This window comes from Treponema brennaborense DSM 12168 (genome assembly GCF_000212415.1).
GTDB lineage: Bacteria > Spirochaetota > Spirochaetia > Treponematales > Treponemataceae > Treponema_F > Treponema_F brennaborense.
The window spans coordinates 2,306,861-2,364,531 of record NC_015500.1; the positions used below are offsets into that span (position 1 = coordinate 2,306,861).

Here is a 57,671-nt window from a genome sequence, read left to right on the forward strand (position 1 = left end):
ATCGTATGCTTTTTCTTCATTTCCTTGGTAAAAACCTGCCGTTTGTACGCCGCGGAAACGACCGCGGGTTTTCTCCGGTTGCGTTCCCGTTCGCGTACCGCCGCAATCAGACTGCGGATACGGATGCGCACGGCGCCCAAGTTTGAACCTTCGTCTATTTTAATCAGCGTGTACATGCGGCCGCGAGCGCGCAGGATTTCGTCGACCTGATCGGCGGTAACCGCGTCCAGTCCGCAGCCGAAACTGGTAAGCTGCACCAGTTCGAGATTCGGCATTTCCGACACGAAAGACGAAGCGCGGTACAGACGGTTGTGATACGTCCACTGATCCACGATGCGCAGCGGCCGTTCCACCGTACCCAAATGAGCCACCGAATCTTCGGTAAACACGGCCAGGCCGAGTCCCGCAATCAATTCGGGAATACCGTGATTTATTTCCGGATCCAGATGATACGGGCGACCCGCGAGCACGATGCCGTTTACGCCGCAGCGGATTATGCGTTCGAGCGCGTCTTCTCCGGCCTGTTTTATATCGGCGCGGAACCGATCCTGCTCTTTCCAGGCGGCGTCTACGGCGCGCACGATTTCGTCTTTGGCAATGCCGAACGCGGTGCCCAACTCTTCAAACAACCGTTCGGCAAGGCGCGGTTTGTCGTATATCGGCAGAAACGGGTTCATGAAAAGCACCGAATCGTCGCGGCGCAGTTCGTCCACGTTGTTGCGCAGCACTTCGGGATAACTGGTAACGATCGGGCAGTTGTAATGATTGCCCGCACCGCTGTCTTCCTGAATTTCATACGGAGCGCACGGATAAAAGATGAATTTGACGCCGTCTTTCAAAAGCGCCATTACGTGGCCGTGCGCGATCTTGCCCGGATAGCAAACCGATTCGGACGGAATGGTTTCAAGTCCCATTTCGTACACGGAATGAGTCGACCGGGGAGAAAGCCGCACGCGGAAGCCCAATTCGGTAAAAAACGTAAACCACAGCGGATAATTTTCATACATATTGAGCACGCGCGGAATGCCGACATCTCCGCGCGGCGCGGCTTCGGCCTTGAGCGGCGTGTAATGCCGGAACAGCCGTTTGTACTTCCAATCGAACAGATTCGGAACAGGCCCGCCGTCGGAATCGCTGCCGGAATCCGTGTTGCGCGCGTTGCTTGCGTCGACGATTTTGACTTCGTCGCCCAGTTCCGCGCCGCGTTCGCAGCGGTTGCCGGTAACGAAGCGGCGCGTCCGCAGATTGCCGTTTTCTCCGTCGTCCTTTCCGGCGGAAAACGTGTTGATGGTAAGCAGACAATTGTTCGAGCATTTGCCGCAGCGTTTCAGCTCAAGTTCGACTTTAAAAGATTCGAGCTGTTCGAGCGTCGCGATGCCAGAACGGATCTGCGGCGGCACGAACGTTTCCGCATCATCGCCGGGACCGGGCATGGTCAAATCGGTCCATTGGTCGAGCGCAATCAGCGCCGCCCCGTACGCACCCATAAGTCCCGCAACGTCGGGCCGGAACACGTTCACTCCCGATATTTTTTCAAACGCGCGCAGAACGGCGTCGTTGTTGAACGTACCGCCCTGCACTACGACTTTCGAGCCGATTTCGGAGGCTTTGCGCAGCTTGATAACTTTAAACAACGCGTTTTTGATCACCGAATAAGACAGACCTGCCGAAATATCGGCGACGGTCGCGCCTTCTTTTTGCGCCTGCTTGACGCGGCTGTTCATGAAAACGGTGCAGCGGCTGCCCAGATCGACCGGACGCTCGGCCATGAGCGCTTTTTTGCTGAATTCGCGTACGTCCATTCCGAGCGATCGCGCAAAATTGTCCAAAAAGCTTCCGCAGCCGGAAGAACACGCCTCGTTGAGCTGGATAGACGTAATCGCGCCGTCTTTCATGCGCAGACATTTCATATCCTGCCCGCCGATGTCGAGCAGAAACTCCACGCCGGGAACGAAAAAATCGGCGGCGCGGTAATGGGTGATCGTTTCGACCTCGCCCGCGTCTACGCCGAGTGCAGCCTGGAAAAGCGCTTCACCGTATCCGGTGGACACCGATCGGGCGATATGCACGTTCGCCGGCAGCTGCCGGTACAAATCTTTCAGCACTTTTACGGCGAGATCGACCGGATTTCCGGCGTTCACGTCGTAAAACCGCCACAAGATCCGGCCTTTTTTATCTATCAAAACGGCCTTCGTCGTCGTAGAACCCGCGTCGAGCCCGAGAAACACGGGCCCCGACGCCAGTGAAAGATCTCCGGAAACGGCCATTTCAGACGCATGGCGCCGGTAAAATTCGTCCAGTTCCGCTTCGTCCTTGAACAGCGGTTCCAGCCGCTGCACTTCGTTCATTTCCGCGCCCACCAGATTCTGCAGACTGTCGCGGAAATCGCCGAGTTTCGGGAACCGGATTTTATCGTCGGGAGCGTGCACGCAGTCGAGCGACCGTTCGGCGGAAAACGCCGCGCCGGCAGCAACGAACAGCTGCGAGTTTTCGGGAACGATACTGCATTCGTCGCTCAAATTCAGCGTCAGGATAAAACGGCGGCGCAGCTGGTCAAGAAAATGCAGCGGTCCGCCCAAAAACGCGACGTGGCCGCGAATCGGTTTTCCGCAGGCAAGCCCTGAAATCGTCTGGCTGACGACGGCCTGAAAAATGCTCGCCGCGATATCTTCGCGCCGCGCGCCTTCGTTGATCAGCGGCTGCACGTCCGTTTTTGCGAACACGCCGCAGCGCGCCGCAATCGGATAGATCGTCGTGGCGCCTTTCGCCAGTTCGTTCAATCCGGGTGCATCCGTTTCAAGCAGCGCCGCCATCTGATCGATAAACGCGCCGGTACCGCCGGCACACGTTCCGTTCATACGCTGTTCCACGCCGCCGGTAAAATACGTGATTTTGGCGTCTTCACCGCCGAGTTCAATCGCGACGTCAGTCTGCGGAATCAGTTTCTGCACCGCAGTCGTCGAAGCGACCACTTCCTGGATGAACGGAATGGACAGCCACTGCGCGACGGAAAATCCGCCGGAACCGGTCACTTTTATGCTGAGCGGCTGGTCGATTCCCGCGGGAGTACGCGATTCGAGTTCGTCGAGCGCGCGGCGGACTACGGAAATAATGGTACTGCGGATGTCGGCCAAATGCCGCTGATAATCGCTGTACAAAATGCAATCTGTATCGTCGAGTATAACAATCTTCACTGTCGTAGAACCGACGTCTATGCCGATTCTGATAGGAACGGAGACGGGCTTAAGAGGACCCGTGCCGTTCGTCGTAATAATATCCATGTGCCAACCTTACTACTATTCAAACTTTCCCAAATATACCATAAAAACAGCCTGAATATCGGCAGCAGACGCGGCGATTCCCTGCTGTTTTAACAACGACGTTGCCTCTTTTACTGAAATTTCAGGATTCTGATTATACAGATTCCGCACGGCAAGGACAATATCGGAATCGACCTGCGCGGGTTTTGAAAAAAGCCCTTTTTTGGATATCGCCATAAGCGTCTGTTCCAAACGCGCCACTCGGTCAAGCAGATTGCTGTCGTACAGATATAACTCCGGCATTACGGAAGCCGCGTACAGCTGTTCCAAAAAGTTTTCGGGCGACACGTACGTTCCGGCAACGCGCGGCGCGAGGTTTCCGACTTTCATCGTAACATCGTAAAAAAGGGTCGTGTCGTATTTGAACGAAAGTCCCGAAGGCAGCAGATCGCGCAGCTCAACGTTTTTATAAGACAGCGATTCGGGATAAATGATAAAATGAAGAAATCCCGCCGCATCGGATTTTACTTTCGCTTCCGTTCCGGTCAGTCCCGGAAGCGCCCATATTGCGGACAGACAATTGCCGATCAACTCGACCGAATCGCCGGAAAGTTCCGCATCGGAAAAAACGTCGCACGTTCGGCCAGAGCCGTCGGCGAGCACCGTTTTTGCCGTTTCGGCGGAAACGACCCGCCATGCCTGTGAAAAAAGAACCGCAGGCGTTATCAATAACAATACGGCGGCGGTATACCGCAATTTTTTCATCAAGTTCATATCGTACAATCCTTTTATTTTATCAATTCGAGCAAAATCCGATCATTCGGGCGGAAGCCCGCCGATTCGGCACCGTCGGGAATCGCGTAGATGAATTTTCCGGCGCGTTCAAGCGTTACCATGCCGATCAGTTTGTCTGATGCACGGAACACGTACGCCCGCGTACCGTTCCGCACGGAATCCGTGAACAGCGGTGAAATATAGACGAGCATTCTCGCCGGATTTTCCGTATCGAGGATATAACCGGCGTCTCCGTTCTGACGGGTAAGCGCGTCGAACGCGTTCATCGCTTTCCGGTACACGGCGTTTTCATCACGCAGCTGCCGCATATCCGAAGCGGACGACTGCAGACGGGAATCGAGGTCGGAAATCGTCTGCCGCTGATCGACGATAACGTCGTCCTGCGACTGCAGCATACGCACGGTTGCGGCGACGGTCTGCTTGCCGATGGTGTTCGCCAGAACGGTCATCGCTTTCACGTATTCCGGCAGTGAATTCGACCACGGAACCTGCGACACGGCGGCCGCAAGACGGTTGAACTGTGAAAACCGGGCGTCCACGTCCGTAAGCACCGAGTCGGCGTACTGCAAAACCGCCGCGTCAGAAAGCGCAAGCGAATAGGCGTCTTTTGAAAAAACCGTATCAACCGTGCCGGACGCGTTATCCGCATCATCGGCGTTATCCGCATCATCGGCGTTATCCGCGTTATCGGCACCTTCCGATCCGTCCGCGCCGGAATCCAAAACGGCCCGAATAACGGCGGCGGACTGCGCGTCCGTAAACACCGGATCGAGCAGACTGATTTCCGCTTCGTACTGCTTCGTCAGCGCGTCGATTGAAACTTTCTGACTGTCGAGCAATTCCTGCTGTACGGAAGCAAGCTGTCCGCGCAATTCCGTTATCACCTGCTCGTATTCGCTTGCAAGCTGCTGCTTTTCAAGCTCGAACAGCTGCCGCTGACTGTTTATCGCGGCTTCCTGCTCTTGGGCAAGTTCGATATTTTTACGGTCGTACGAAGCAAGCTGCTGTTTGAGTTCCTCTATCTGGTTTGCGTACAACGCCAGCTGCGGATCGTAATCGGCGTGCAGGGCATTCACCGCCGACGCATATTCGTTCTGAACGGTTTCCGTCCGGCGCAGGCGTTCGCTTTTACTCATTTTCAGCGTTCCCAGCAGATAAATGTCCGAATCGCGTTTCACTTCCGCCTGTTTTAAAGCGGACGCAAGTTCCGTTTCAAGCTGAATTTTCTGATTCGTCGCCTGCTTCAGCGAATTCTCCGTCCGGGAAACGACGTCGAGCAGATTTTTCAGATTCAGATCTTCAAACACTTCAATGCCGACCGACAGCGTATTGTTTTTATGTTCGATATATTTCGAGACGCCGAACGTCAAAAGCCCGACCGTTACGATGCAGCACAGCATAACGATAATAACGAACGGGGATTTCTTTTTGCGCGTCTTGGCGTATTCGACTTCAAGATCGTACGAAACCGGCTTGTCTTTTTCGGGAGGAAGCAGATCGCCCTGCAAGAAAAGCCGTACTTCCGGTTTACTTATCTTTATTTTGTTGCCATTGTCCATATACCGTTCCATCCTTCGGGAGCCTGTTTTATCGACATTCGTTTGAGAAACACGTCCGCAACATCAAGTTCGCACAATTTAAACAGCTGCCGGGCCGTTTTCCAGTCTCCGACGTAATACGCCGCCAGCCCCTGCTCGAAAATGCTGAATTTCCGCAGAATTTCGGGATCCGTCGTTTCCGTATCGAGCGGAACGAATATCTTCTTTCCTTCCGTTTTGCCTTTTACCTGAACCGTATCGATCTCGAAAAAGCGGTACTGTCCCGAATGCCGTTCGACTTCGTTCTTGATATACTCGGAAACGATAACCGGCAGCGCGTATACCCGCGTCAAACCTTCAAGGCGGGAAGCCGAGTTTACGTTGTCGCCGATGACGGTGTTCGTCATATGCTCGAACGAACCGATGTTTCCGTAAAACACGGTTCCGCCGTCTATGCCGACGCCGACGTCTATCAGAACCGCTTTATACACGCGTTCTTCCGCTTCCGTCAGCGTGCGCTCGGCTTCGATCTGCGTCCGGCGCCGGATCAGTTTTTCACGCAGCTCGGCGGTTTCCCGCGTTACCAGCCAGGCGCTCCGCACGGCGGAAACCGATTTGTTTTCAGCCGAATCCGTCGCTCCGTAAATGGCCAGCACGGCGTCTCCGATAATGGAACCGATGATTCCGTTCTGCTCGTGAATCGAATGGATCGCCCGATCGTAATGCAGATTCAGCAGATTGATGATATCGTTGCCGAGCGTCTCCGTCATATACGTAAAACCGCGGATATCGGAGAACAGAATCGACAGTTCGCGCTGCGTTCCTTCAAGCCGGATAATATGCTCGCTGTACGCTTTTTCAACGACGTCGCGGGAAACGAATTTCTGAAAGATTTTGAGCAGATTGTTGATAGTCGACGACAGCGAATTGAACGACGCTCCCAAATACGTAATGTCGTCGTTCGGCGCGCCGCTCAAATCGAGCAGCGACAGATTCTGGCTCGCCTGCATCGTGTACAGACTTTCCGTTATGCGTCTGACCGAAGCGAATATCCGCGAAAATACGGTAAAACCGATCCACAAAAACGCGAGAGTCAAAAGTACGATGATAACGGCGATCTGGCCGAATACTTTAAACGACGCGCGGCGGACTTCCGACCTCGATTCGGCCCGGATCAGATAACATTTCCAATCTTCGTGATACTTATACACACCGAAATACTCGCCTTTCGTGCCTTCAAACGTTACCGAACCTTCCTGCGTACCGCTTTGCCGCGCGGCGTTTAAAGCGGCGACGGCTTTCATATCGGGAAAAATCGTCTGCTGCTCGCCCGACGCGGAGACGTAAAAATACGCGCGGCCGTCGTAACCGATCCCGGCAGCCATGCTGTCTTTCCGGCTGAACCCCTTCTGCGCGACTTTTTCAAGCGCAGCGAGTGCGGCGCGCCGGTCCCGTGAAAAACTGTAAATCTCATACTGATTGGAAGCTGCCGTATACAGATCTTTCAGTTGATTGACCATAACGGTATTCGTAAGCGCGTACACTTCGTGCTGATTCAGCTGAATATTGACAAAATTCGTTGCAAAATTCGACAGCAGCAGCAGGCAGGAAAAGACACCCAAAATCTTTACCGAAACGGGAATGATCGGGGTCTGACCCACGTATTGAAACAATTTTTTTTGCCGAGCCATAAACGTCCTCGTTTTCATTTTACACAGATTGCATAAAATTAGCAACATCGCTATCATATATATATGAAGAATTCCGGGAAAAAATCACTCGTCGCAGCGGGGCTCAAGCTGTCCGTGTTAACGCTCGGTTCGAGGCTGCTCGGCCTCATCAGGGAATCGACAAAGGCAGCTTTTTTGGGAACGTCCGCGCTTGCAGACGCGTTCGGCATTGCGTTTATGATTCCGAATCTGTTCCGGCGCCTCTTCGCTGAAAACAGCATTTCCGTCGCGTTCATTCCGACGTTCAAAGCGTATTTGGAAGACGCCCGGACGCCGGAAAAACAGGCGGAAGTGAAGCAGTTCGTATCGGCGACCTGCACGCTGGTTTCCTTTTTGACCGCCGCAGTCGTCGTCGCCGGAATCTGCGTTACGCCGCTCATCATTCCGTTCTTTTACAAAGACGCGGCGCCGGACGTTATGGCAGAAACGGTTCTGCTGACGCGGATCATGTTTCCGTATCTGTTCGTCATTTCGATAGCGGCGTTTTTTCAGGGAATACTGAACGGCCTCAAAATATTTTCTCCGTCGGGATTCACGCCGATTCTGTTCAACCTGATCGTTATCGCAAGCACGTACTGGCTGTCGCCGTTTACCGCAAATCCGGCGCGCGCGATGGCGATCGGCGTACTGGCGGGAGGAACCGTTCAGGCACTGTTCCAGCTGCCGTTCGTTGTGAAAAACGGCTGGACGTTTTCACTTACGGGGCTGAAAAAAGCCTTTACAAACGAGGGCACGCGCAAAGTCATGCGGCTCGTCGGACCGACGATCGTCGGCATGGCGGCGTATCAGCTGAACGACGTCGTGTCCACCGCGCTGGCCGGAAACGCGGGCACCGGAATCGTTTCGAGTTTACAGTATTCGCTGCGCCTGCAGGAACTGATTTTGGGCATTTTTGCCGTTTCGATCGGCACCGTCATACTGCCCGATCTGTCGGGACTGGCAAAACGGCGGGAATGGGGGCAGTTCAACACGATGCTGACGCAAGCGCTCAGAATCATCGCGCTGATAACGGTACCCATTACGTTTTTTTCGCTCATAACCGGAGAAAACATCATCACGCTGATTTATAAATCGAACAGTTTTACCGACGAGTCCGTCCGGCTGACGCTTGAAGCGTTCAGGTTTCACATTACGGGACTATTTTTTGTCGCGATAAACAGAATCATATCGCCGGCATTTTACGCGCAGGGCAACACTAAAGCGCCGACCGCAGCGGGCCTGATCGGGTTCGCGGCGAACATCGCGCTCGCTTTGCTGCTCGTAAAACCGATGGCCGGCGGCGGAATAGCGCTCGCGTTGACAGTGGCAAGCATCGTGAACACCGTGTTCCTGTTCATTTTCCTTGCAAAAACGGAAACGATCGAAGTGCTGCACGTCGTAACGAAGACGCTGCTTTATACGGTCCGCATAGCCGTTTTTTCGTTTATCGCCGCAGTGCCGGTGTACTTTTTGAAACCGGCGCTTTTTTCGCTTTTTGCCGATCGGAACAGATTTGTCGCGCAGGGCGTTCCGCTGGTGCTGGGGGCTTTGCTTTTTGCGCTCATCGGTGTATTCTTGCTGGTTATAACGCGGGATCCGGTCGTTTCGCTTATCACGGCGAAATTCCGCCGGAAAACAACCGCAAATGAGAGGAGCGTAAGATAAAAACCGCCTGCAATATCGTCGTTTTTTATCTTTTATAAGTTTGCGTTGCAAACTTTTTTATCATCTGCTGCTTTCGTTAAAGCAGCTTAAAAAATCAATCCGAAACTTGACACTTTCGTCTTGACTTTTTATGGGAGTAATCATGTCAGTCCGTCAGACTGAAAAACCGTACAGTCAGTTCTGCCTCCGCCGGAAGCAGGCGTTCGCGCAAAAACTGCAGGAGGCGAACGTTGCCGCCGCGTTTTTTGAAGACACGGAAGGCAGAAGGGATCCTGCAATCAGATATTTTACCGGCCATCCGGGAGACGCGCTGCTCGTCGTTACGGCGAAAGGCGAATCCGTGCTTTGTCCGTGGGACGAACATATGGCGGCTCTTATGGCAGAAGCGGATACGGTGCTGCCGTTTACCAAATTCGCGCGGAATCCGCTCAAAGCCGCAGCCGGAATATTCAGAAAACTGAAACTGGCCGACGGCTCCCGAATCGAAATCCCGCCGGAAACGCCGTATCCGCTGTTTCTGCGGTTTGTCGACGCACTCGCCGGATACAACGTGTTGTGCCGGGAAAACGGTTCGCACGAAGAGGCGGTGCTGATGCGCGCCGTAAAAGACGAATACGAAATCGGTTGTATCAGAAAAGCGGCGGCGGTAACGGACGCCATCATCGAACTGATCGAGGCACGGATAAAAGACGGAACGATTCAAACTGAAACCGACGCCGCGCTGCTGATTGAACGCGAATGCAGAAACGCCGGGTGCGAGGGAACGGGCTTTGAAACGCTCGCGGCGGGTCCGGCGCGCAGCTTCGGCATACATTGCTTTCCGCCGTACACCGCGCAGCCGTTTCCCGCGGACGGTTTGTCGATACTCGATTTCGGCGTCGTCACGGACGGGTATACGAGCGACGTAACGCTCACCGTTGCAAAAGGAACGCTGACGCCCGCACAGGAAGCTCAGCTGGAATTGACGGAAAAAGCGTACGCAAAAGCGCTGGAACTGTACAACCCCGGCGTTCCGATCAAAGCGGCGGCGCTTAAAGCCGACGAAGTGTTCGCGAAAGCAAAAAAATCCATGCCGCACGCGCTCGGTCACGGAATCGGTCTTGAAGCACATGAATTTCCGCCGGTAAAACCGGCGATTCCGCCCGAAACCGTTTTCGTTCCCGGAATGGTCGTTACGCTGGAACCGGGGCTGTACGATCCGGCGAACGGCGGCTGCCGTCTTGAAAACGACGTGCTCATCACGGAAACCGGGCACGAAGTGCTCACCAAATCAAAAATAATCAGATTATAAACGCGCGTCGATCCGCCTATCCGCCGCTTCGGCGGATAGGGATGCACCGGCGGCAGAATTTCAGGTTAACGCCGATCCGCCGACGGCCCCCCGCGCCGGCGATATCGGACGCGGCCACCGTTCGGGCGGAAAATTCCGCCCGTCAGTTTCTACCCGTTCGTTAAATTCCGCCCGTCAGTTTTCGTCCGGCACCGTTTTGCCGTCGGCGACAGAGTCCAGCTTGCGCAGCACGGCGGCAGCCGAAGCATCAAGCGCCACCGCGGAATCCTTATCGGGTAAAGCGTGAATCAGCGGGCGCATAAAACCGAACACTTTTCCGGCAACGGCGATTTCATCGAATTTTTCCACTATGTCGTACCGCTGTTCGGGCGCAGCAACCAAACCGTTCGTCCGGAGCGCTTCAGCGGCGGCGAGCAATCCGGGTTTACCGGAAAGTCTGTCTATAACGTAATCGAGCTGCAGCCGCTGCTTGCCGGTCATAAACGCTTCCCGTTTCAGCGGCGGCAGATACCTGCACAAGTCGCGCATACGGCGGAACATTTCAGCGGCGCTTTCGCATTTTTCTCCGGAGGGCGTATTCATCAGTTTCCGCACCAGTTCGGGCAACTGCTTTACCGCAGCGGAAAACGGCATATCCGCGGCTGCCGGACTGGAGCGTTCCGGCGCGGAAGCTTCAGCAGCCGCGATTTCCGCCGATTCGGACTCGCCCGGTTCGACAAAATCCAGCGGCTCTTCAAACGGGTCGTCGGGTTCGGGAATATCCGAAATCGGCGCGGGTTCGGGCGAAGTGTCTTCAGCCGGCACCGGCTCAGACGGCGCAGGTTCGGGTATATCGGACTCGGCGAGAGGTTCCTGCTCAACGAGAGATTCCGGCTCGGCAAGAGGTTCCGGCTCCGCTGCGGGAACGGGTTCGTCGGCGGAAGCGGATTGCGGAACCGAGGGCTCAAACGGCGGTTCGGGCTGCCGGTCGAACGGGGGAACCGAATCGGTATTCGTATCGGGCCGAGGCCGAAGCGGCGCCGGACGTTCGGGTACAGAAGACTCGGAAGGGCAAGGTTTGGGCGCAGGCGGAAACGCCGGTTCGGGATCCCGATACCGTGCAGGTTCGGGAGTGCGAGGCTCGGCAGCATACGGCTCGGCGTTAAACGGCTCAGGGGCGCGAGGCTCGGCGTTAAACGGCTCGGGAACGGGCGGAACGTCGGAATCGGGAACGTCCTCAGCCGCTTCATTTTGAAGCGGCGACGGTTTCCGTACCGGTTCGGGCGCCGCAGGACCGAGGTCGAGATCTTCGTCTTCAAAATCGAGTACGGACGGATCGCCGGAAGCGTTGCGGTCGTTTTCCGCATCAGGGAGACGGGAATCGGTGTGCGCCGCCGGATCGTAGTCGATCGGACTGCCGTCGGCAACGAGCCCGTCGAGCCCGAATCCGTCCGCGTCTTCTTCTTCGACCGTTTCATCAAGTTCAAGCGGATCGTACACGTCGGCACTTTCGGACACGTCGGCAAAATCATCGAATCGGAACGCTTCCTCGTCTTCCGTATTCGCAGACGTGTTTCCGGAAGCCTCTCCGGACGGCTCGGCGTCGGAATCACCGGAACGGCCGGGAGCGTCGAACAAATCATCGGATGCCAGACAAATTTCATCGTCCGCAGAAGAATCGAAATCGGCCGCATCCACCGACGCGGCGACGGAATCCGGATCGGCCGGCAGGGAACCGCCGTTTTCGGCCGGCTCGCCGTTTTCCGCGAGTATTGAACTTAACCGCCGGACGTTTTCTTCCAAAGCGGTGCTGCACGTATCCGCGGCAAGTGCCCGGCGGTACGTTGCCAGCGCTTCACGCAGTTTCCGCAGCGATTCATACACTGCGGCCAGCGCCGTCAGCGCCTCGGCGTCGGAAGGATCCTTATCGACGTATTTTTCAAGAAAACTTTCCGACATCGCCAGTTTTCCCAGCTGTTTGCAGCGCATTCCCAAATCACGGTAGTGTCTGCGGTACTGCGGATCGAGTTCCGCAATGCGTTTCAGACAAGTATCGAAGCGTCTGCGATCGTTGCTGCACAGGTAATATTGGGAAAGCATATTCCACACGTTCACATCCAACCGATTTTTGTGCCACAATTTTTTAAGCAGACGCGACGCCGCGGCCAATTCATTCGCACTCAAAAGCGCCGAAACGTATCGGAAGCGCATATCGCCGTTCATCAGGGAATCTTTTTCCAGTTTATCAAAAATCTGAACGGACTCCGGAAATTTACCTTCTTTTTCATATACGGTCGCAAGGCCCAGCAGCGCGTTTTCATCAGCAGGATTACGGGACAACGCCGAACGATACTGTTTAAACGCTTCCGCATAGTTGCCGCTCTGCGTCTGCAAATCTGCCATGGACACGAGCATCGCCGGATCATCCGGCTGCAAAGCCAATCCCTGCGCCAACAAATCGAAGGCTTCGTGTTTTTTATTGCGCGCCATTAAAAACGAAGCGTATCCGTTCAGCGCGTCGGCCCATCCTGGCTTCGCTTTCAGCGCGCTTTCATATTCGAGTTTTGCCTCTTCATCCTTACCCAAAATTTCAAATTCTTTCGCAAGATTCAAATGAAGCACCGGATGATTCGGATCGAGTTTCAAACCGCGCCGATAAGAGGCGATCGCGTTCGCACTGTCGTGCCGCAGCGAATACAGGCTGCCCAAATGGTTGTATGCCAAAATGTCGTTCGGATTTTCTTCAATTACCACTTTAAAACATTCCAGCGCGTCCTGGTACATTCCCATCAGTTTATACGTAAAGCCCAAATTATAGTAAATTTCGGTCTGATCGGGCTGAAGGCTGATAGCCTGTTCCAGCGCTTCAATCGATTCCTGATACAGATCCAAACGGCGGTACACGCCGCCCAGTGCGGTAAGCGCTTTGCAGTCGCCGGGATTTTTTTCAACAAGCCGTTTATACACCGGCAGCGCGTTTGAATCCTGACCGGCGCGGACGTACATCAAACCGAGCGCTTCCAGCGTCGCGCCGTCGTCCGGTGCCGCTTTCAGTATCGCTTTATACAATCGGGCGGCAAGTTCAAAATCTCTGGACAACACTGCGGCTTTCGCACGTGAAAGCATGAATTCTTTTTTCTGTACATCGTCGTTCGCCATAAGGGACATTCTCCTTTCATAAAACCGGTGCCGCCGCTGCCGAACGGTACACATTTTTTATCAAAATACGTTATTTTTTCATCGGACGGGCGTATACTTCTTTTGAAAGGGCGCCGGTCTTTCCGTCCCGTTCCGCCGCCAACGCAAAGTAATAAATCTTACCGTTTTGCAGTCCGGTGATCCGGATGGAATTGCGCAGTCCGGCAAAAACGGGCGAAGGACCTTCCGCCGCAATCCGCCCCAGGTATTCGCCGGGACGTTCGCCGTAATACACGTAATAGCCGCCGGTCTCGTCAACCGAGCGGGACCAGGATAAGTCGACGTATCCGTTTCCGGCAGCAGCAAAGACCGCGAACGGCGGCAGCGGCGGCGGATTTTCACGATACGTCAGCGTTACGGCAGTTACCGACGGCGTTTCGTTTCCGGCTCCGTCGGGATACAAATCGGCGGCAATCTGAAAATAAGCGCCGCTCACTCCGGAAACGCTTTCACCGGCCGTAACCGGAATCCACGCGGGTTCCGCGGCCGTCCAGGTAAAATAATTGTCTCCGGCGCGCACGTACAGCTGCACGGCCGTTTGACTGGGTTCGGTTATTTCCGCGCTGACGGAAGAAAGCACGCTTCCGCTGCCGACCGGAATCGGCTGACTTTCAAAGCGGCCGCCGTCCTGCACGTACCGGTCGTAATGGGAGCCGGACGGCGAAGCGGTGCAGATTTCTTCCGGCTGAACGTCCAGTCCGTGACGCAAAATGCGGAAATCGTCTATTTTTCCGGTAAAAGCCGGTGCAATTTCGATATCGGCGGGAGCACCCAAAACCAGCGGATACACCGTTCCGCCTTCGCCGTTTTCGGACGTAACGTACCGGTAATCTTCAAGCAGCCCGTCCACCCGGTATTCGAGTAGTCCCGATTCTTCCGAATACGTCAGCGTGTGATGCGCCCATCGGCCCGGAATAACAGCGCGGTCTCCTTTGAGCACGATGCCGTTCGACGAAGCGGCCGCTCCGTCGAACAAATCGGTGAGCGTCCATTCCAAACGGCTGTTTGCGAACGAAGCAGAAAGCAATTGATAAGCCGAATAGCCGCCCGTATTCCGCGACGACCGCCAAGTCAGTACCGTTTCACCGTTTTCGACGATCAGCGGACACAGCCAAAACTCGATCGTAAAAGAACCGGTCCAGTTTCCGGAACCGAAAATCGACTGCGCGCTGCCGGAAAGCACCAATCCGCCCGACTCGCCGCGCGAAAGAGCCGCGCCGCTGCCTCTGTTGCCGCCCGGCACAAGCGACAGATTCGACGAAACGACCGTATAATTCCCCGCTTTATCGGAAACGGGTTCCAAATCGAACGGCAGCAGCAGATCGGTATATTCGGTCACTTTCCGCGAATTGGTGGAAAGCATCACCGCCTCGTAGCCGAAGCGGCCGCTGCCGGTCGTTACGCCGTCCATAACGGAAAGCTGTTCCCATCCGTTTTTGCCGCCCAGCTCGATAGTCTTCTCAACGGAAAAAAGGGGCAAACATACCGCAGCCAGTAGACAAACAACCGCAAAAAAGGGTATGAGTTGTCTGACGGTTTTATGAATCATGAAAACAGATAATCTGATACGAAAACAACTGCACGACACAGCGCTCAAAGCTCCTTCAACAAGCGGCGTGTACTTCTGGAAAGGAGAAGACGGCACCGTTATTTACGTCGGAAAGGCAAAAAATCTCAAAAACCGCCTTTCTTCCTATTTTTCAGGGCAAAAAGATATCAAAACGCAAATTCTGGTATCCCGCGCCCATTCAATCGAATACATTACGACCGCGAACGAATACGAAGCCTTTATCCTTGAAAACAACATGATAAAGCAGCACAAACCCCGCTACAATATCAACCTGAAAGACGGCAAATCGTATCCGGTACTGCGCGTTACAAACGAAGCGTTTCCCCGTCTGTACAAAACCCGCAGAATCATGCAGGACGGCTCGAAATACTTCGGTCCGTTCCCCGACGTCGGCGCGCTCGACGCTTTTATAGAAACGCTTTTGCGTCTGTATCCGTTACGGCGGTGTAAAAAACTGCGCACCCGCTCCGCACCGTGCATGTATTACCATATCGGCCGCTGCGGCGCACCGTGCTGCGGTAAAATCAGCACCGAAACCTACAACGAATATATCGGTGAAATAGAACAGATACTTGAGGGAAAAGGGAAAGAGACCGCCGACAAGCTCAAGGAGCGCATGAAGCAGGCCGCGCAGGACCTTCAGTTTGAAAAAGCGGCCCGGCTGCGGGACAGCATTGCCGCACTCGACATATTAAAACCGCAGAACATCGTCCAAGACTTCAACCCCGAAGACCGCGACTATATCGCGTACTTTTGCGAAGGAGAGCTGGTCAGTTTTACGGTTCTGAAAATGCGGCAGGGTAAATTGCTCGGACGGGACAATTACCGCACCGTCAGCTTGAACGAAGCGGACGAACTGCTCGGCGAATTTCTGGCGGCGTATTATACGGACGCGGACGCGATTCCGCCGAAAATATTCGTTCCGACCAGAGAAGGTCTCGAACTGACGAAAGAATGGTTCGCTGCAGCGTTCGGCGCACATCCGGAAATCGACACGGTTGCGGACGGAACCGACAACGCACGGCGGCACGAAGCGGCGCTGAATATGGCGTTTCAAAACGCGCGCGAAGATATCGCACGGCGCGTCCGGGAACGCGGAGACATACCGGCAATGGAAGAACTTCGGGATCTGCTGGGTCTGCCGCACCTTCCGGTCAGAATAGAAGGATTCGACATCGCCCATATCGACGGCAAATTCCCCGTCGCGAGTCTGATCAGTTTTTACAACGGCAATCCCGACAAAAAAAACTATCGCTATTTCAGGCTGAAAACAACCGACGGCGTTATCGACGATTTTGCGTCCATGCGTGAAGCGGCGAGCCGCCGGTATACCCGGCTTCTGAACGAACAGGCGGAAATGCCCGATCTGATTCTGATAGACGGCGGTATCGGACAAGTGAACGCCGTCGAAGGCGTACTCAAAGCGCTGTCGCTCGACATTCCGGTAGCCGGCCTTGCAAAACGGGACGAAGAAATCTACCGCCCTGGCAACAGTACGCCGATTTGTCTGCCCAAACGAAGCGACGCGCTTCGCCTGCTGCAGCGCGTGCGCGATGAAACGCACCGGTTCGCTACCAGCAGAAACCAGCGCCTGCGCACGAAAGAAAACACGGTCAGCGCGTTCGCCGCATTGCCGCACGTCGCAGAAGTCCGCGCGCGCACGCTGATGCAGACGTTCACATCACCGGAAAAAATGATCGGCGCGTGCACCGATTCGCCGCAGCCTATCGCCGACGCGCTGCGCATACCGATCGCACAGGCAGCCGAAATACTCGCCGCGGCAAAAACGGCCGTGCGCGAACGCGAACGGCGGGCAGTGCTTTCCGGCAGACCGGCGGCGGGAAATCGCAGCGCGGCGGGAACGCACGCGGCGTCCCGGCAGTCCGGTTCCGCCGCTTCGTATCCGGCACAGACTGCAAGCCAAGCGGAAGATCTTGCGGACACACTCGCCGCGCAGCTGTTCGCGGCGGAACCGGAGCCCCGTTACCGATCCGAATCGGACTGAACGATTTCCGACGCGGCGACGAGCTGCCCTTTCATTCGCTCCGTTACGCGCGGCCCGTATACGAGCAGCGCGGCCCGGTCAAAATCGCACAGTATCCGCAGCGCGGCGCTCAGTTCTTCCGCCGTAATCGAACGGATACAGTCGACGACGTCGGCAGTCGACCGCTGCGGAAAACCGTACGTATAATTGCGCGCGAGCCGCTTCATCCGGTATTCCATATCTTCTGAAGAAATGATTTCTTCGCCGCATAAATGTTCTTTTGCAGCGGTAACTTCGTCTTCCGTAAACCCTTGTTCACGCAGAGCGCGCAGTTCCCGGAACAGCGTTTTTACCAGACGCAGACCGTACCGCTTCGCACTGGAGGCGTACGCACACCAGCAGCCCGCGTCGGCGTAGAACGTCGTAAAACTGTATACGTTATAACAGAATCCGCTTTCTTCACGCAGCTTTTGGAATAAGCGCGAACTCATCGTATCGCCAGCGAGCGCGTTCAAAATCGCCCAGGAATAGTACTGGCGTTCATCGAATGGAACCGGCAGCGGAAACTGCGCAAAAAACTGCGTCTGTCGGAACGGTGCTTCCTGGAAAACGACGCCGCGCTTCCATTCGGGTGCGGAAACGACGAGTCCGATATCATCAGCCGGCGGTTCACTGCGGACGGACAGCGTTTCGAGCCGCCGCGCAGCGGACGCAGCGTCGATGTTACCCGCCAGACACACGGTGAGCGCTCCCGATGCAAATCGCTCCCGATACCAGCGGTACACCTGATCGCGCGTCAGTTTTTCCACGTCTTTAACGGAACCGGAAATACTTGCGGAAACCGGATGATTCGGCCACACCGCTTCGGACGCCGCGTCGAGCGCGGCCTCTTCGGCATCGTCCTGAGAAGAAATGATTTCACTTTCGATCACCGCCCGCTCGCGCTCAACTTCTTCCGGATCGAACACCGAACGTTCGGTCATATCGCATAAAATATCGAGCGCAGTCTGCACGTGCACGGCGGGCACGACGCAGTACACGCACACGTTTTCCCGTTCGGTAAACGCGTTGATATACCCGCCTATCCGGTCGAACGAAGAAGCGATGTCGAACGCGCGGCGCGTATCGGTACCCTTGAACAGCAAGTGCTCGGCAAAATGCGTAACGCCGCGTTCCCCCGGACGTTCGTACCGGGATCCGGCGCGAAACCAAAAGCCGATCGCGGCAGTTTGAACTTCCGCAACCGGCTCCGTAACGAGTACCGTTTTATTTGTTAAAATCTGCGTACTGACAGACATTCCTTATTTATTCTGATCTTCGACCGCGTCGATGTAAGACAGATTCAGACGTCCCATTTTATCGATTTCAAGGAGTTTTACGGGAATCTGCTGTCCTTCACTGACGACGTCGGTTACTTTTTCAACCCGTTTGCGCGACAGTTTGGAAATATGGCAGAGACCCTCTTTTCCCGGCAGAATTTCGACGAACGCGCCGAAATCCATAATCCGTTTTACCGTTCCCTGATAAACGGTTCCCACTTCGGGGTCTTCGACGATAGCTTTCACGGCCGTTTTCGCCGCATCCGTCGATTTGCCGTTTTTACCGTAAATGGTAACGGTACCGTCGTCGTCGGTGTTGATCGTAACGCCGTAGAGCGCCGAAATTCCTTTAACCGTTTTACCGCCGGGACCGATGAGCGCGCCGATCTTGTCTACGTCGATTTTCATCGTTTCGATTTTCGGTGCGTACTCGCTGATTTTAGCGGCGGGCTTGCTGATCGTCTGATTCATGATACCCAGAATGTGCAGCCGGCCGCGTTTAGCCTGTGCCAGCGCTTTCTGCATGATTTCGGTCGTAACGCCGGCAATTTTGATATCCATTTGGAAGCCGGTAATACCGTCGGCGGTTCCCGCAACTTTAAAGTCCATGTCGCCCAAGTGATCTTCTTCACCCAGAATATCGGACAGAATCGCATATTTTTCGTATTTGTCGCCTTCGGTGATGAGTCCCATCGCGATACCGGCAACCGGCTTTTTCATCGGAACACCGGCAGCCAGCATACACAGCGTACCGCCGCACACGGACGCCATTGAAGACGAACCGTTCGATTCCATGATTTCGGAAACGACGCGGATAGTGTACGGGAACGCTTCGCGCGACGGCACCATCGGTTCCAGCGAGCGGCGGGCGAGGTTTCCGTGACCGATTTCGCGGCGTCCGGTACCCATGCGGCCGACTTCACCGACCGAATACGGCGGAAAGTTGTAGTGCAGGATAAAGTGTTCGCGGCGGTCGCCGTCGATATCGTCGTACACCTGTTCGTCGAGCGCCGTACCGAGCGTGGCGACGGCCAAGGACTGCGTTTCACCGCGGGTAAAAATGGCCGATCCGTGCGGCCGGGGCAACACGTCGATCTCACAGCTGATCGGACGGATGTCTTCCGTACCGCGGCCGTCGACGCGCACTCCCTTGTCGAGGATGCTCTTGCGCAGAATATTGTATTCCATATCTTCAAACAGCGCGTTGAACAGTTTCATCTGCGTTTCGTTTTCAAGCTGAGCCGCGTATTTTGCGGAAAGGTCGGCTTTGACCGCCGCGATCGCTTCGTGGCGCAGGTGTTTGCCTTTGACGAAACACGCTTCTTCCATGCGCGGCATGGCTTCAGCAAGCATCGCGTCCTTATTTTCGAGCGCGACGGTAACGGGGCACAACGGCAGTTTTTCTTTGCCGGCGAGCTTGCGCAGTTCGTTCTGCAACCCGCACATCGCCGTAATGAACTCCTGCGCCTTGGCAAGCGCGCCGAGCATTACGTCTTCGGAAACTTCGTTCGCGCCGCCTTCAACCATCGTAAAACCGTCGGCCGTACCGGCAACGACGATTTCAAGCTCGGCTTTTTCGATCTGCGCATACGTCGGATTCAACACGTAGTCGCCGTCGACGTACGCGACGCGCACGCCCGCGATCGGACCGTTGAACGGAATGTCGGAAATGACGACGGCCGCGGAACTTGCGACGACGGCCAGCATATCGGGCGGATTGATCTGATCGGAAGAAACGCACGTGGGCACGATTTGAATTTCACGGCCGAACGCAACTTCAAACAGCGGGCGCATAGGGCGGTCGATCAGGCGGGAAACCAGAATTTCCTTGTCCTTGGGCCGTCCTTCGCGTTTAATAAAACCGCCGGGAATTTTTCCGGCAGCATAATATTTTTCGTTATAGTCTACGGTAACCGGAACGAAGTCCAATCCTTCCTGCGCCGTACCGGACGCGCACGCAGTCGCGATAACGGCGGAACCGCCGAACTGTGCGTACACGGCTCCGTTCGCCTGTTTTGCAAGCCGGCCGGTTTCAAGAATCAATTCCTGATCGCCGATTTTATAAGTAACTCTTTGAACCATTTTATCCTTCTTATATATTGCGGTAAAAACTCATATTGTATCCGGGAACGCTGCAAACTCGTCAACGAGGCATCCCCGAAAAGTGAAAAAGGACAGTCTCCCGCACACAACGGCAGCAGACTGTCCTGAACAACTTACTTGCGAAGTCCCAGTTCTTTGATGAGCGCGCGGTACGTTTCAAGATCGCTGCCCTGCAAGTACTTTAACAGACTTCTGCGCTGACCGACAAGTTTGATAAGACTGCGCGATGCACTCTTATCTTTCTTGAAAGTCTTACAGTGTTCCGTAAGCTGTTTGATCCGTTCAGTCAGCAAAGCTATCTGAACTTTCGTGTTGCCCGTATCGCGTTCGTTTGCACCGAACTTGCCGATAACGGCAACAGTTGTGTCCTTTGTAAGTGCCATTACTTACTCCTTCTATTTTAATCCCTAAGATAACCAACGTTACGCCGTAAAATCTACGGCGGCAAGAGCCTCTCCCGCGGTGCCCCGCGTGAACCGTACCGTTATTTTCCGCGACTTCCGGCAGAAAATTGCGGTTTGCGGCTGCAAAAATCCGTTTTCCCGGCAAAGCGCCCGTACTTCGTATTCTCCGTCCGGCGGAAGCACTTGCACCGTCCGCGCACCGTCCGCCCCTGCTTCTGCCGTCAAAACATCCGGCGCCGACCGTTCCCAACGGAAAAGCGAACAATCCAATCTGAACGGACGCCGAAGCAGCCGTTCCGCACCGAAAAAATCACCCGCGGCTACCGCGGCGCGGATTCGAGTGGAACTCACCCGTTCGCCGTCGATTACGACCGGCTCGATAACGTCCAGCACCACGCCGCGTTTTTCCGTAAAAGTACGGATAACGTCGATATCCGCCGATCCTTTATATCCGCAGCGAAAATCGGGACCTTCGGCAAGAAATTTCATGCGGAACGTGTCCGCCAAAATCGACAAAAAGGTACTCCCTTCCATTCTACCGAATTCACCGGAAAAGTCAATTACCACGGCGAACGCAAAACCTTTTTCCCTGCAAATATCCAGCCGCTGGGCCAGCGTCGATACGGCGCCTTCAAAAACAGCCGGATGCCGAAGCGCACGCGGCGGTTTTGCAAACGTTACGATGCCCGGAAGCAAATCCGTGCGGGCGAGCACCGCGTTAAAAAGCGCGTCGTGACCGGCGTGCATTCCGTCGAATCCGCCTACCGACAGCGCGGTACCGGCAGCGCCGTACGAAGCGAAACGGTCCGGCTCACCGAAGCCGCCGGCAACGGCGCTGTCCCAATCGTAAACGGTAAAATCATATTCACGCATGGAAATCTCCCGGCTGAATAACGAATCCGTAGGAGAGCCGTCCGCCGCCGCGCCGTACGATACCGGCGAACGAACCGTCGCCGTAAAACACCGCAAAATCCGTATCAACGGCAACGGCAGGATCAGCGGCCGCAAACCGACCTCCGCCCGCGGCGCACGACTGTTCCGGACGGAACGGCACGAACCATTCGTTTTGTAAACTCCGGCCGTTCACATACGAGCCGGCGTGTTCGGAACACACCGTAACCGGATAAAACCCGCACGCCTGCGCCGTTTCGGGTGTAAACGCGCGCAGCGACCGGCAGATGTCGGCCAATTCGGAATCCGGGCACGGCTGCGAGCGCACCGCAGCGGCGCTTTCGGTAGCGACCGTAAACGGCGCGAGCGTATCGGAAAAAACGGCGTCCTCCAGCCGGAACGGTCCCACCGCCGTACGCCGCAGCGCCGCAAGATGCGCGCGGGAACCGGCTTCACGCGCAATATCGCGCGCCAAAGAACGGACGTACGTTCCTTTTGAACAGGAAACTTCAATCAGCGCACAGCCGCCGGCAAAATCGAGCAGTCGCAGTGAACGGATTGCAACGCTGCGCGCACTCAGCGTAACGCTGCCGCCGCAGCGGATCACGTCGCTCGCCCGTTTACCGTCCACGTGCACGGCGGAATACGCCGGCGGAACCTGAGAAATCGTTCCGGTAAAACGGGGTAAAACGCGCTCCAGCTCAGAAAGAGAGGGAATCGGCGCGGACTCGACGACCGTTCCGCCCGGATCGAGCGTGTCCGTTTCGGTACCGAAACGGATAACGGCCTGATAGGTTTTGTCAAACGCAGTGATATGGGAAACGAGGCGGGTCATTTTACCGGCAAGCACGACCAGCAGCCCTTCGGCAAAGCTGTCGAGCGTACCGGTATGTCCGACTTTACCGGTGCCGAGCGCTTTTTTTACCGCGCCGAGTGATGCAAAACTTGTCGGTCCCGGACGCTTCGCGTACAGCAAAACTCCGGACACACCAGAATCACGGGAGCGCAGTTTACCGCTCCTGTGAACTCTGGGACTGGAGTTCAAGATCGTTCAGTTTACGAACCATCTCGAACCCTTCCTTTATACTCTGATCCAATATGAACGACAGTTTGGGGAACTGCCTGATCGTCAATTTCTTTGCGATAGTCGATTGGATAAAACCTGCGGCGTTCTGCAGTCCTTTTACGCCGTTTTCCGTTTCCTTCACGCTCATAAAGCTGGAAACGTAGACTTTCGCATACCCCAAATCGCCCGACACGTCCACCCGATTGACGGAAAGGAAAGTCGAAACACGAGGATCTTTTATCTGCCGGGTCAGTATCATCCGGGAAATTTCTTCCCGGATTTGCTCGCCCAGCCGTATCAGTCTAAACGATGACATGACGCTGCTTATTCTCCCGCACCGGAATCGGCCGCCGTTTTTGCGTTTGAAATCGGATCGCCGAGTTTACGCGCGACCTCAACGAATTCAAATACTTCAAACTGATCGCCGACTTGTATATCGTGCCAGCTGTCTACGCCGATACCGCATTCGTATCCGGCGGCGACTTCCTTCACATCGTCCTTAAAACGTTTCAAAGAAGAAATCTTTCCGGTATACACGACGATACCTTCACGGATAACGTTCACGCTGCTCGTCCGTTTAACCGTTCCCTGCAGAACGTACGAACCGGCGATCGTTCCGATTTTGGGAACGCGGAACGTGTCGCGCACTTCAACGGTACCGATCACTTCTTCCTTAACGTCGGGTTTCAGCATTCCTTCCATTGCAAGCGTAATTTCTTCAACCGCTTTATAGATAACGTTATATTTGCGGATGTCTACCTTTTCCTGATCGGCAATAAGTTTCGCCTTCGGAGTCGGGCGGACGTTGAATCCCACGATAATCGCGTTGGAATCCGCCGCTGCGAGCATAACGTCGCTTTCGTTGATGGCGCCGGCGGACGAATGGATGACCACGAGCCGGATATCTTTCGTCGAAAGTTTTTCGAGTGAAGATTTAAGCGCTTCCGCGGAGCCTTGAACGTCGGCCTTGATAATGACTTTCAGTTCCATGACCTCGCCGGCGTCGATCGTATCGTACAAGTTGTCGAGCGTAACCTTTTTAACGCTCTTGGCGTCTTCAAAGCGTTTCAGCTCCTGACGTTTTGCTGAAATCGAACGGGCCGTCTTTTCCGTGTCGGTTACCTGGAACGGATCCCCTGCGTTCGGCATAGACTCCATACCCAGAATTTCAACCGGCATACTCGGCGTCGCTTCGTCGATTTTCTGTCCGACGTCGTTGAATATCGCGCGGACGCGTCCCGAATAAATACCCGCGACGAACGGATCGCCGGTTCTGAGCGTGCCGCGTTCGATAATCACGGTCGACACGACGCCGCGGCCGTGATCGACGCGCGATTCGACAATTTTACCTTCGGCACGGCAATCCCGCGTAGCCTGCAGTTCGAGTACTTCGGCCTGCAGCAGGATCGCGTCGAGCAGATTGTCCAGTCCTTCTTTTTTAAGCGCACTGATATGGACGAACTGCGTATCTCCGCCCCAATCTTCGGGAATCAGACCGAGATCGGACAACTGCGTCTTGACGCGGTCGGGATTCGCTTCCGGTTTGTCTATTTTGTTCACCGCAACGATGATCGGTACTTTCGCGTCTTTCGCGTGATTGATGGCTTCAACCGTCTGCGGCATGACGCCGTCGTCGGCCGCAACGACCAGCACGACGATGTCGGTAATTTTGGCACCGCGCGCACGCATCATCGTGAACGCTTCGTGACCGGGCGTATCGAGGAACGTAATGCGTCCCTTCGCCGTTTCGACCATATACGCGCCGATGTGCTGCGTGATGCCGCCGAATTCGCCTTCCGCAACGTGTGCGCTGCGAATGGCGTCCAGCGTTTTAGTCTTTCCGTGGTCGACGTGTCCCATGATCGTTACGACCGGCGGCCGCGGCTGTTCGCCGGCATCCGACCCGGTATCGCTTTCAATGACCGTCTCGTCGTACAAACTGACGATATGCACGTCGCATCCGTATTCGGAGGCAACGAGCGTCGCCGTATCGGCGTCGATGGACTGCGTAATCGAAACCATCATGCCCATAGACATCAGCTTCGCGATGATATCCGACGCTTTCAGGTTCATTTTTTTTGCGAGGTCCGAAACGGAGACCGTTTCCATAATCTCGATGGACTGGGGAACGGGATTCGCCATCGTCGACTGCTTTTTCTTCTGTCCGAACAGTTTATCGCGGAATTCCTCTTCTCTGTCCCTGCGCGAATACACCGGCTTTTTAGCCTTAAACGTTTTCTTAGCGGGAACTTTTTTGGCTTCTTCAATAGGAGTAGAAGGCGCGCCGCCGAATCCGGGCCGACCGCCCTGTCCGGGACCGCGGTTATAGCCGCCCGGGCCGCGATTGTAACCGCCCGGTCCGCCTTGGCCGGGGCCGCGACTGTAGCCGCCCGGTCCGCCTTGGCCGGGACCGCGGTTGTAGCCGCCTTGTCCGCCTTGGCCGGGACCGCGATTGTAGCCGCCCGGTCCGCCTTGGCCGGGACCGCGATTGTAGCCGCCCGGTCCGCCTTGAGCACCCTGACCGGGGCCGCGATTATAACCGCCTTGTCCGCCCGGATTTCCCTGACCGGGGCCGCGGTTATAGCCGCCTTGTCCGCGGTTCTGATACCCTTCACGTGCCTGTGCACCGGTAAAGCCGCCTTCACGGCGCTGACCGTAGCCGCCGCCGTCTCTGCCGCCGCGGTAATTATTATTCCGCGGTTTATCCGAAAGATTTCCCGCTTTTACGTTAGGCCGGGAAGGACTCAATTCAAAAGGCGCATTCTGCCGCGGCTTTTGCTCTGCGCGAGGCGCGGCATCCTGTCCCTGAGGGGCGGGTTTATCCTTGCGGACGGAATCCGAACCGGGACGGGCAGCTGCGGGAGCCGCCGCCGGGGCGGAGGAAGGAATCGGTTTCACAGCAGGTTTCGGACCGTCACCCTTAGCCGCAGCGGCAGGAGCGGCCGTTACGACGACCTTCTTCTTGACGACGACGACTTTTTTCTTTTCAGGAGCTTTATCGGCATCGACGGCAGACTGCTTGTGCACTACTACCTTTGCCGGTTCTGCCGAAGGATTCGGTGAAGCTCCTGACGGCTGCGGGTCGCTTTTCTGCTTGTTCAATATAAATTTGGGTTTATTTTCTACTTCATCCGCCATATGCTATCCTATTCTTCGTCCTCTACTTCAAAGCTCAGACCGATACCGCAACTGGGACACGTCGTCATATCAATCGTTATTTTTGCACCGCATTCGGGGCACACATATTCTTCGTCTTCTTCAATCTGCTCCGCAGCGGATTCCGCGGCAACCGGAGCAGGGTCTTCCACAAATTCAACCGTATCGTTAATCAACGATTGAACTGCGGTAATATCGGTATCGGAAAGTCCTTCAATCTGCCGAATGGCACCGCTTTCGACAGACTGCATGAACTGTTCTATATCTTCTATGCCGTTTTCTTTCAGCACTGCCGCGACTTGTTCGTCAACTCCGGGCAATTCGGCAACGGATGCAATCGTTTCGGGAATATCGGAAAAGAGCTGTTCGACAGCTTTGCGAGACTCGGCCACAACGGAATCGAACTCTTCATACTGAGCTTCGGTTTTGACGTCGATACTCCAGTCCGCCAGCCGGTTTGCCAGCCGGACGTTCAAGCCCTGCTTGCCGATAGCCAGTGAAAATTGCTCTTCGGGAACGACCGCCAAAGCCTGACGCTTCGATTCGTCGAGAATCACCACGTCCAGCACTTCCGCCGGAGAAAGCGCGTTTTTAATGAATTCGCGGGGATCGGGATCGTATTTCAGAATATCGATTTTTTCACCTTCAAGCTCACGGATAACGGCCTGAATACGGACACCTTTTAAGCCGACGCACGCGCCGACCGGATCGATATCTTCTCGGTGAGAGAATACGGCAATCTTCGTACGATAGCCGGGTTCACGCACGATTTTATGGATTTCAACCGTTTTATCGTATATTTCGGGAACTTCAAGCTCCACAACCGCTCTGACAAAATCGGGATCGGTACGGGACAACACCAGCTGTAAACCGGAATTCGTTTTTTTTACGTCGGTAATCAGCGCTTTGATGCGGTCGTTTTTATGATACGTTTCGCGCGGAGACTGATTTTTTGCGGGCAGAACGCCTTCGATTTTTCCCAAATCGACGTAAATACTTCCGTTGCGCTCGCGCTGATAATAACCGATAATAATTTCTCCGACTTTATCCTTATATTCGGCAAACAGACTGTCTTTTTGAATTTCAGAAAGAGACTGATGCGCGGTCTGTTTTCCCGTCTGAACGGCGGACCGGTCGAATTCCTTAGGATCAACCAGAATATCTATTTCATCGCCTACTTCGCACTCGGGACTCAATTCGAGCGCTTCGTCAAGTTCAATTTCCGTAACCGGATCGTACACACCGTCGACGATCACTTTGCGCGAATAAATCGCAACGTCCGACAAATCATCGCTGAATTTTACCACTGCGTTATCGCTCGTACCGAACTTGCGTTTATATGCCGCTTTCAGCGTGTTTTCAATAGTTTGAAGAATAGCGTCTTCCGAGATTCCTTTATCTTGCGTCAATTGGCGGATCGCATCTGCCATTTGTGAGGACATATCAAGCCTCCCCCTACATTTGTAATAATTTTGCTTTCGCTATACGGCCGTACGGGATTCGCTTCGATTCCGGCGCACCAATCGAGGGTTCCGCGCCTTTTACGAGTTCCGTACGTATCATCTCCAATGTTACAGATTCCGTGTCGGATACGACGATCTTTCCGGCAATCCAATCAGTTACTTCGCTGTCCCACACCCGGACTAAATGCCCCGTAAACAGGGCGAATTCTGCCGCGTTTTTTATGACCCGTTCCATTCCCGGAGAAGTTACTTCCATATAAATGTCCTGGGAATTAAGCACAACTTCAAGACGGGGCAGCAACGCGCGATGCACTTTCGCGCAATCATTTATTCCTATCAAGGCGATGGAATTTTCTCCGGCAGGATGGGAAATAACCGCCAGCACACGAATCACACCGTGCTGCGGTATCACACGCAATTCCACTAACACATAACCTAAGCCTGCAACGAGCGGGCTGCATTCTGTATAATGAGGTATCGTATCAAGAGAAATATAATCCACACAATCTCCATGAGCAGTAGGCCGAATACTGCCCGCGTACAAAAAAAGAGCCGTTTGAACGACTCCCGACACTAAGGATATAATTATTGTTCGTATAAAGTATACTTGATTGAATAAAAACTGTCAATACAGCGCATTGGCTTTATCAGAAGTAAATAGAAAGAATAAAATGAGACTCACATGGCGCGCGCTGCAACTGCAGATGTAAAAAAACGATGGTAATGCCAATCACAATTAGGATTACCACCGTTCCAAATAAAATTATCAGTAACTCACGTTTTCAGATACATCAAAATTTATAGCCAAGGCCCAGTGCCGGCAATATCGTCATGCCGTTTTTGATAGTATCGTCGATGCCTGTCAGGAAAAAATCATACGCAAACGTAAATTTTCCTGCTGCGTACAGCGATTTAGTGAAATAGACATTAATTCCCGCATTCGCGCCAAAACCGAGATACAAATCACCACCTGAAGATTTTCCTATAACCTTGAAGCGGTCATATCTGAAATGCCCTCCGGGAGTAAGTAAGATTTCCACACGATCGGTAGAAAAGACTTTGATAACCGGACCGATAAGCGCATCAAAAATGATATAAGAATCAAAGCCATCTTTGATATTACCTTCGCCAGATTCTTTGCCGTAATCCGTTTTTACTTCAGTTTTGAATTTCATCGGAAACGACAAATTCATAAAACCACCGAACGTCACCCGGCTGTTACCGTTAAACTCATACGCTCCGAATCCCACAGACGGTCCGCTGAACGTAAGATCTATAGTTGCAGGAACGCTTCCGTTCAAATACCCTTCAAGTTTTGCAGTTTGAAACGCCCCCCCCCGGTGAATTCCATGTTTCCGCTTGCAAACACTGCACTTCCAATACAAAAAGTTACCATCATTAAAATGATACTTTTTTTCTGCATACTGATACCTCCTCATATGCCTTATGTTACTGTGTATAATCATATCATGAACTAAATCATTTTGCAATAAAATTCAAAAATACGCAGTGCACTGCTGGGATGGAGCGAGGAACACGACATCACGTTCACACGTCCGTACAGGAAGAACGACAGCTGTTTCGTGAAACAGGAAAACGACAGCGTTGTCCGCCGCATCATCGGATATGAGCGTAAAGAGCGCACAGACACATGACTTCGGTTAGATTTTTACGTGATTCAATACGGTAGGAAACATCAGCAATAAATCAAGATACCATTGTGTACTGTTTGTGTAGGTGACAGCAGGAAGTTACACAATTACAAGTTATTGTAATACAAGAATCTGGAACAGGAATACACAATTTCCTTTATCTTGTCTATTGGTTATTCCATAAGGTGAAATTTAAATACGATTCGGAAACCAAAGGACTGGAACAGGCTTTTGACAAGACTTAAAAAGATGAGCGCCAAGCGGCGCTGAATACTGAGGTTTTATGGTTGACACGATTGCAGTCCTTGCGGCTGTTGCTACTTTTACTGAAAACCACGGAACATCAGAACAGAAACATAAAGAACGACTATAACCTTCCGAAATTATCATCAGCCGAGTGTTTCCTGCCGCCGAGTATTTTCAACATCCGCTTTTCCTTCTGTTTCATCAATTTGTGCTTTGATTTTCTGGCATTCCGTTCTCGCATCCATGCGCAGGATTGTTTCTTCTCTGCAACAGGAACTTTGCCTTACTCCAGAAGTCGACAGTATTATCCTCTTTTATCTCAACGGGAACATACGCCTCCTTTCCTGATGAGAACATCCTGTCAAATACGGACAGCCGCTGCTGTTTATACAATCCAAGCTCGCAGGCTCTCGCCATGAACGTAATATACATCTTCTCATCGAAGAACAGCTTCCTTGAAACCGGCTTTATGCACCTGAAATCACAGCGGCTTATGGCATACAAAGCGGCTTCTCTCTGGGTTTTTCCAGGAAGCAGCTGGCATATGCCGCCGTCCGGATCTTTCATAAAGGCCTCGTCAAAGGCATTGTTATGGTCGAAAAGCGGGTGCATGCAGACAAGGCTGCCCATCTGGTTGTTCATATAGAAGCCCCAGTTGCCGCCATGCCTGTCGCTGTTCGCAATCAGATAATCCGCAACGATTGTCTTATAGAACATCTCACTGTCGATTCTCTTCGCCTCGGAGAAAAAGTCCTTACCGTTCCGAGAAGCCCAGATGTCAAGCTCGATGGAGTCCACGATGCTCGTATTGTCAAAATTCATATTCTGACAAGCGCATACAACTCTGTCCTCTTTCTTTCCGAGTGTGTATTTGACGTGGGGAACATTGAAACAGTCCAGAATGTCACTTGCAAGAACTTCCCTGCGACATTCGTTTCCGCCGGGCGAATCGGCCTTATACAGATACAGGCTCCCGTTCTCCCTATACCAGGCCTTCGCATAGGCTCCCTGACCGGTTACCTCAGGACTCCTGATTTTTCCTGTAATTGGCAGGGACTTTCCGAAAAGCGCAATCTGCTGAAGCGTCTCGTGCAGAGGATTGTCCTGTAAATTCACATCAGCCCAGCTTTCCGTCTCTGAATCAGTTATCCAGTAATTGTCTGCAACAGAAAGCGCTTTGCACAGCATCATGGCCTTGTACCGGCTCTCAAAATCATTGTTCTGCCTAATATGAAGCTGGTTCATGATGTACTTCGCATTCTCTCTTTTGACGCTCAGGCTTCTGTTATAGAAGAATGTCGAAATCAGCTCCTGGTTGTTGAACCATATACTGGACATATCTGCTTTTACAGTCCTTGTCGTATCAACCAGGCTGCCGCGCAGAGTAAGCGGCAATAAATCCGGTCGGAGAATTTCATAGTGTTTCTCATTCAAATCAAATTTCAGGACTGTAATATCCTCCAGCTTCATGAAAGTCATATCACATAACCTCCTTTGTTCTGCCCGGTGCGGGAATATTCAGTACAATCCACTAGATTAAAAATACACATATCCATTATACACTATTTTCATAGATATTACATCTAATCGAATAAACGCCGCTTGTCATCAAGATCGGAATGAATCTGACTCCTTATGAGACGCTTCTTGCAGGACATAAAATCACTCTCCCTGTAGGCAAGGTTCAGACCGCAGTTCTGGCCGCAATAGCACAGAATTTTAAAAGATAAATATCCTCTTTCAAAATATTGCGATACAAATCTTAGAAAAAACTATGTTTATACTTAACGGAAAATACACATACAAAGCAATTCTCAAATCAATTGTTTTTGCTGGCTGGAAAAAGGCAGAAAAAGAATTTATAAGAATATCAACTCAATCAGAAATGATAACAACGGCTGGCTTTTTTCATATCTAAGAAAAACCGCCCCGTTTGTTTTTGAAGAACTTATCTTATTGTCATTCAGAAGGCAGAGTTTTACCAATTTATGGAACAAGCTGAAAATGTAATTAAGAAACTGTATTTTAATTACTCGTCAATCAAGGAGATTGAAAGGATTACAAATATTTCATAAAAGATGGCAATCGCTGGCCTTTTTCAATCAGGTTCACATAATTGACATTCTGTTCAACAGATTGCATTGCACCTTAATACAAGTTAAAGGAATAATTTATAATTATACTGATTATACTGAGGCGCTCGGATTATGCAGACCGCCGGTTTTTATTCTTCCCGGCAAGCGAGCTCCTGCACGGTTTCCAACGGGAGTTCCGTCGCGGCAGCAATCTGCTCCGGCGTAAGTACGCCCATAGACAGGAGATTGCCGGCCGTAGCGTATTTTTCTTCCGCAATACCGCTGATTCTGCCTTTTTCCATGCCGCGTATTTCGCCCTTAGCCATACCGCTCGATTCGCCCGCTGCAAAACCGAGGGATTCGCCTTCTGTAAGGCCCTCGGCAAAGCCTTCCTTACGGATGCGTTTGATTTCTATCTCGTACTTCATGAACACCCCCTTGGCGGCACCGTCGGTTTTCAGCTTGAACACCCGCTCGGCAAAGCTCTTCGCCGTCTCCGTGTCCGTTCCGCCTTCCGCTATGTAGTGTAACATGGCCGCCGTTTCAGAATCAAGCTCGTTTTCATACGCTGAGGCATTGTAAACGACGGCAAACCGTTCGTCCCGGACGTCGAGCGCAGTGTGCTCGTCGCAGACGGTTCTGAGCGTGTAGCGCGGCAGCCCTTCGCCAAACGGATCCTTCGTGCAGATGAACAGAACGTACAGCTTTTTCAGGTCGTCGTAATCAACGCCACGCTGTGCGGTGCCGATGTCGATGGAGCTTTGGTAATAGCGGATCCGTTTGAACAGGTTCGGCTCGGAGGTCGTCTGCATTTCGACGTTGACGATTTCACCGGTGGTTTCGAGCAGCACGTCGAGGCGGACGCTTTTGGAGCCGGGTGCGGCGGCGAGCGTTTCCTGCGTGTTGACGTAGGTGATTTCTTTTGCGTCCAGCTTGAGCAGGGTGCGCAGAAGGAGACGGCACAGTTCGGTGTCGTGAAGCATCGAATAGGCGAAGAAGAAGTCGTTGGTGATGGTAACGTCTTCCCAGCGGGGAAAATCTGCGTTCATGGTCTCTCCTGTATATGACGCTCCGAGCGGACGGTGCCGGTTGCCGCCGGTGGGTGGCAGCAGTTCTGGCAACCGGGCAACGTTGGCCAAAGACGGCGGCTCGGCTCAGCGACTGGCCGCGTATCCGGCAACCGGGCAACGTTGGCCGAAAGCGCCGGCCGCGGCTCAGCAAATAGCTGCGATTTCCGATAATCGGTACCGTTCACTCGGCATATATATTATGGGAGAAAATGAAGTGAATTTGCTGCATCAAGCAAGTTTTTTTTGAAAATCAGATATTTTGAATAAAGACAACTGCATTGTATAGCCTAGAAGCCCTTCTATCTTGGCTTCAGTGTACGTCCGTTTCTACTTTATACCAATAAGCTTCATCTTTGCCTATTTTTTTATGTCATATTTTCTTCAAGTTGTTTTTCTCGTGGTGGTAAATCAGGGTTTGTAATTAAAATTGATGAAATACATGTATCATCCCATTTCCGCCCAGGATATACATCTTTTATGGTTATACGAATTTTATCAGTCTTTTCCGGTAATTGTATAACATTATATTTTACAATATCTTCTAAATTATATTCTTTTGAAAACTTCGGATTTTCCGATTCTATTAGTACTCTTTTCACTCTACTATTATCAAGATATAGATTCATCCGTCTAAAATCTACAAATCCATTTAATATTTGTATTTCATCAGATTTATATTTGAATTCAACCTTTTTATTATTATCAAAAACTTGTGTAATTATGCAATTCCCCGGTGAAAGAAAAATAATAATATATTCATTTTCAAAACCAGAGAAATTGTCAAATGTTGTGGATGAAAAATCCTGGGATTTGTTTAGGCTGCAATCTGTAAGATTCCATCTACAAAAGTTTTATCTTCTTTGACCAGCTGGAGCTTTTCAAAACCTTTGAGCCGTCTCCAGTTCTTTTCAGCTTCCTTGCAGAGCTTAAACACCATTGCGAGCGTGGCATCCGCAGAACCATTTCCTTTAGTTGACCTGTGCCTTAGCCTTACCGTTGCGAACATCGATTCAATCGGGTTTGAAGTCCTGATATGAACCCAGTGCTCTGCCGGATAATCATAGAACCTGAACAGGTCATCGTAATCTTTTGCAAGGCACTCCGTTGCTTTCGGATATTTCAGCTCATACGTATCAATGAAATGCCGATAGGCATCCTGTGCGTGCTGTTTTGTGTCTGCAAGAAAAATATCCTGAAGTTTCTTTTTAGCCGCCGGCTGAACGCAGTCCGGCATTTTGTCCAGCACATTGCCCGTCTTGTGAAACCAGCATCGCTGGATTTTCATCTGACCCCAGACTTTATCCACTGCATTTTGAAATCCAAGCGCTCCGTCACATATTGCAAGTTTTGGAGCTGCCGTAAGTCCGCGGAATTTCAAGTCGCGCAGAACCTCAAGCCAGGATTCCTCACTTTCACGCACTCCCTGATGAACTGCCACAAGCTCCTTCTTTCCGTCTACTGTAACTCCAATTATTACAAGGAGACAGAGTTTCTGGTCATCAAGCCGGGCATTGCAGTAGACACCGTCAGCCCACACATATACGTATTCTTTTCCGTCAAGCCTTCTGTGTGCCCATTCGTTATATTCTTTCCGCCAGACCTCCTTGAGTCTTGTTATTGTTGCCGGAGAAAAGCCTTTCGCGCCTTCTCCGAAAATCGCCGTTAGCGCATCCTGAAACTTGTTTGTGGAGATTCCTTTCAGGTACAGCGTTGGAATCACGTTCTCAAGTGTCGGTGTTTTCCGCATGAACCTGGGAAGAATCGCACTTGTAAAACGCTCTGGACCAGGAAGAGCACGGTCGTCAATGCGAGGCTGGCGGACTTTGATTGTTCCGCATGTCGCCTGAATTTCACGTTCCGGCATATAGCCGTTTCTGACCACCGTCCTATGTCCGTCTGCATCCAGCTTATGCTGATGTTTCTGGATGAACTGGTCAACTTCGCTTTCCAATGCCGCCGCGAGCATCTTTCTTGCCGATTCCCGGACAAGATTTTCAAAAAAATCTGCACTTGCTGTAGTGCTTTTTTCCAAATTCCACTGTAAAATATTTTCCATAAGAGACTGTCCTTTGTTTTTGTTTGGTTTGGTCATTAAACTTTAACAAATCTCAGTCTCTTTTTCTATTTTTAATTTAACTCATCCACAACTTTTGAGTATAACTCTCAAAACCAGCAACATCCGTTGAAAGACTTTTCAAAGGAATATGGGAACCAATTGATTTCTTGACAAAAAGTTACACCTGTAATCGTTAAAGCGAATACTATTCCAACAATTTTTTTCATGGCCTTACTTTCCCCTCTAGTTTTATGTTAAACTCATATCCATTGTATATTCCCCAGTACTTAAATAAATCTAATTGTTGTTGAAAATGAAGGGAGTGTGCTACAACGAATCAATATAGGCTCCGTAGACCCAGCCTTTTGTGCCGTTTTGCAATTCTACATTGTACCAGTAATCGTTCATATCGCCTATTTGCTGTTTGTCGGTACTTCGGTCCAGAATTTTTACAGAGTCCCCTTTGTTTACATAATCAAGTGTTTCACACTTTAAGTTTGGTTCTGAACGTACTCGCACTCGGCTGTCGTTAATAGTTCCATTTGTACTAACCGTTTTTGTGAGATTGTTTTCTAGGACTACCCAATTGTCAGATAATGAGTCTAATGGAATATATCCTACAATGTCATCATATTTTATTTTCAGCCAAAAATAATTGCCTACATTTGAGTCTTCTACTGCATCTATAATATCAAATGACTGTGTTGGTTCTAAAACAAATAATGCTTTTGATGTTTCAGATGTTGTTTCCATTACTGAAGTAGTTTTTTTTACAGTAAATGTATCACCTTTTATTACAGAATTATAGGAATCTTCTATTTTTAATACTGGTGTGACGTTTGGAATTTGTATTAACCAAGCATTTTTATCAGTTATATCATCTTTTGTAACAGTTACAACATATTTATACAGTTTTCGTCTATCACCAATGTTTGTTTCTTCTGCTCCTCTCCATATTTTTATAAAAGAAATTGTAAAATAACTATCTTCAATTTTTATATCACTTAAATTAATATAATAACCAGAACTTTCATAAATAAGTTCTGCAAACCCTCTAGAATCGAGAACTACAGAAGCTACTAAACCTCTTGAATTTGGCGGTGTAAAATCAAACACAACTCTACTCTTTGTAAAGTGATTTACATTAAAAATTTCTTCAATAATTGTTGCATTTTCCCAAATACTTTCACCATTAATAAATACAGTCAATAAACAAAATATAATTAAGCTAATTTTCATCTTCATACTAATTACTCCTGTTGTTCCAGTATTGGTAACCTGTTCTATACTCCCAATGTAAATGAGGCCCAGTTGAGTGACCTGTATTTCCTAAATTACCTATCTGTGTTCCAGAAGGTATATAAGCACGCCATAAATTTGCATTTGTAGTTTTCTGTAACAATTCCATCAATGCAGTAGTTGAACTTGCGTTACTCTGTAAGTGTCCGTAGATAATAGTGCTATTATTACCAAATAATCTAATTTCATTTCCTGTATTTAAATTCAATGGAACATTAGAGTTAATAGAATTTGATAATAAATAACCTGCAACATTAGTTAAAACAGGAAGACCTTCTACTCCATAACTTTTTATATCAACTGCAAAACCACGAGGGTCACCCCAGCCATGGTTTGTTCCATCTTCATAATAAGCATATGTTGAAATTGCTGTGTTTGGAGAATTTACAGGATTTAAGATTCCTGTAGAATCAAAAGCTCGATAGACAGAATTATCATTTGAGTAATTACCAGATCTTATACTTTCTGCAATGGCACTTACTGCCGATTTTGCATCTTTACTTTCATAAGTTGCATTCTTTTCAACACTTCCATATGTTGCAATAACATTATCATAGCTTTCAGCAAACTCATATAAACCTCCCATCATTGTTGATGCGACTATCGAGTTTGATAGCATATTTCCGCCAAAAATATCATTCATTAATACATCATTATGATATGCTGCTACTGCAGAATCCATACTTCCGCCATAGGTTGTCATTACTTGATCTGCATATTTTAATTGAAATTCATATGAAGCTTTGAATAAATCAGTTGTCTTTATTTGCATATCTTCATTTAACAGAGCACTAATTTTATTTTCACTATAAAAAGCACCATCTTTGTAATGATCATAACCTGCTGCAATCATTAATTTATTTGCTTCGACTGTACTTATGCCAAGCATTTGAGATAATGAGTCTGTATATCCGCCGGTTCCCTCATACTTCTTTAAAAGCTCCCCTTTTTCATCATACAGGTCTTTCTTTCCATCAAAAACAATATTTCCATTAGCTAGAACTTTCCAATAATCTGCACTGCTATCATAATTCCCATCTACATACTTTAGAAAGTCGTCCATATTGCCACCGAGGTATGCGTTTATGTCTTTCGCTAAATTCTCTGTTACCCCAACATTTGCTCCATCTTGCAGCATTCTTACTGCCATTCCTGTGTGTCCAAAGGTTGCAGCTAAGGTTTCGGCTTTCTGATTATTTCCTATGACACCGTCTCGGTATGCTTCATGGCCTAATGTTATTGCGTTGTTATAGTCGTTTCCGCTGTTGAGCATTTCTATGGTACGGCCGCCGCTTCCGTTACTGGTTGTTTGTGCGTTCCAACCTTCTGATTTACCTGAACCATCACTAAAAACTAGTTGATCTATTTCTGATGCTAAACGTGCGGCCGTGTTCTCTTGTGTCCAGTCTCCGTATACATAGGCGTTGTATGCGGCGTTTCCTTTTGCATCTCCATATTCTGCTTTATATGCTTCAAGAGATGCTTTGTCTGTCATGCGTTTGGCAAGGTTATACAAGTTTCCTCCTACATCTATCCCGCCCATTCCTATACGGCCTGTTACACCATTACTTCCGATGTTTACTTCCAGTAACCCCGTATTACTTAGCTTTTGTGCTATGCTTCCTAATCTACTTTGTCCCAGGCCGTTATTTCGGGCTATTCCTGTTCCTGCCATGTCTATCATACTGCCTAGGTTCGCCACGTTCAAGGTGATACCTCCCATGGCTTCGTAGGCTGCTCCAAAGTTTCCGCCATTAAATGCCAAGTACGTTCCATATGTTGCCGCTTGTGTGGCAGCTGATGTGGCAAGGTTCATGGCTCCTCCATAGAACTTATTTGTTGCGGCTCCCATTGTGCCAAAGGCGCTTCCCATTCCGCTTCTTATTCCGGCACTCAATGCTCCTGACACACTGCCTGCACTCGTCCATCCGGCGTTGCCCGCTTCCCAATCCATCCATTCCTTCGTTCCAAGCTTACTCAAGTCCAGCGCGTTCACATAATTGTTCGCCACACTTCCCGCGTAAGAGCCTGCGGCACTTATTCCCACTTGGGCAAATATGTTCGCTGCCTTGCCGCTCTTCGATAACGCGGTTCCCGCGGCATTCCCTGCCCACTTCGTCACGCTTCCTACTCCCCTGTTCACCGCTTGTGTCAGTGCTTTCTTTCCCAGTTCGTTTCCTATCTGCTCTACTGTTTTATATCCTCCTCCCAAGTCCATTCCTGCAAACAATGCGTCGTCTACATATCCCAGCCACCACTGCTGGCCGGTCGCGCTTCCCACTACTTCCAGCGCTATCTCCGTTACTTCTCTCAGTGTCGGCGCTTTCAGCCAGGAGCCGCTGTCATCCCACAGTCTTTTGTCGTATCCGGGTTTTCCCAGTTCTGCCATTCCCTGCCGCGCTTTCATACTGTTCCAGTCGCAATCCGGCTTTCGCCGTCTTGCTTACCGAGTTTAGAAGCCTCTCTGCGCTCGGTTTCTAAACTCGCCCGTTCTAACATTTATTTCGTCAATCGATCAATATTTTTCTTCTTTTTTTTTTGGGCGTTGCAGAAAAAAGGCCTATTTTTTCACGGTCTTCTTTAATCCGAACGACAACTTTAATTATATCGTCACATGCCGTGAGCTGCCTGCCTTTTTCCTGCCGGGTGTTCCAGGGCTTCGCGCTCTCGCGCTCCGTAGAATGCGGCTTTTCCGCATTCTATGCTTTGCACCCTTCCACCCCCTAACGCGGATGCTATGCTAAAAAACACAGTGTTCCCAGTATCAGTTTTCTATATCCAGATATTTACCGTAGACCCAGCCGTCAGGGTAACCCTCGGCGTCAACTTTATACCAGTACCATTTTTCTCCGTTAATTTCAAAAGGTTCGTCAGATTTGTCTTTGATTTCGACTCTATCACCTTTATTCAGGAATCCCCATGTATCGCTTTGTAAATTCGGCTTTGTCCTAATCCGCACTCGACTATCGCTGAGAATTGCGTTTTGAAGCGGGATTTTTGCAGGTCCTGAGATACGATGACGTAATATATTTGGACCTGCAAAACTATCCCAATTATTTTCTAACCACTCATTTTCAATCCAAAAAGTATCATCATCGATAAAATGTATGATTAACTCTAAATCCCAATAATTATTTATAGCTTCAACATATCTTGAAACATTCAATATAATTTTACTTTTACCTTTGTATTCGATATTTCTAATTGAAAATCCCCACAAAGTGGCATCGGAAATCATATTATTGGCTATATCAATATCCATTGTTGTATTTGGTTCGTTTTTTGCTTTTCCCCATGAATAATCTTCATATAGTAAATTTTCATTTTTCTCAGGAGATTTTAAGTGCCAAATATAGCTCAATGAATCTATCCAAGTGCCATCCAATACTGGATTTGAAAACATATAAATACTCGACAAAACTTGAAAAACACAAAACAATAATTTCTTATTTACCATATAATAATACCTCAATAGCAGTAGGTTTTCCTGTACTCCAAGCAGGATTATATAGGATAGAATTATTAACACTACCTAAAGTAAAATGATCAGGTTTATAAGGAACTCGAATTCTATTTCCAATTACTTCTCCATTTACATTGTCCCACCAAGAACTTCGTCCTATAGAAATTCCTAGATTTGAATATCCTATTTGTTTAAGAACCAAAGAAGACAAAGAATCTGGTTGATTTACTAATGCATTATTTGAATTAACATAATACTTTAATTCTTTTGTATCATGAGTTATAAAGCTACTAGTCGTTGCTTGATTCCAAATATCTGTAATAGTTCCTGTATCAAAAATATTACCAGTCAATAATTGTGGATAAGCTATTGTTGTCATAAAATTACAGCCCCAATTATTTATTACTGAATTTAACCCTGCATCTCCCTGTTTTAATAAGTTATCTAAAAATGGATTATTTTCATCTATGTTGAATAATTTTGTACCCACTCCATCTTTTCCATATACTGAAAACTTATATTTGTTTTCTAGCCCAGCTGGGGTCTTTAAATCTATTATATGCTGAGTTACAAGATTACTGTATTTTTCTGCCAATATTGATGGAACTTCATGATCACGAGTAAAACCTAAATCGACTCCCCATGCTTGTGCCAATTGACTATCCACTGTATTGTTATAATATGTATTAAATATTACATCAGATACATTTAATCCAGAGGCAACCATAAAATTAAGCATCTCTATCTTTTGGCCGCCTTTTGCTGTCGACCATTTAAAATCTCTAAAGTTTGCATTTGGATTTAAAGGTTTCATGTCTACACCCGTCATTAGTCCTTGTGCAACCAAGATTTCTTCATCTGTAAATGCTGCATACGCTTTTCCACTTGTATTATTGATTATATTCAATAATCCTGTTTCAACTCCGTTTCCGCCTAATGTGTCATCCCGTGGTTTATCATGTCGTGAACCATCTACTGACACATATTTACCGTTTTCGTCTTTCAACCAGCCTTGACCATCATTAACTAATTGTCCGCCATGGGTCATCTTCCAGTAATCCGTATCTCCCGTATTCTCCACCCAGTTATCAATATTACCTACGGAGTAGGCCATCTCCTCTACAATTTTATTGTCCGGAGAAAGACCAAAAAGACTGTTTATAGCCGTATATGTTACAAGTCCTTGTAAATGAGCTACTCCTTCTACTCGGTTTCCATAATAATGAGTTCCTTCATGGCTTAATACAGTGCCAAGTTTGGCACTTCCGTCTTTTCCTCCTCCCAATAAAGTGTCACTTATCGTTACCGTATCACTACCTATTTCGTATTCTCCATACCCTTCTGTGTTACCATAAGATACATTAAGTTTTTCTTTCCATATATCATTTGCAAGATTTTGATTTACTATATCTTTTGTATAGCCCAACATGTTTATACTATTCAATGTGCTTGCTGTTTCTATCTTTCCGTATTTCCAGGAGCTTACCTTCGATGCTTCTTTTGCTCCTCCGGCTGCACTCATCAGATTTTGAACGCTTACGTTCATGCCTCCCATACCTATTTTACTGCTTACTCCGTTTTTTCCAACGCTCAGTTCAAATAAACCTACTCCTTTTACACTCGCCAAGTTGAACGTCGCGTTTCCTGTCATCGCAAAACTTACCGCACTGCTCGCCACTCCTCCGGCCAATCCGTTCAGCGCTGCTATACATTGGGTATTAAAGGTGTTGCCGTTTAACGTTATTCCGTTTCCGTCACGCAGGTTTATTCCTCCCATTCCGCTTCTTATTCCGGCACTCAATGCTCCTGACACACTGCCTGCACTCGTCCATCCGGCGTTGCCCGCTTCCCAGTTCATCCATTCCTTCGTTCCAAGCTTACTCAAGTCCAGCGCGTTCACATAATTGTTCGCCACACTTCCCGCGTAAGAGCCTGCGGCACTTATTCCCGCCTGGGCAAATATGTTCGCTGCCTTGCCGCTCTTCGATAACGCGGCTCCTGCGGCGTTCCCCGCCCACTTCGTTACGTTTCCTACTCCCCTGTTTACCGCTTGTGTCAGTGCTTTCTTTCCCAGTTCGTTTCCTATCTGCTCTACTGTTTTATATCCTCCTCCCAAGTCCATTCCTGCAAACAATGCGTCGTCTACATATCCCAGCCACCACTGCTGGCCGGTCGCGCTTCCAACTACTTCCAGCGCTATCTCCGTTACTTCTCTCAGTGTCGGCGCTTTCAGCCAGGAGTCGCTGTCATCCCACAGTCTTTTGTCGTATCCGGGTTTTCCCAGTTCTGCCATTCCCTGCCGCGCTTTCATACTATTCCATTGAAAGTCCAGCATTATATAGCTCATCTGTCCTCGCCCTTTTGCTTCTACGTTGCTTTCCTTGCTTTTGCTCAAATCAAGGTTTTCTCCGCTTTTTAGCTGCGCTGCGTATCCTATATGTTCTCCCAGTTCTCCGTCTCTCACCGTTACAAGGCTTTCGCTTATCTTCTGATATTCTTCTCTCTCTTTTTCACTCAATTTATCATACTCTTTGTTCTTCAGTTCTTCCAGTCTTTTCAGTTTCTCCTCGTTCTTCTGTTCCGCTTTTCCGTATTCTTCTTTGTTCTTTCCCTCTCCTACTTCTCTCGGTATTTTCCACTCTTTTACTTTTCCCTCTTCTTCTTTTCCGAATATCCTCTCTGCCCATTCTTTCATCTGTTTCTGTGCTTGCTCTATTATCAGCAGTACTTGTATTCCTTCCGCTTTCTCAATCGTTTCGTCTCTCAGTCTTTCATTCATTTCCGGCAGGGCCGTTTCATAGTATTCATATCGGTGCATTCTCTGGTTTTCCCTTACCGCTTTGAACAGTACTGCTCCTACTATCGCTTCTCTCCGGATTTCTCCGTCCACTCGGTAGCCGTTGTTCAGCGCCAGCGTTTCTTCCCATTCTTCCATTCCTCGGTTTTCATCTTCCAGTCTTTCTCCGTACGATTCTCTTGTCTTTTCAAGCATTTTTCTTGCCTGCTGCGCTGCAAGTCTTCCGGCGCTTTCTTCCAGTTCTTCCCGAATTCCTTCCACTACCTGTTTCGCTTTTACGTATTCTTCACTGGCTGTTTCTTTTCTCTCTACTCCTCTTTTCACCACGTTTCCCGCATTTTTTCCTCTTCCTTCTATGTCTCCCGCATATTTCATCAGTTCTGCCAGTTTCGTTCCTTCAAGCAGTTCTCCTGTGTATTTTTTTATGTCTATTTCCCTCTTTTTCATTTTTCCTATTTCTTTCGTTTGTTTCAGCGTTTCTTCTATCGTTTTCTCTACGTTTATTTCGCTCTTTCCTGCTGCCTCAAGTCGCAATCCGGCTTTCGCCGTCTTGCTTACCGAGTTTAGAAGCCTCTCTGCGCTCGGTTTCTAAACTCGCCTGTTCTAACATTTATTTCGTCAATCGATCAACATTTTTCTTCTTTCTTTTTTGGGGCGTTGCAGAAAAAAGGCCTATTTCTTTCTTTTTCACGGTCTTCTTTAATCCGAACGACAACTTTAATTATATCGTCACATGCCGTGAGCTGCCTGCCTTTTTCCTGCCGGGTGTTTCAGGGCTTCGCGCTCTCGCGCTCCGTAGAATGCGGCTTTCCCGCATTCTATGCTTCGCACCCTTTCACCCCCTAACGCGGATGCTATGCTAAAAAACACAGTGTTCCCCGGAGAAGTTAATTGTGAATAGGTTGTTGTATACCAAATCTGACAACCAAAACTCCCCCGATATAACCACCACTACTCAATGAATCTGCATTAGTTTTTCTCTCCTCAAACCAGAATTAGTTAACAATTACTCAATATCTTTTGTTACTTTTAAGTTATGAAATCTCCTTTATCTAGATGTAAAAGTACATATAATTTTCATTAATTTATTATCTTCAAAAGTAAAGTTACATACAAATGTAAATAACCCATCTTTTACTGTATAAGAAACAATATCAGAATTTACTTTATCTGCTTTACCTAATACATTAAATATATCTTGTTTATCCATTCCAATTCTTATTTCTGGTAGCAAAAACTCATTTCCAACAACCTCGATTTTATTTTTTTCATGGTAAAATAGATTACCTTTAAAATCAGAAATTACACCGTCCTCCGTTTTTCTTTGCAGTCCCCGTGTTAATAATGCATTCTGCTGATAAAAATAAATATCATAAATAATATCATATTTGTTTTTTATTTTTTGAATAAAGATTCCACTAAACGATAAATTATATATAGAAACATTTCCCATTTCTTTGTTTATTATTGCTAATAGATTTGCTTCATTCTCATAAATGATCTTTTCTTCTATTTCTTTTTCTTTCATTATTTCACTAAAATAATCAGATGTTATTGTACGAATTTCCTGAAAATCATCATTTATTTCTTTTTCATAATTTTTGTTATACAATAGTTTTATTTTTGATATTTCTACTTTTTGCATTTCACTTTCGATTGTTAGACCATCTATGGCTTGTTCAACTGCATCATATTTTATATCCAAAAAGGCTCCATAAATCCAGCCGTCAGGATAACCGTCCGTTTCAACTTTATACCAATAGTCGTTCATGTTGGCTATTTTTTGTTTGTCAGCAGTTTTGTCTTTTATTCTCACTTTATCACCAGTATTAAGAAATCCCCATGTATCACTTTGTAAATTTGGCTTAGTTCTAAGTCGTACTCGTGTATCGTTAAGGAGAGCATAATTTTGTGGTATTTTTGCGGGGCCTGAGAGGCGATAATAGAGATTTTCCTTACCATATACAATACCTGTACCATCTAAATCACCCATTAAATACATAGTATCTTCATCAAGGAATATACAATCTATTACCCTATACCAACCTGTTTCTTTCCCTTCAACTGAGATTGTTATTTCAATTGTGTTATTTGATTTTATCAAATATTCGTCAATTTTCCAGGCTCTAGTCTCTATATTTTGAAAAATTCCATTTGAAATATCAAATCTTAGGCTCCAGGCATATCTACCTAGTTGTTTGTGTTTGTTTTCCATAAGATATTTATATATATCCTCAGCAGCCCAACAACTCCCATCAATCGTTTTAATATCATAACCAAAACATAACACTTGAATAAAAATAAATATCACAAAAAAAAGATTACGTTTCATTTTTTCTACCTCTTATTAATAAAGATCGGCGTGTAACTTTGATTACCAGTAGCCCAACCAGGATTGTATAAAATATTATTCATAAAACCACCTGTCGTAAAATGATCATACTTTATTTTATATGGAACTCGAATTCTATTTCCGATTAATTCCATGTTTTTATATTTTTGATATCCAAATTGATTATTGTTAATTAAGCTTTCTAGTGATTCTATTTCTGTATCGTTCTTTATAACAATATTTTCATCTGGTTTTTTCTTTGTGCAACTTAGACAAAGAGTTCCAACGAGCAGTATAAGGAATATCTTCGTTATAATGAGTTTATTCATAAATCATCTCCTTCTTATATATATTATAAAAATAAGTCGGGTCATACACTGTCTGCTGTTTCCATAGCTGCTTCACTACCATGAATCACCTGGGAAATAAATAAACCTACGGCCGGCAACCGGTTTTGATATACCGAACATCAGTTTTCTATATCCAGATATTTACCGTAGACCCAACCTACTACTCATTCTCATATTTAGTAATGACTGCTGTTATACAGGTGTCATCCCATTTTTCACCTTTATATACTTCTTTTATTGTAAATTTGACTCTATCTACTGCACTTGGAAAATTGATTTCTGCAAAGTGTACATAATCTTCAAAGGTATATTCAAATTCAAAAGGATTATTTTCATCTAATGATGTTATTACTGCTGTTTTTACTCTGTTGTTTGCTTTATATAAATATCTTTTAAATAAATCTACATACCCATTTAATACTACTAGATTATCTTTTGGTTCTGTAAATTCTATTGTTAAGTATTCACCGATTCCTGAAGAATTATTTACTTTACCGGCTACCCATGGATTATGCCTAATCCAAGTAGGATGTGCTCCATCAATAAATAAACAATTTAGTATTTCTGGTTTATACTCTATTAATCCTGATTTTGTTTTTTCTATTAAATATGACGATGCCTTAATATTTTTAATATCAAAATTTTCTAAAAACAATTGAGCACCTACTGCATCAGTAGGTTTTGAAACCTCTTTTATTAATTCTTCATATGAATAGGTTTTAACAACCTCAATTGTATTTCGTATTTGAGACAAAAAACTTTCCCCTGGAATTTTAGAAAACTTTGCAGTAGACACATCTATAGAAGAATCAAACAAACAAAAATAATTACCACCTTGTATAGTATAAGGTTTATCAATAACAGAACTGTCGTCATATTTAATAAACAAAGGCAAAACTACATTACACTGTTGCCAACCGTTTTGAAGTGTATCAATATTATTTTTTGATATGACAACAGAATGGGTACCACCATAATACCATTCAATTCGATGTCCATTTTCTATGTTAAACACTCTAAATGTTTTACTGGTAAAAGTTTGTAATTCTTCTGAAACTATAAAAAATGAAATTAATAATAACATAAAAGAAAGTAAAATTCTTTTCTTCATAAATTATCTACATTCGTTTTTGCGACGGTCTTCCACACGCTTCGCCTTTCCTTCGGCAACGGGCATGGAACCGGGTTCTTTCAGCTCGACCGCGGGATTGATCGTGATAAGCGCGGAAAGTTCCGCCTTGATTTTATCGCGGAGCGCGTTCAGCACGCGCGCGTCGTCGGCAAACATTTCGGGCGTAACTTCCGTCTGAACGATGAGCCGGTCGAGCACGCCGTGTTTTTCTACTATTATAAGATAATTGGCGCCGACGCCGTGCATTTTCAGCAGCACCTCTTCAATCTGACTGGGAAACACGTTGACGCCGTTGATAATAAGCATATCGTCGGTACGCCCCGTAAAACGGGCGATGCGCCGGTGCGTGCGGCCGCACGGACACGGTTCGGTAACGACGCGCGTCAAATCGCGCGTGCGGTACCGTAAAAGCGGCATCGCGTCGCGGTGCAGGATCGTCATCACCAGTTCGCCGATTTCTCCGTCGGGAACGGGCTCAAGCGTATCGGGATCGATTATTTCCATTATATAGCGGTCTTCCCACACGTGCATACCTTGCCGGAAAACGCATTCAAACGCGGTACCCGGCCCGTTCAGCTCGCTCATACCGTAACAGTTGTAAACTTCAATGCCGAGTTTATCCTGAATCTTGCAGCGCAGCTCCTCCGAATGCGGTTCCGCTCCGGTAACAGCCAGGCGCCAGGCAAAATCGCTGCGCGCGAAGCCGGATTCTTCTATCGCGGCGTGCAGATGCAGCAGATAACTGGGCGTCGCGTGCGTAACGGTCGTTCCGAAATCTTTCATGAACTTTATCTGGCGCAGCGTGTTGCCCGAACCGGTGGGAATCATCGTCATACCGAGCCGTTCCGCCCCGTAATGAAACCCGAGTCCGCCGGTAAAAAGCCCGTACGTCATCATATTCTGGCACGTGTCGCTCTTCGTGCAGCCTGCGGCGGCAAGAGAGCGCGCCATCGTGTCGGACGCCATATCAAGGTCGCGCTGAGTCAAATAAATGACGGTCGGCGTGCCGGTCGTACCGCTCGACGCGTGAATGCGGACGAGCTCGTCTTTGGGAACGGCGAGCATACCGAACGGATACGCTTCCCGCAAATCCGTCTTGGTGGTGAACGGAAGCCGCCGCAAATCGTCGAGCGATTTAATCGACTGCGCTCCCGTAACGCCGGCCGCGCGTAAGCGATCTTTATAGAACGACGTACGCAGCGCGTGATCAACCTGCACGCGAAGCCGCTCCAGCTGCAACGCGCGCAAATCTTCACGGCTCATCGTTTCGTTTTTTTTATCCCAAAAAGGTATTTCCCGATTCATACAGACTCCTATAAAAAGTCACTGCGGCACCATTACGCCGCACCTTTCATGCAGACTTCTATTCCGTATACGCCGAACGCAGTGCGGTGATATTGATGCAGGCAAGCTGCGGATCTTTACGGCCGAAGCGTTCGGACACGGCTTTTTCCACCGTTTCGATGGAAATGGGAATATGACCGAGCGCCGCGCCCACGAGCACCATGTTTTCGGCTTTGATATTTCCCGCTTGTTTGGCAAGTTCCGCGGATTCAACGATGCGGCTGCCCGGAATCGCGCGGATCGCTTCGTACACCGATTCCAATTCGGGATAATTGGGAATATTGACGAACGCTTCCGCCGCGGTAATCAGCGCGCCGTCGGGAGCAAGCCACGACAAATACCGTAAACTTTCAACCGGTTCCATCGACAGAATCATATCCGCACACCCGCAGGGAATCAAATCCCCCGCGATCGGGGCGTCGGATATGCGCAGATGCGCCTGTACGCCGCCGCCGCGCTGACTCATTCCGTGTACTTCGGACTGGCGCACGTAAAGCCCTTCGTTCATCGCCGCCGTTGCAATAACGGCTGCAATCGATAAAACACCCTGACCGCCGACCCCGGCAAGCAATATATCGTATTTCATAATCAAGTCCTTCTTATTATTTTTGGCACGGCGCGGCGGCTTTTGCAGCTTTTGCGGCTTTTTCAGCTTTTGCGGCTTTTTCAGCTTTCGTTCTCAAACGGAACGCCTCAAGACATTCGCGCACCATAATGACGACGGAAACGCCGCGATATTCGGCTTCTTCTTCTATAATATGTGCGTTTTCTTCGCGATTCGCCGGATTCGCCGCCAGAACGCGGATATGCTCCGGTTCCACGCCGATTCCCTTAATCAGCCCTTCAAGCTTGCTTGACGGCAGAATCGTCGGCTGACAGCCGGTCATGGCTACGATTGAATTGTCGAGCAGCAAAATCGTAACCGGCGTCTTCGAGGCAACGCAGTCTATCAGGTTCGTAATTCCCGAATGCAGAAAAGTCGAATCGCCGATAACGCCGAACGCGTATCGGACGCCCGCAACGGCAGCGCCGCGCGCCATGCCGACGGAAGCCCCCATACACACGACGGTTTCAACCGCGTTAAACGGCGGAACCGCACCCAGCGCGTAGCAGCCGATATCGGCGGCAACGACCACGTTGTCCTTACCGGACTTTTCCGTAAGGGAGCGAACCGCCGCGTTCAGCGACGTGTACGAATCTGCGTGCGGGCAGCCGCTGCACAACTGCGGCGGACGGCCGGGCAGTTTATCGATAAACTCCGCGGCGGATCCCGCCGCACGAACGGCGTCGAGCGCGGTTTTATTTGCCGGCAGACCGAGCGCGGCGCGCACGACGTCGGGATTCAATTCACCGGAACGGGGCAGCCGTCCGGACAATTTGCCGACGACGTTCACCGCTCCCGGCAGAAGCCCTTTCAGTTTTTTTTCTATAAAAGGCATACCTTCTTCTATGACCAGAATCGTCGAAGCGGTTTGCGCCAATTTTTGAAACGATTCGACGGGAAGCGGCAGCGCGCCGACGTGCAGAACGGACGGAACCCCTTTTCCGGGAAACTGCGCTCGGCAATACGCTTCGTAATCGGCAAGATTTTCAAGATAATAATTGCGGCCCAAACTGCATGTAACGATCGCCAAATCGGTACGCGCCGGATTCAGCTTCAGCGTGTTCCAACGGGAAGCCTCCGCCCACTGCAAAAGTTCCGTCTGTTTGTCGAGCATTTTTTCATAATTTTTACGGGCGAGCGCGGGAAGCAGCATCCAGTCCATGCGGTCCGCTTTAGAAAGCCCGTTCCGCTCCGCCGGTTTTTCCGCCGGATGAACGACTGCGCGGCTGTGCGCAAGACGCGTTACCATACGCATAACGACCGGTACGCGTTTTGATTCGGAAAGCGCGAACGCGTCGCTCACCATTTCATACGCTTCCTGCTGCGTGGTCGGCTCGAAGCAGGGAACCATCGCGAAATCCGCGTAATAACGGGTATCCTGTTCGCCCTGACTCGAATGCATTCCCGGATCGTCGGCAACGACGACGATCAAGCCGCCTTTAATACCGACGAGCGACGAGTTCATGAACGGATCGGCGGCAACGTTCAAACCGACGTGCTTCATCGTAACCATCGTCCGTTTACCGGCAAAAGAGGCGCCCAGCGCGGACTCGTAAGCGGTTTTTTCATTCGCACACCACTGCGCGGCCGCACCGTCCGCAGACCGTTTCGTTTTTTCTATTAAATATTCAAGAATTTCCGTAGAGGGAGTTCCCGGATAGCCGAACGCAGCGGACAGTCCGGCATCAAGCGCACCTTGCGCGAGGGCTTCATCACCCAATAACACGACATCGTTCATTTCAGACCTCAAATTGATAATTATTTCCATTATATAAGCAATGATTCAGTCTGTCCACTATTTTTTCAGTACGGGCGCCGCCGGTGAGCAATCGCGGCGTCATAACACCTATACGCGGCGTAAAAAAATACGGATTTCGGTATATTTTGTGCGCTTTTTATATAGTACAGAATTCACGCTTGTGATACTATCCAAGAAAAGACTGTGCCGAGAGGTGAATGCATGATCAAAAAAGACGAGTATATTTCCGAAGCAGAGTGGCAGCGGTTTCTTGCTTTTTCGCAGGAGCTTGAAACCCCGTGTATCGTTGTAAACCTGCGTACCATTAAAAAAAATTATATCAAACTGCAAAATTCGTTTCCGTTCGCGGCAATTTATTACGCGGTTAAAGCCAATCCCGCGAACGAAGTCATTTCGCTCGTCAATCAGCTCGGCGGTAATTTCGACATCGCCTCGCGGTACGAACTGGATCAGGTTCTGGCGCTCGGTATATCTCCCGATCGGATTTCGTACGGCAACACGATAAAAAAAGCCAAAGACATCGCCTATTTTTACGAAAAGGGCGTGCGGATGTTCGCGACGGACAGCAAGGAAGATCTCAAGAACATTGCAAAATACGCTCCCGGCTCACGCATTTACGTGCGGATTCTGGTTGAAAACTCGGCCACGGCGGATTGGCCGCTTTCCCGAAAATTCGGCTGCCATCCCGATATGGCGTACGACCTGCTCGTTCAATCGCGCGACTCGGGACTGACGCCGTACGGCATTTCGTTCCACGTCGGCAGTCAGCAGCGGGATATCGGTCAATGGAACGACGCGATCGCAAAAACGAAATATCTGTTTACGGCGCTTGAAGAAGAAGAAAACATCAGACTGTCCATGATAAACATGGGCGGCGGGTTTCCCGCGTCGTACGTTCAGCCCACGAACGATTTGAGCGAATACGCTTCGGAAATCACGCGGTATCTGCACGACGACTTCGGAGACAACGTTCCGCAGATCATTCTGGAACCGGGTCGCTCGCTCGTCGGAGACAGCGGCATTCTCGTCTCGGAAGTCGTACTCATTTCGCGAAAAAACAACACGGCGCTCTACCGGTGGGTATATCTGGATACCGGAAAATTCAACGGGCTGATAGAAACGCTCGGTGAATCGATCAAATATCCGGTGCTGACCGAAAAAGACGATCCGTCGGCAAAAGAAGGCGAAGTCATTCTGGCCGGTCCCACGTGCGACAGCATGGACATCATATACGAAGATTTCAAATACAAACTGCCGCTCGATCTGAAAATCGGCGACCGCGTATACGTACTTTCCGCGGGTGCGTACACGGCCAGCTACGCTTCCGTCTGTTTTAACGGCTTTCCGCCGCTTAAAACGTATTTTATGGATTGACGCCGTGCGCAGGTTCGGACGGCGGCGCTATTGGCCGAACGCGCTTTCCAGCGCGACGGTGAACATCGGTTCGAGCGCCGTCAGCCGCTGCTCCTGTGCCAAACCGTGTCCGGAAACGCACGAGTCGGTGTGCGTAAGAACGGAAAGCGCTTTTTTGCCCAAAAAAGCCGCCGTGCAATACAGCGCGTACGTTTCCATATCCTGTACCAGACAGCCCATTTTTGCCCACGGTTTCCACGATTCCTGCGCGCCCAGCGCGTTGTACTCCGAAAACAGATCAGATGAAAACACGCCGCCCGCCGCAAACCGGTAATTGTGAGCGCGCGCAGAAGCGGCCGCACGCTGCAGTAACCCGAAATCGGCGCACGGCGAATAAGTTCCCGGAAGGCGGTACTGATACGCAAAATTGGAATCGGTGGAAGCGGTCATCGCCAAAACCAAGTCGCCGGGCTGCAGTTCCTTTTGCAGACCGCCGGCCGTACCGATGCGTATGATCCGCTGCACTCCGTAGGTACAGAACAATTCGTACGAATAAATACCGGCGGACGGGCCGCCCATTCCCGATCCCATAACGGTAACCGGATTACCGTGCCAGGTTCCCGTAAAGCCGAGCATGTTTCTGACGGCGGTAACCCGTTCCGCGGTATCGAACACGTGTTCCGCAATATACTGCGCCCGAAGCGGATCGCCGGGCAGCAATACGGTCGCGGCTATCTGTCCTTTTTCCGCACTGTTATGAGGCGTTGCCATAAAAACCTCCTAGGTAAGATCGCAAAAGACGGCGTTCGCCGCGGCTGCCAAATGCTGAGGATCAAGCGCAAGCTGGACGCCGCGCACACCGGCACTCACGTATACGGTGCCGAACAATTGGGCCGATTCGTCTATAAACGTTCTGAAACGGCGTTTCATACCGAGCGGAGAACAACCGCCGCGGACGTATCCGGTGAGCGCGTTCAGCTCGTCGGGTTTTACCGACGCGATTTCCTTTGCCCCGCACGAGATGCGCCCCTTTTTTGCGTTCACTTCAAGCCGGGCGGGAACGCAGAATACGCAGATTTCCTTTGCCTCGGTGCGCATCACGATCGTTTTAAACACCGCGGCGGCATCGAGATGCAGTGTTTCGGCGATACGGACGGCGGCGCCGAGTTCCAATTTGTGTTCGCCGTCGTCGTCGTATAAAAGCACTTCGTACGGTATGGAAGCGTCTTCAAGAATCCGCATCGCGTTCGTTTTCTTTATCCGGTTCGCTGCACTCATGCGCATATTGTACACGGGAACGCGGCACTCATGCAATACGGTCAGCATTCTGCAAGAAGCTGTTTTGCTTGCGCTCGATAGCCGGCTGTCAGTAAATCCGATTTTTTGATGACGGACTTTAAAAGCCTGCGAGCATCGTTTATGTTTTCCGTTCCGCCTTCAAACAGATATTCACGGGCAGTTTCTAAATTCATTTTGAGTTGGATGTTTAGAACTGAGTTTGAAACTTCCGGGAGAGAGCGGGCTTCAGTTATTGCCTTCTCATAGCAGGTTCTGCCTTTTTGCAGGTTATGCATTATACGGAACTGGTATAATCCCCACGTCGCAATGGAAAAAGGGCTTTGAGATAGTATTGATCTGAAAGTATTGAAGATATCTTCAGGAACAGGCTCTTTCAGCTCCAGACATAAAAATACAATGTTGTTTAAAATTGCATTTTTATTTTTTATGTTTACATTCTTTCTATAGGTGTACAGCATAAAATCTAAAGTTTGAACTACTAAATTACCTCCATGAGAAATGACATCTGTTATAGTAAAAAAATTTATAATATCATAACAGGCAAAAAGTTTTATTTGCGAATCATTTGAATCTAAAAAAAACGCCTTGAGAAATTTAATGTAAGTTTCGTTCTCTCCTGTTGAACGCAAGGCAATTCTGTATTGTCTGAAATAGTTTCGGTAATTATTTTCTGTCGGAAGAAAACTTGCTTCTCCGTTCCATTTTTCAAAAAACTTTTTAGTTTGCGTAAACTTTCCTTGAATATTTAAAATCATCATATAATTGCTAAGAATTGTTTCAAGTGTGGGTTCCTTTTTCGTATTTGAAAATGAATATTTATGTAATGCTTTTTCTATGTTTCTTTCTGCTCGGATAAAATCCTTTTGGCGATAATTACACAAAGCAATATTGTTCCAAACTGTTGCGCCATCTGCAGCATCTTGTACGATAGGTTGTAATCTTTCCAAGCAATCAGTTATTTTGTTTTGTTTATAAGCACAGAAAGCAAAATTATTTTGAGCATCAAAATAAAAAGATGATTTATTTGAACTTGCAAGCGCCAAAAATTGAGCAAGCTGCTTTTCTACAAAATCACAATCTATTTCTATAAGACCTGAAGTTAAAAAAGAAAGGGAAGGAACATACTGAACGTCTGTAAAGCATGCCGTTTTAAGCCAAAAAAGCGCTTTTTTTATAAGACGTTTATTATGAAGGGACTCTTGTAAGTATAAAATGGAAAGCGCATTTGCAGCGGCAGCTGAATTGTTTGAGACATAAAAGGCTTTTTTTAAATAACGGATTGCTTTGCGTGGTTCATTATTTTGAATAGTAAAAAAAGAGTATTGAAAATAAAGCTCAAAAGAAGGTTCGTCATGTTCTGAAAAATAATGATTAAATGCTTCTTCTGCTTTTTGCATTTCTTCTTGCTGCATGTAAAAGCCGGTAAGTTTTTTTATAGAAGAAGATGTATTTAAGTTATACAAGATTTTAAGATTTTCAGAACTGTTTTCATTTTTACGAAGTCCGTTTTCTGCAATAGCTTCTTTGTAAGTCGGGTGCTCTTGATTTTTTATTTGAAGCAAAAAGTTTTCTTCACGCTTATAATCGCCAAGCTGTTTGTAAAAAGATGAAACTCTATAAAAATACGTGTCTGCACTTTGCTCGTCATTTGCAAGTAAGGAATTATCATTTATAAAAGTTTGGAGTGCATCTTGAATCATGCAAATTTCCGATAATTCTTCTGATGCTTTGTCGTTTTTAACGATTGCAACGGAATCAGTTTGGTTGTCCTTAAAAAATTTGCAGTTTAAGCGGAGTACCAGACCGTTACCGGGAATGCAGGTATCTATGGTTTCCGGAATCTGGTAGATAATTACAGGTTTTTCTTCTTCCAATTGTTCGTCGTTGTTAATCATTTTAGAAGGCTCCTCTGTAATTGTTCTTCTCTTTCCGGTGCATTTTTTGAATCTGTTTACGCTGTTTTCTTATTTGTAAAAGATGAGCGTTTTTTAAAGCCCGTATAACAGTTCGTAACGTGTTTTTTACATCCTCTAAACCTTCGTCTGCAATTCTTTTTCTGTAATCAAAATTGCACATGCTTTCTATTATTTTTTGCAGTTTGTTTTTTTCGTAATCCGGAATAACGCTGTTTTCTGCAAATTGCGGAATGTTCAAATTTGCCGCATAAGAAGAAAGAAGCGAATTGTATTTATTGATGCGTTGGGCAAAATCTCCGCCAAAATCATTTTCATCTACTGTGCAGTAATTTATGGCTTTAAAAAATTCCGTGTTTGCGTCTTTCATTGCATTAAAATAAAGGCGTTTATCTAAGAGTTCAAAAAGCATGCAGCCGAGTGCATAAATATCAGCTTTTCGGGCAAGTTCACTATTATTAGAAAATCCGTTTGTAAGTTCCGGCGCGGCATACAGTTTTGAAGTCTGAACGGCCGGTGAATATTTTTTTATTTTTCGCTCAATATCTTCCGTGGCAAGCGACGAACCGAAATCAATTGTTTTTACGACACATTTTAAGTTCTCAGTTTTTCCCATAAAATTGGAAGGCTTAATATCCCTGTGACAGATGCCGTTTTTGTGTAATGCTTGTACGGCATGTATTATGCTTATAAAAATAGTAAGACGATTTGCAATATTTTCTAAACTTGTATCTTTTGCATCAAAAAAAGCTTTTTTAATATCTTTATCAAGATTTTGCGTTGCTATGTAAAATACCGTTTCCCTAAAAGCTTTATCATCGCGGAGAAGGTCTATTTTTGTTGAATTGAATGATTTTACAATTTGCTGGCATCGTTTTTTATTTTTAAGATATTCAAGAATTGCAGATTCCCATTTAAGATTTTCTTCGTCGTTCGTTGCGTTTTGAAAAGCGGGATTCGTAACTTTTAAAACAACTTTGCGTCCGGTGACCGCATCACATCCTTTAAAAATAAAATACCTGGACGTTTCTCCGTTGCCAGCCGCGTATAACGATTTGACACATTGTAAGTTGTCAAAATATTCCCGCAGTGTGTCACTATTCAAAATCGCTTGAACGGTAATGCTCTGCGCAAGTTCCAAGTTTTCTTGCGAATTGTCATAAGGTAAAACCGCATTGCATAACGCGGACTCTTCTTCTTGTGAATAAGATTGCGATAAACTGTCTCCGATATGGTTCATTTTATAAGGATACAATGAATAGTGTGAAATTGCAAATTTTGTTTAGTATGTCCGCTAAAACCGCTTATTCATACTGATAAAAGGATTTTTGCCACTTGACAATTATTTCATACGGTTGTACGCTATTAACATGGTGTAAATAATTGGTAATCAATTTGATTACGCTATGTTTGAAGGCGGTGCAATATGGGTGAAAGGGAATACGGTAAGTTTTTAAAACATCTCAGAATCAATAATGAAGAGATGCTGCAAGATATGGCACAAAAACTGGATATAAAATCTTCATATTTAAGCGCTATAGAAAGCGATCATCGTGATATTCCGGTTGATTTAACAGAGAAGATCAGTAAGGTTTATAATCTTTCAGAGGAAGACAGGCAAAAGCTGCATCAAGCGGAGCTTGAGCGGGATCGTAAAGCGGTGCAGCTGGATTTGGAAAAAATAAAGGATAATGTACTTGCAAAAGAAACAGTGTTGTCGTTTGCAAATAGGTTTTCGTCATTAACAGACGAACAGTTATCAGCCATTCAGGATATTCTGAATAAAAAAGAGGAGGTCTGTTATCGTATTGATTGCGAAAAGTAAAGCCGTTTAAGTTCTGGTACAACTTAAAACGGCTTTTAGGTCAAGAATAAGGATAAACCTTTTCTAAATCTGACTTATAGAATTTAGTTTATCCTTGTTCTTTTGTCAATGGCTGTGATGCTCAAAAGCACACATGCAACAACAATAACGCATAAGCAATAAAACGTTGCTTTGCAAAAGTCCGATAAAGGACGAGGAAACTTATTATGGTAAATATTTATACCAGCGTAAATTCGCTTAACACTGCAAAAAGCAAGTACTGCTTTAGAAGTACAATCGATCAGACTTTAGACACGGAACAGTTAATTCAAGAAATTGTGCGCTATCACTCTTCTTTTACAGAAGCTGATGCTCGCGCGATTCTTTCCGTTCTGGATGATAAAGTTACACAGTATGTGAATATGGGCTACAAAGTGGAACTGCCTTTTGGGTACGTTTTCTTGAAAGCAAACGGCACTGTAAATGGAATTAACGACGGTTTTTTACCGGGAACGGCAAATCACAGAATTACCGCAAATTTTACTTTTAAGGAAAATTCTGCGGAAAGTATGATAAAAGGGGCCGTTTATCGTATGGCGGGAAGCGGGTATACGATTCTTCCCGTAATCAAAGATGTTAATTCACTTACTGATGAAGGAAAAGAAAGCACAGAACTTAACTTTCATGCCGGAGCCATTGTGCGTATAAAAGGCAATCATCTTTCGTTTGATTTAACTGATTCCGTTCAAGGTGTGTTTTTGGTCAACGACTCAAAGAATGAAATTCGTTGTTCAAAATATCATAATATTGGAACTAATATTATTGATGCGTATGTGCCTGCCGGAACGGCAGCCGGAAGTTATGAAATTAAAATTGTAACGAAGCCCGGCTCCGAGCGTTACGAAAAATATCTTTACTCAACAATAGTTTCTATTGATTCATAGTATAAGAGATTTGGTAACGTAAAAAATGGTAGTCCTTGCAGGAACGTACGTATTCTGCAAGGACTTTTGTGCAAAAAGTTACGATTCAAAAAACGAGATAAGCCTTTCATTTTTACAGAAGTCCCTCAATCGCATGTATCAGCATATCAAATGCAAAAACTCATAAAAGTAGAGATTTAGCTTATTATGGTTTATGCATAATTCTTGAAACAACGCCGATATACAAAAACATTCCGGCTTTATTATCATAGCCTATCTGAAATTCAAAAGGAACAGCATCAAATAAAGTATACCCGATTCCTCCCCCAACTTGATACAACCAATCAACATCACTGGAATTTGTTATCCCCATGCCTCCGTTTGCAAAAACAGAAAGATATAAACAAGAAAACGGATTTATATTTCTTATAAAATACCAGCGAGGTTCGATTTCAAAAGCCTGAATGATATTATATTTTGTTTGTCTTGATGAAAAATTTAAACGATTTGTAAAAGTTGCAAAAGATTTTCCTACATCAAAAAATGTATCAGGTGTTACATCTTTCACTTCTAAATCCTGAACATAAAAAGATGAATACAAAAATCCAAGTTCAATTGCATCAGAATATACAGTAAGCGGAACAAAAAGTTTTATATCATAATAAGTAAATTTTTCAGAAGGAATCAGAGAAAAATTTGATTCAATATTTAGAGTACTTTTAATAAAGCCTTTTTCAACCAAAAAAATATCAGCACCGATTCCGAGAGCAGCCATATCATAAATATCAGCTTCATTACTTACAGAAATG

Annotated in this window: 41 protein-coding genes (2 of these 41 running past the window's edge); 6 read left to right on the forward strand and 35 right to left on the reverse strand. The window is 48.4% G+C overall.

All coding sequences use genetic code 11. The features are described 5' to 3' along the window. The 4 genes in view from TREBR_RS10100 to TREBR_RS10115 are tightly spaced (at most 15 nt apart) and all read right to left on the reverse strand, a layout consistent with a single transcriptional unit that may run on beyond the window. Window positions 1-3,281: the 5' portion of a 2-hydroxyacyl-CoA dehydratase gene (locus TREBR_RS10100; protein WP_013759077.1), read on the reverse strand. It extends 1,201 nt beyond the left edge of the window; the window shows 3,281 of its 4,482 coding nt (coding positions 1-3,281); it begins with the start codon at window positions 3,279-3,281; its stop codon lies off the left edge, out of view. Between the two features lie 15 nt (window positions 3,282-3,296). Beyond that, window positions 3,297-4,034 carry a hypothetical protein gene (locus TREBR_RS10105; RefSeq protein ID WP_013759078.1) on the reverse strand — a complete coding sequence of 246 codons (738 nt, stop codon included), beginning with the start codon at window positions 4,032-4,034 and terminating at the stop codon, window positions 3,297-3,299. Between the two features lie 14 nt (window positions 4,035-4,048). Further along, window positions 4,049-5,614, reverse strand: a complete 1,566-nt coding sequence (locus TREBR_RS10110) for a hypothetical protein (protein ID WP_013759079.1) — start codon at window positions 5,612-5,614, stop codon at window positions 4,049-4,051. Beyond that, window positions 5,593-7,284 (reverse strand): adenylate/guanylate cyclase domain-containing protein, encoded by a 1,692-nt coding sequence (locus tag TREBR_RS10115; RefSeq protein WP_013759080.1) that lies wholly within the window; start codon window positions 7,282-7,284, stop codon window positions 5,593-5,595. Before TREBR_RS10115 ends, TREBR_RS10110 begins: the two co-directional genes overlap by 22 nt. 63 nt (window positions 7,285-7,347) lie before the next feature. Here TREBR_RS10115 and murJ point away from each other — a divergent pair, with 63 nt between their 5' ends. Continuing rightward, window positions 7,348-8,967, forward strand: coding sequence for a murein biosynthesis integral membrane protein MurJ (gene murJ, locus TREBR_RS10120; RefSeq protein ID WP_013759081.1), 1,620 nt, complete (start codon window positions 7,348-7,350; stop codon window positions 8,965-8,967). A gap of 142 nt (window positions 8,968-9,109) precedes the next feature. Further along, complete coding sequence (locus TREBR_RS10125; protein WP_013759082.1) at window positions 9,110-10,258, forward strand: M24 family metallopeptidase; 1,149 nt, start codon at window positions 9,110-9,112, stop codon at window positions 10,256-10,258. A gap of 174 nt (window positions 10,259-10,432) precedes the next feature. On the opposite strand, the gene TREBR_RS10130 is transcribed toward TREBR_RS10125, so the two are convergent. Together TREBR_RS10130 and TREBR_RS10135 are read right to left on the reverse strand one after the other, a co-directional pair. Beyond that, window positions 10,433-13,396, reverse strand: coding sequence for a tetratricopeptide repeat protein (locus TREBR_RS10130; RefSeq protein WP_013759083.1), 2,964 nt, complete (start codon window positions 13,394-13,396; stop codon window positions 10,433-10,435). 70 nt (window positions 13,397-13,466) lie between these two features. Beyond that, complete coding sequence (locus TREBR_RS10135) at window positions 13,467-14,915, reverse strand: LamG-like jellyroll fold domain-containing protein (RefSeq protein ID WP_245523711.1); 1,449 nt, start codon at window positions 14,913-14,915, stop codon at window positions 13,467-13,469. 67 nt (window positions 14,916-14,982) lie between these two features. Here TREBR_RS10135 and uvrC point away from each other — a divergent pair, with 67 nt between their 5' ends. Next, on the forward strand, window positions 14,983-17,010 hold the full coding sequence (uvrC, locus tag TREBR_RS10140; protein ID WP_013759085.1) for an excinuclease ABC subunit UvrC: 2,028 nt from the start codon (window positions 14,983-14,985) through the stop codon (window positions 17,008-17,010). On the opposite strand, the gene TREBR_RS10145 is transcribed toward uvrC, so the two are convergent. From TREBR_RS10145 to TREBR_RS10260, 24 genes are all read right to left on the reverse strand, one after another. Further along, a complete protein-coding gene (locus tag TREBR_RS10145) occupies window positions 16,989-18,287 on the reverse strand; it encodes a M16 family metallopeptidase (protein ID WP_013759086.1) in 1,299 nt (432 codons plus the stop codon). The two genes, uvrC and TREBR_RS10145, sit on opposite strands and share 22 nt — an antisense overlap. A gap of 3 nt (window positions 18,288-18,290) precedes the next feature. Beyond that, a complete protein-coding gene (gene pnp / locus TREBR_RS10150; protein ID WP_013759087.1) occupies window positions 18,291-20,390 on the reverse strand; it encodes a polyribonucleotide nucleotidyltransferase in 2,100 nt (699 codons plus the stop codon). Window positions 20,391-20,524: 134 nt separating this feature from the next. After that, window positions 20,525-20,794 (reverse strand): 30S ribosomal protein S15, encoded by a 270-nt coding sequence (rpsO, locus tag TREBR_RS10155; RefSeq protein WP_013759088.1) that lies wholly within the window; start codon window positions 20,792-20,794, stop codon window positions 20,525-20,527. A gap of 39 nt (window positions 20,795-20,833) precedes the next feature. Further along, on the reverse strand, window positions 20,834-21,688 hold the full coding sequence (locus TREBR_RS13805; protein ID WP_013759089.1) for an FAD synthetase family protein: 855 nt from the start codon (window positions 21,686-21,688) through the stop codon (window positions 20,834-20,836). Then, entirely contained in the window at window positions 21,681-22,694 is a 1,014-nt protein-coding gene (gene truB, locus TREBR_RS10165) for a tRNA pseudouridine(55) synthase TruB (protein ID WP_013759090.1), read from the reverse strand. Before truB ends, TREBR_RS13805 begins: the two co-directional genes overlap by 8 nt. Window positions 22,695-22,716: 22 nt before the next feature. Then, window positions 22,717-23,088 (reverse strand): 30S ribosome-binding factor RbfA, encoded by a 372-nt coding sequence (rbfA, locus tag TREBR_RS10170; RefSeq protein ID WP_013759091.1) that lies wholly within the window; start codon window positions 23,086-23,088, stop codon window positions 22,717-22,719. Between the two features lie 8 nt (window positions 23,089-23,096). After that, window positions 23,097-25,910: a translation initiation factor IF-2 gene (infB, locus tag TREBR_RS10175; RefSeq protein ID WP_013759092.1), complete on the reverse strand. Its 2,814-nt coding sequence runs from the start codon at window positions 25,908-25,910 to the stop codon at window positions 23,097-23,099. 8 nt (window positions 25,911-25,918) lie between these two features. Beyond that, a complete protein-coding gene (nusA, locus tag TREBR_RS10180) occupies window positions 25,919-27,370 on the reverse strand; it encodes a transcription termination factor NusA (protein ID WP_013759093.1) in 1,452 nt (483 codons plus the stop codon). Between the two features lie 13 nt (window positions 27,371-27,383). Further along, complete coding sequence (locus tag TREBR_RS10185; protein ID WP_013759094.1) at window positions 27,384-27,893, reverse strand: ribosome assembly cofactor RimP; 510 nt, start codon at window positions 27,891-27,893, stop codon at window positions 27,384-27,386. A 289-nt stretch (window positions 27,894-28,182) separates the two neighbouring features. Further along, on the reverse strand, window positions 28,183-28,857 hold the full coding sequence (locus tag TREBR_RS10190) for a hypothetical protein (RefSeq protein WP_013759095.1): 675 nt from the start codon (window positions 28,855-28,857) through the stop codon (window positions 28,183-28,185). Window positions 28,858-29,490: 633 nt separating this feature from the next. Beyond that, window positions 29,491-30,768: a HipA domain-containing protein gene (locus TREBR_RS10195; protein ID WP_013759096.1), complete on the reverse strand. Its 1,278-nt coding sequence runs from the start codon at window positions 30,766-30,768 to the stop codon at window positions 29,491-29,493. Window positions 30,769-31,513: 745 nt separating this feature from the next. Continuing rightward, entirely contained in the window at window positions 31,514-32,413 is a 900-nt protein-coding gene (locus tag TREBR_RS13810; RefSeq protein WP_013759097.1) for an Rpn family recombination-promoting nuclease/putative transposase, read from the reverse strand. A 386-nt stretch (window positions 32,414-32,799) separates the two neighbouring features. After that, window positions 32,800-33,186, reverse strand: a complete 387-nt coding sequence (locus TREBR_RS14805; RefSeq protein WP_425358336.1) for an NADase-type glycan-binding domain-containing protein — start codon at window positions 33,184-33,186, stop codon at window positions 32,800-32,802. A 62-nt stretch (window positions 33,187-33,248) separates the two neighbouring features. Beyond that, entirely contained in the window at window positions 33,249-34,490 is a 1,242-nt protein-coding gene (locus TREBR_RS10210; RefSeq protein WP_013758161.1) for an IS256 family transposase, read from the reverse strand. Between the two features lie 327 nt (window positions 34,491-34,817). Next, complete coding sequence (locus TREBR_RS10215) at window positions 34,818-35,735, reverse strand: SH3 domain-containing protein (RefSeq protein WP_013759098.1); 918 nt, start codon at window positions 35,733-35,735, stop codon at window positions 34,818-34,820. 1 nt (window position 35,736) lies between these two features. Further along, window positions 35,737-38,178: a M23 family metallopeptidase gene (locus TREBR_RS10220; RefSeq protein WP_169310639.1), complete on the reverse strand. Its 2,442-nt coding sequence runs from the start codon at window positions 38,176-38,178 to the stop codon at window positions 35,737-35,739. A gap of 375 nt (window positions 38,179-38,553) precedes the next feature. Beyond that, the gene (locus TREBR_RS10225; protein WP_013759100.1) at window positions 38,554-39,246 is read right to left on the reverse strand and encodes an SH3 domain-containing protein; all 693 of its coding nucleotides are present in this window, start codon (window positions 39,244-39,246) and stop codon (window positions 38,554-38,556) included. Continuing rightward, window positions 39,236-42,583 (reverse strand): autotransporter outer membrane beta-barrel domain-containing protein, encoded by a 3,348-nt coding sequence (locus TREBR_RS10230; protein WP_041610417.1) that lies wholly within the window; start codon window positions 42,581-42,583, stop codon window positions 39,236-39,238. Before TREBR_RS10230 ends, TREBR_RS10225 begins: the two co-directional genes overlap by 11 nt. A gap of 514 nt (window positions 42,584-43,097) precedes the next feature. Then, entirely contained in the window at window positions 43,098-44,381 is a 1,284-nt protein-coding gene (locus TREBR_RS10235) for an SH3 domain-containing protein (protein ID WP_013759102.1), read from the reverse strand. A 5-nt stretch (window positions 44,382-44,386) separates the two neighbouring features. After that, complete coding sequence (locus TREBR_RS10240) at window positions 44,387-44,710, reverse strand: hypothetical protein (protein WP_013759103.1); 324 nt, start codon at window positions 44,708-44,710, stop codon at window positions 44,387-44,389. Between the two features lie 181 nt (window positions 44,711-44,891). Next, a complete protein-coding gene (locus tag TREBR_RS10245) occupies window positions 44,892-45,842 on the reverse strand; it encodes an NADase-type glycan-binding domain-containing protein (RefSeq protein ID WP_156786653.1) in 951 nt (316 codons plus the stop codon). A 3-nt stretch (window positions 45,843-45,845) separates the two neighbouring features. After that, window positions 45,846-47,168 (reverse strand): phenylacetate--CoA ligase family protein, encoded by a 1,323-nt coding sequence (locus TREBR_RS10250; RefSeq protein WP_013759105.1) that lies wholly within the window; start codon window positions 47,166-47,168, stop codon window positions 45,846-45,848. 58 nt (window positions 47,169-47,226) lie between these two features. Then, a complete protein-coding gene (locus TREBR_RS10255) occupies window positions 47,227-47,793 on the reverse strand; it encodes an indolepyruvate oxidoreductase subunit beta (RefSeq protein WP_013759106.1) in 567 nt (188 codons plus the stop codon). A gap of 16 nt (window positions 47,794-47,809) precedes the next feature. Continuing rightward, complete coding sequence (locus TREBR_RS10260) at window positions 47,810-49,549, reverse strand: thiamine pyrophosphate-dependent enzyme (RefSeq protein ID WP_013759107.1); 1,740 nt, start codon at window positions 49,547-49,549, stop codon at window positions 47,810-47,812. Window positions 49,550-49,771: 222 nt separating this feature from the next. Here TREBR_RS10260 and TREBR_RS10265 point away from each other — a divergent pair, with 222 nt between their 5' ends. Continuing rightward, on the forward strand, window positions 49,772-50,944 hold the full coding sequence (locus tag TREBR_RS10265; protein ID WP_013759108.1) for a type III PLP-dependent enzyme: 1,173 nt from the start codon (window positions 49,772-49,774) through the stop codon (window positions 50,942-50,944). A gap of 27 nt (window positions 50,945-50,971) precedes the next feature. Here the strand turns inward: TREBR_RS10265 and TREBR_RS10270 are convergent, their stop codons facing one another. From TREBR_RS10270 to TREBR_RS10285, 4 genes are read right to left on the reverse strand one after another with little or no spacing between them, the layout of a single operon-like run. Then, complete coding sequence (locus TREBR_RS10270) at window positions 50,972-51,694, reverse strand: purine-nucleoside phosphorylase (protein ID WP_013759109.1); 723 nt, start codon at window positions 51,692-51,694, stop codon at window positions 50,972-50,974. A 9-nt stretch (window positions 51,695-51,703) separates the two neighbouring features. Further along, window positions 51,704-52,201, reverse strand: coding sequence for an aminoacyl-tRNA deacylase (locus tag TREBR_RS10275; protein WP_245523712.1), 498 nt, complete (start codon window positions 52,199-52,201; stop codon window positions 51,704-51,706). 41 nt (window positions 52,202-52,242) lie between these two features. Continuing rightward, on the reverse strand, window positions 52,243-54,117 hold the full coding sequence (locus tag TREBR_RS10280; RefSeq protein ID WP_013759111.1) for a tetratricopeptide repeat protein: 1,875 nt from the start codon (window positions 54,115-54,117) through the stop codon (window positions 52,243-52,245). A 1-nt stretch (window position 54,118) separates the two neighbouring features. After that, the gene (locus TREBR_RS10285) at window positions 54,119-55,375 is read right to left on the reverse strand and encodes a protein kinase domain-containing protein (protein WP_013759112.1); all 1,257 of its coding nucleotides are present in this window, start codon (window positions 55,373-55,375) and stop codon (window positions 54,119-54,121) included. Window positions 55,376-55,561: 186 nt separating this feature from the next. Between TREBR_RS10285 and TREBR_RS10290 the strand changes: the two genes are divergently transcribed. Both TREBR_RS10290 and TREBR_RS10295 read left to right on the forward strand, forming a co-directional pair. Continuing rightward, the gene (locus tag TREBR_RS10290) at window positions 55,562-55,960 is read left to right on the forward strand and encodes a helix-turn-helix domain-containing protein (RefSeq protein WP_013759113.1); all 399 of its coding nucleotides are present in this window, start codon (window positions 55,562-55,564) and stop codon (window positions 55,958-55,960) included. 206 nt (window positions 55,961-56,166) lie between these two features. After that, window positions 56,167-56,883 carry a DNA-binding domain-containing protein gene (locus TREBR_RS10295; RefSeq protein WP_013759114.1) on the forward strand — a complete coding sequence of 239 codons (717 nt, stop codon included), beginning with the start codon at window positions 56,167-56,169 and terminating at the stop codon, window positions 56,881-56,883. A 184-nt stretch (window positions 56,884-57,067) separates the two neighbouring features. Here TREBR_RS10295 and TREBR_RS10300 read toward each other — a convergent pair whose 3' ends face one another. After that, on the reverse strand, window positions 57,068-57,671 hold the 3' portion of the coding sequence (locus TREBR_RS10300; protein ID WP_013759115.1) for a hypothetical protein. Its footprint extends 398 nt past the window's final position; only the last 604 of its 1,002 coding nucleotides appear in the window; its start codon lies beyond the right edge, outside the window; its stop codon occupies window positions 57,068-57,070.

What these genes read in the sequence shown, in the direction of transcription:
- TREBR_RS10250 (WP_013759105.1), bottom strand. Translation starts at nt 47,168, where the DNA reads ATGAATCGGGAAATACCTTTTTGGGATAAAAAAAACGAAACGATGAGC.
- pnp (WP_013759087.1), bottom strand. Translation starts at nt 20,390, where the DNA reads ATGGTTCAAAGAGTTACTTATAAAATCGGCGATCAGGAATTGATTCTT.
- TREBR_RS10275 (WP_245523712.1), bottom strand. Translation starts at nt 52,201, where the DNA reads ATGAGTGCAGCGAACCGGATAAAGAAAACGAACGCGATGCGGATTCTT.
- murJ (WP_013759081.1), top strand. Translation starts at nt 7,348, where the DNA reads ATGAAGAATTCCGGGAAAAAATCACTCGTCGCAGCGGGGCTCAAGCTG.
- TREBR_RS10130 (WP_013759083.1), bottom strand. Translation starts at nt 13,396, where the DNA reads ATGGCGAACGACGATGTACAGAAAAAAGAATTCATGCTTTCACGTGCG.
- infB (WP_013759092.1), bottom strand. Translation starts at nt 25,910, where the DNA reads ATGGCGGATGAAGTAGAAAATAAACCCAAATTTATATTGAACAAGCAG.
- TREBR_RS10290 (WP_013759113.1), top strand. Translation starts at nt 55,562, where the DNA reads ATGGGTGAAAGGGAATACGGTAAGTTTTTAAAACATCTCAGAATCAAT.
- TREBR_RS13810 (WP_013759097.1), bottom strand. Translation starts at nt 32,413, where the DNA reads ATGAACGCAGATTTTCCCCGCTGGGAAGACGTTACCATCACCAACGAC.
- TREBR_RS10195 (WP_013759096.1), bottom strand. Translation starts at nt 30,768, where the DNA reads ATGACTTTCATGAAGCTGGAGGATATTACAGTCCTGAAATTTGATTTG.
- TREBR_RS10270 (WP_013759109.1), bottom strand. Translation starts at nt 51,694, where the DNA reads ATGGCAACGCCTCATAACAGTGCGGAAAAAGGACAGATAGCCGCGACC.
- TREBR_RS10110 (WP_013759079.1), bottom strand. Translation starts at nt 5,614, where the DNA reads ATGGACAATGGCAACAAAATAAAGATAAGTAAACCGGAAGTACGGCTT.
- nusA (WP_013759093.1), bottom strand. Translation starts at nt 27,370, where the DNA reads ATGTCCTCACAAATGGCAGATGCGATCCGCCAATTGACGCAAGATAAA.
- TREBR_RS10245 (WP_156786653.1), bottom strand. Translation starts at nt 45,842, where the DNA reads ATGAAGAAAAGAATTTTACTTTCTTTTATGTTATTATTAATTTCATTT.
- TREBR_RS10295 (WP_013759114.1), top strand. Translation starts at nt 56,167, where the DNA reads ATGGTAAATATTTATACCAGCGTAAATTCGCTTAACACTGCAAAAAGC.
- TREBR_RS10220 (WP_169310639.1), bottom strand. Translation starts at nt 38,178, where the DNA reads ATGGCAGAACTGGGAAAACCCGGATACGACAAAAGACTGTGGGATGAC.
- TREBR_RS10225 (WP_013759100.1), bottom strand. Translation starts at nt 39,246, where the DNA reads ATGGTAAATAAGAAATTATTGTTTTGTGTTTTTCAAGTTTTGTCGAGT.
- TREBR_RS10235 (WP_013759102.1), bottom strand. Translation starts at nt 44,381, where the DNA reads ATGAAACGTAATCTTTTTTTTGTGATATTTATTTTTATTCAAGTGTTA.
- TREBR_RS10260 (WP_013759107.1), bottom strand. Translation starts at nt 49,549, where the DNA reads ATGAACGATGTCGTGTTATTGGGTGATGAAGCCCTCGCGCAAGGTGCG.
- TREBR_RS10265 (WP_013759108.1), top strand. Translation starts at nt 49,772, where the DNA reads ATGATCAAAAAAGACGAGTATATTTCCGAAGCAGAGTGGCAGCGGTTT.
- TREBR_RS10105 (WP_013759078.1), bottom strand. Translation starts at nt 4,034, where the DNA reads ATGAACTTGATGAAAAAATTGCGGTATACCGCCGCCGTATTGTTATTG.
- rbfA (WP_013759091.1), bottom strand. Translation starts at nt 23,088, where the DNA reads ATGTCATCGTTTAGACTGATACGGCTGGGCGAGCAAATCCGGGAAGAA.
- TREBR_RS13805 (WP_013759089.1), bottom strand. Translation starts at nt 21,688, where the DNA reads ATGCGTGAATATGATTTTACCGTTTACGATTGGGACAGCGCCGTTGCC.
- TREBR_RS10255 (WP_013759106.1), bottom strand. Translation starts at nt 47,793, where the DNA reads ATGAAATACGATATATTGCTTGCCGGGGTCGGCGGTCAGGGTGTTTTA.
- TREBR_RS10210 (WP_013758161.1), bottom strand. Translation starts at nt 34,490, where the DNA reads ATGGAAAATATTTTACAGTGGAATTTGGAAAAAAGCACTACAGCAAGT.
- TREBR_RS10285 (WP_013759112.1), bottom strand. Translation starts at nt 55,375, where the DNA reads ATGAACCATATCGGAGACAGTTTATCGCAATCTTATTCACAAGAAGAA.
- rpsO (WP_013759088.1), bottom strand. Translation starts at nt 20,794, where the DNA reads ATGGCACTTACAAAGGACACAACTGTTGCCGTTATCGGCAAGTTCGGT.
- TREBR_RS10280 (WP_013759111.1), bottom strand. Translation starts at nt 54,117, where the DNA reads ATGATTAACAACGACGAACAATTGGAAGAAGAAAAACCTGTAATTATC.
- TREBR_RS10125 (WP_013759082.1), top strand. Translation starts at nt 9,110, where the DNA reads ATGTCAGTCCGTCAGACTGAAAAACCGTACAGTCAGTTCTGCCTCCGC.
- TREBR_RS10190 (WP_013759095.1), bottom strand. Translation starts at nt 28,857, where the DNA reads ATGATTATACACAGTAACATAAGGCATATGAGGAGGTATCAGTATGCA.
- TREBR_RS10145 (WP_013759086.1), bottom strand. Translation starts at nt 18,287, where the DNA reads ATGTCTGTCAGTACGCAGATTTTAACAAATAAAACGGTACTCGTTACG.
- TREBR_RS10215 (WP_013759098.1), bottom strand. Translation starts at nt 35,735, where the DNA reads ATGAAGATGAAAATTAGCTTAATTATATTTTGTTTATTGACTGTATTT.
- TREBR_RS10240 (WP_013759103.1), bottom strand. Translation starts at nt 44,710, where the DNA reads ATGAATAAACTCATTATAACGAAGATATTCCTTATACTGCTCGTTGGA.
- uvrC (WP_013759085.1), top strand. Translation starts at nt 14,983, where the DNA reads ATGAAAACAGATAATCTGATACGAAAACAACTGCACGACACAGCGCTC.
- TREBR_RS10115 (WP_013759080.1), bottom strand. Translation starts at nt 7,284, where the DNA reads ATGGCTCGGCAAAAAAAATTGTTTCAATACGTGGGTCAGACCCCGATC.